This window comes from Oceanobacter sp. 5_MG-2023 (assembly GCF_030548165.1).
Taxonomy (GTDB): Bacteria; Pseudomonadota; Gammaproteobacteria; order Pseudomonadales; family Oceanobacteraceae; genus Oceanobacter.
The window spans coordinates 1-57,671 of record NZ_JAUORS010000004.1 but is presented as its reverse complement, the minus strand read 5'-3'; the positions used below and the strand labels follow the sequence as shown (position 1 = coordinate 57,671).

Below are 57,671 nucleotides of genomic sequence, written 5' to 3'. Positions count from 1 at the left end.
CACATCAACCCCCTTCTGTTGAATGTAGTCAGAGGGTGTTTGCAGGACGCATACCAACTAGAATTTTAAATTTTTATCTTAAAATTCAATAACTTATAATTATCGAAATACAACCGCACAGCGATTACTCAAATTGCATTGCAAAATGCGAAACCAGCCAGAGCGAATCGCAATATGCGGACGGGCAAGAACAGACAAGAATAGTCGCTCATAAACGGCTGGAGGCAACCCCAGGAGGGAGCACGAAGATCGAACAGCAAAGTTCGACGCCACAGAGGATAAAAACAGAGACAGAGACAGAGACAGAGACAGAGACAGAGACAGGATAAACTCTGATCGGCAAGCGCAAGGGCAAGGAACAAACGCCGCTGCCCACTCACCACTCAGGCAAAAACAGTAAAACCGGAGTCTGGCTCCGGCCTAGCGATGAACAATGACGGTTTTTTTCGTCAGCCCGGAATAAACATCAATCGTATGATTCTGCGGTGCTGTCGGCATCCAGACAGCCTGGGTGGCCACCTCTGCCGTCGCCGGATTATGCAGCACCAGACTGACGGTATCCGAATTATTGATCGCCGCCAGCGGATACACCTCTTCCGGCAAGATCGAAATCACCAGCGTGGTATCTCCCTGATACGACAAATGATTGCCCGATTTACCCGCACTTGCCCGCAGCGCTTTCATGGAACCGACCATACGAATATTACTGGCCGCCTTACGCACGCCCTGGGCATTCTTGACCAGCACATCAAAACGGTCTGCAGACTGTATTTGCGAAACCGGGATGGAACCGTGGCTGACGGTCAAGGTATATAAAACACGATTATCCGCCAGTCGTTCCGATAACGTCGGGATATCCGGAGCCGCAAGCTCACCAAAATAAAAAGGCATGCCCGCTTGTTTAGCCACCTTGAGCACCTTGCCGACCACCAGACTGGCATCCAGCGCCTGTCGATCCGTTTTTTCAATTTCGCGCATCGTCAGTGTGTTTTCAGTCACCAGGGTACCGGCGGTCAAGGTCTGGTTAGCCACCAGCACCGTGTGGTAATTCATCTTGTCGATCTGGCGATATCCCAGCACCGCAGTCAGCAACGCTGAAATAGAAAATACCGTCAAACCAACAATGGCACTGCCATTTAATCTGCGTTTCATGATCCATTCCTCCGTAACCACTGAACGAATAAAGGTTCTGACCCATTGGTCAGAACCTGATCAGGCGATCAAGGAGCAGTCAAGGTCCCTGCAACAGCAGCAGAACTGGCACCCAGACTGGCAGCCGTTGCACCACCTTCCAGTGCGGTGGCGGTGACGAAGGTAAACTCGGTATTGTCCCCGGCAATCACATCTGGCGCGTCGCCATAAACCGACCCTTCGACAGCGGCGGTACTTTCGCCATTCACCAGACCATTAAATGCGTAGGTCTGATCCAGGCTGCCAATGGCTTCCGCAACGTCTTCCATTTCTGCTGTCAGTGCATCGCGCATGGTCACCAGACCCACTGTCAAACCGACCACCATGGTAGTCACCAGCAGCACCAGCTCCGAGGTCATAACGAAACCACCCTGTCTGGTTTTATGCGCCGTAATTGAAGTTGTCATAATGTAATCCTCATTGCATTTTAGGTATTTTATAGGCTGTAAAAACGTTCAAGCATTTCATTGTTAACCCCTTGTTTACTCTGCTCTAGCCAGTCGTTAACCGGGGTTACATGGGTATTGCAGCCGTTGTGCCAATTTTTGAAATACCCTTTCCAGCGGCGTATCCGGCGATACAAAAACACCATATTTGCCAGCCCAAAAAACATAAAAACCCTTTATTAATGCGGGTTACAGCGATGCCGGAATATTTTATAAAATATCCTGGCCTGCACCAGAAACCCTGAATATCAGCTCAATAACAAAACGTAATGCCTCTCAATACCTGACTTTGCCATGGCATGACGTTTTTTGATTCGCAAAATGAAAAGTAATTTGGGAATCAGAAACAGCCCAGTGCCGGAACCTCGCAGGCAGTCGATCCGGAAAAGATCAACTACTGTGGGTTTACACAGTGTTTTTTACTGTATATATTCACATCTACTGTACAGATAAACAGATATGGAAACCCTATGATCAAGCTCACCGCCAGACAGCAGCAGGTACTCAACCTGATCAAATCCGCACTGGAAGAAACCGGTTTTCCACCCACTCGTGCAGAAATCGCCAAGGAACTGGGATTCAAATCCCCCAACGCCGCAGAAGAACATCTCAAGGCACTGGCACGCAAAGGCGCAATCGCCATCATGCCCGGTGCCTCCCGGGGTATCCGGATTATCGGCACGGAACCGGAAGGCCTGCCAGTCGTTGGCCGCGTGGCTGCCGGTGAGCCGATCCTTGCCCAGGAACATATCGAGGAATATTGCAGCTTGCCCGCCAATTTCTTCAAGCCAAGTGCCGATTATCTGCTGGAAGTACAAGGCGACAGCATGAAAAACGTCGGGATTTTTAATGGCGACCTGATTGCGGTACACAAGTGTGAAAGCGCCCGTAACGGTCAGATTGTGGTGGCCCGGGTCGAAAACGAAGTCACCGTCAAACGCCTGGAAAAAAATCGTAACAAGGTGCTGTTACACGCCGAAAACGACGCCTACCGACCGATCGAAGTCGATTTGCGTCAGCAGGAATTCAATATCGAAGGTTTGTATGTCGGAGTCATCCGCCGTAATCACTAATCAATCCGCCCAGACAAGACAGCCAGTATCGGTCAGTAGTCATTCACGAGGTTTTGTATGCGCCAACTCAGCTTGCCAGTCGATCGTCAGCCCGTATTGCCGTTTACGAGTATCAACCCGATAACAAGCAAGCCACACGCCTGTGGCAGCCTGACCGAAGTGATTGTCTCTGATGACAGCGCGATCCAGCCGATGCAGCTATTACCCATGCTGGCGCATTGTAATGCCAGTGACCGCTGGCTGATGTGGCTCAGCCCGAACCGGACGCTGAACAAACGATCACTGGCTGATATGAATCTCGACAAGGCACCGGTTATTCATATCGATCTCCAGGCAGATACCCAACAACTGTTGTGCCAACGCATTCTCAACAGTGGTAATAGTCACCTGATTATTGAATGGCAAGGGAATATCAGCCAGCGTGAACGTCGCCGCTTGCATAGTCTGGCACGGCAGAGTGGCAGCCATGTCGTACTGGTACAGGTCCGCCCAAACCTCTGACATACATATAACAGTCACGCATAAAAAACGGGTAGCCAGGCTACCCGTTTTTTCATTACCCAGCGAAGCGTTTAATGCAGCGGATAGCTGTGTTCTTCAACATCAAAGTCATCATCCACATCCATGCCCGACAGCTCGCTGACCTTACGGACACCGGCTTCCAACATCACACGTGCAACATCCATATGGTGCTCACTCAAGCTGGCTTTGGCATCCTCTGAAAAGTGGATTCGCATTAATGCATCACCGTCTTGCTCATCGGCCCGACGTAATGCAACATCCCCATTGGAAAGCTCAATAATCTCGAAAAAGCGTGCCATATATCGTCTCATAAAAAGTGACTGATCAGTCTAACACAGGTGCGACAAACACACGCAGGGCAGAATTTCAGGATTCGCGCTGATTGGCTCGTTGCTCATCGATAAGCTGATGAAAGCAGGCCAGCCAACCGGACACATCCTCTCCATCCCCCGACACCGGATCGTCGGCCGTCGAGGTAATCAGGCGCGTCGCCAACATTGGCTCCACGCCTGATAGCGCTGGCCAACCCAGCTGTTCCACCGCTTGCAAAAAACGGTAAAACCAGCTGAACACGTCTTCGGACAACGCCTGCCACTGGCGCATATCACCCGTCACCAGAGACGTTTGCTGCAACAATTGTGGCAGCGATTCCACTCGGCTGTTCACACCGGCTGCCTGTGCCAACTCATTCAGATAACACCGATAAGCGGCCAACAGCTGCAACAGCGCTGCATCATTTAACCCCTGAGTCAAAGCCTGACCCTGGTTCGCCTCCGCGGCTGCAGGTAATTGCTCCAGCAGCAGCCGGCATTGATACAGGCGCTGATTGGTCTGGCCAACCCAGTTCATGGCGGCCACGGATCAGAAGTCCAGTGTCAGGCCCAAATGCCAGCCATCACCCAACTTGTAGCGTTCATCCATATGTTCGACACGAATACCATTATAACGATAACCAGCATAGACACGGGCGGAAGGAATCACCGCATACTGGGCACGAAAATCACTGTTGATCAGGTTTTCGGCATCACCAAAAGAGACAACAGCAGGCGCATAATAGGCGTAAGCGGCGAAACTGACATCCGGATGAGTTGGAATGGCAGCACGGAAAAAGCCACCAACACCCAGAGCTGCGCCATCGTAGTGATCACTTTCAAAAGCAAAGGCCTTGGCACCCACTCCGATATACAGATTACCGTGCGGCTTGCGCAAATCGACAACATGTACACCGGCACCCAGCATATTGCCATCGTCCATATCGTGCAGGGCCGACAGGTTCATATGCAAGCCTGAGCTTGCCTGCGTACCATCATAAGCAATACGGACAGCATCATTGGCGAGACTGAGATCCAGAGCGCCACCCGCCTGGGCACTCATTGCCAGGCATGACAGTGCAGAAGCAGCCATAACCCGACGAACAGCCAGAGTCATTCCTTTCATAATTCCCCCAAAAACAGTAAACCCCGGCCAGCAGAACTGCGGCCGGGGCATCAAATAACAAGTGCGGGCATATTAGCAGTGCCCGGCAATCGGTAACATGCACAGATTACAAAAACTGACGCTAATTTGAAGCAGTTCGCCACCCGCCAACACGGGTGGCGCACGCGCTTTACTTCATCAGATCCAGCAGCAGTTTGTTCAGTTTACCTACGTATTCCGCCGGATTTTTCAACTGGCTGCCTTCGGCCAACTGCGCCTGGGCATGGATCAGACCAGCCAGTTCAGCAAAACGGTCTTCATCCTGTTCATGATCCAGACGCTCGATCAGCGGATGCGTCGGGTTGATTTCCAGCGTAATCTCCGGCTCTGGCATCGACTGACCAGCGGCTTCCAGCATGCGCCGCATATGGCCACCCATATCAAACTGGCCGACCACCAGACAGGCGGGAGAATCGGTCAACCGTGAGGTGACTCGTACATCCTTGACATCCGGCAGTACTTTTTCCAACCGCTCAGTCAGGCTTTTATGGCTTTCCTGCAGGGTTTCCTGTTGTTTCTTTTCATCTTCATCAGCGAGTTCATCAAGGTCCAGTTCACCTTTGGTGATGTCCTGGAATGACTTGCCATCAAAGGCATTCAGATGACCAACCATCCACTCATCCACACGATCGGTCAGCAACAGGACCTCGATACCTTTTTTGCGGAAATATTCGATGTGTGGGCTACCCATGGCAGCCGCGTGGGATTCGGCGGTGATGTAGTAGATTTTTGTCTGGCCTTCATGCATACGCGCGACATAATCCGCCAGGCTAACGGTCTGGGCTTCGCCTTCGCTGGTCGAAGTGGCAAAGCGGAACAAGGCGGCAATTTTTTCCTTGTTGCCATTGTCTTCCGCTGGGCCTTCTTTTAATACGTCACCAAATTCGTTCCAGAAGGTCTGGTATTTTTCGCTGTCGTTTTTCGCCAGTTTGGTCAAGGTATCGAGGATACGTTTGACCAGTGCCGAACGCATGCTGTCGACCTGCTTGTCTTGTTGCAGGATCTCACGAGAGACGTTCAGTGACAGGTCGTTGGAGTCCAGCACCCCTTTTACAAAACGCAGGTACAGCGGCAGGAACTGCTCGGCATCGTCCATAATAAAGACGCGTTGCACATACAGCTTCAGGCCCCGGGCACTGTCGCGGTTCCACATGTCGAACGGTGCCTTGGAGGGAATATACAGCAGACTGGTGTAATCCAGTTTGCCTTCCACCCGGTTGTGCATCCAGGTCAGTGGCTCATTCCAGTCATGGGAAATGTGTTTGTAGAACTCCTGATACTCTTCATCCGTCAATTCTGAACGGGAGCGGGTCCACATGGCTTTGGCCTGGTTAACCGCTTCAGGTGCCTTGCTGGCTTCGCTGTCTTCAGCCTCGTCATCGGGACTGATTTCTGGTGGCAAGAAAACCGGTACCGCAATATGGTCAGAATACTTTTTGATCAGTGAGCGCAGACGGTAGTTATCAGCAAACTCAGCTTCATCGGCTTTCAGATGCAGGATGATTTTTGTACCGCGTTCAGGCTTGTCGATTGGCTCCAGCGAGAAATCGCCTTCACCGGCGGATTCCCACCGAACCCCCTGGTCCGCTGCTTCTCCGGCACGACGGGTTTCCACCACGACATTGTCGGCCACAATAAAGGCAGAGTAGAAACCGACACCAAACTGGCCGATCAGCTGGGAATCCTGTTTTTGATCACCAGTCAGGTTGCCAAGAAACTCGGCGGTACCTGATTTGGCAATGGTACCCAGATGATTGATAACATCATCCCGGTTCATACCAATGCCGTTATCGGTAATGGTCAGGGTGCGCGCATCGGCATCAAAATCGATATGCACCGCCAGTTCACTCTGGCCTTCAAACAGAGCGTCGTTTTGTAACGCTTCAAAACGCAATTTGTCGCAAGCATCCGACGCATTGGAAATCAATTCACGCAGGAAAATTTCCTTGTTGGAATACAAGGAGTGAATCATCAAATGCAACAGTTGTTTTACTTCGGTTTTAAAACCAAGCGTTTCTTTGCTAGCTACGGTCATGCCTGTCTCCTGTCTCAGTACACCCGCGGTGTACTCCGTTACCTGTATCAAAAAACCGGCGACCACTCACAATACGAGTGGTCGCTACATGTCATGGCTACAAGGTGGGGACAGCCCATCGCTTTTCAAGCCCAAAGAGACATCTATCAACGCCAGTGTCAGAAAATACCATGCCAACAGGCGATATAAAGGCAGTTCAGTGTTTGCAAATCGTACAGATCCGGGGTGACAGGTGTTGTGATTTCCGTATTTTCAAGGTTTCTACTCCCTCACCAAAACGCTCTCTTCGAGGCGGAAACCAGCACTGCAATTGTTGTAACCGGTCTTCCAGTCCATCATCATCAGCCAGTGCGGTCACAATAGCAGCAGAACGAATCCCGCTGGCAGCAACCGGCTGAATCGTCTCAGTGGTAATACCACCAATACAGGTCAGGGCAACCGCATCACTGCGTCGCACCCAACGGCTCAAGGTATCGCACCCCAGCGGAGGATACTTGAGTGTTTTGGAAAGTGGCTTGAACACCGGGCCAAAAGCAATATACGACGGCTGATAACGCAACGCGTGAAGTATTTCCCACTCGCTATGAGTACTGATCCCCAGCATCAATCCCGCTTCGGACAGGGCCACCAGGTCGGCTTCCAACAAATCTTCCTGCCCCAGATGTACCCCATCGGCCTTCAGTTCCAGTGCCAGTTGCCAGTCGTCATTGATAAACAGTGGCACACCGGCATGGCGACATAACCGAATGGCTTCCCAGGTTTCGTCACGATAGTCCGGGCCAGGGTTTTTGACCCGCCATTGCAGGCTGTCGATCCCCAGTTTCAGCAACCGCCGTAAATGTGCCAGATTATCAACCAGGCCATACAGTCCCAGGCTATGTGGTAACGCCGGGAAGGTTCGGGAAAAAAACATCCGGTCAGATGTCAATGAAGCACTGCTGGTAAGCGGTAACAGTTCCAGCCCCAGCTGGGCGAAGGCGAGCTGACGCACATCCGCGGCGTGCAGCTGATGATAGCCAGAAGCACGCTGGCTGGACGCCGCCAGGCTGGCCAGGGTATTCGCCACCGCCAGCACCACACTGTCATAACGACGTAATCCGGAAGCCAGTCCGGCAGCCAGAGCCGCAGCCAGATGACAACCGGTGCCATGGGCTGACCAGGGCAAGCGGTAATGCATCAACATAAATGACGGTGCCAGTCGCTGCTCCGGGTCCAGCGCCTGGATATCGATGCCCGCCGCGGCTTCCTGTTCGCTGTCCGGGCCGATATACCAGTCAACCAGAATATTTTCTCCCTGACGGCAGTGCTGTCCCTCATCGCTTTTCAAATCCAGTTGCAGCGCCGTAATACCTGTCACCAGAACGGCCCCGGCACCAGCCGCCAACAGGGTCTGGGCGGCCGTAAAAATCCCCTGCCGATGAATATCCGAATCACCGGTCAGCCGTAATAACTCCGTTACATTGGGCGTAATCACATCGGTCAGCTTCAATAACCCGGCGTATTCATCCAGGCAATGCCAACTGGCCAGACCGCCTCCGGTTGCCCCCAGCACCGGGTCCCAGATAATCGGAACCCCACGCTGTTTCAGCAGTTGTAGCCGTTGTAACAGCCAACGGAACAACTCCGGGTCGGGGGGAATCCAGCCCAGACGAACCGCCTGTGGCCAGCCATCATCCTGTAATGCCACCCATTGGGCATCCAGCATTGATTGCGTCACCGGCTCAACCGCCTGTACGCCGCGGCTGCTTTGCGCGGTGATCGCAATCACCAGGGTGGCACAATCCACCCCCATGGCTTGTGCCATCGACACATCGGCCTGCATACCCGCTCCCGCCGAACAGTCAGACGCTGTAATTGACCAGATTCTGGCGCGTTCGGACGGTGCCTTGGGTGTGCCGCAATAACATTCTGAAAAAAGCGTTGTCACGCGTCGTTTACCTCCTTGAAAACGTTGTGTATTAAGAACTTGTCTGGTGCCAGAAAGGCAACCCGAGCAGCGGTGTTGACGGGCTGGCTTGCGGCCGCTCGGTCATTAACCCGGCTTCGTAGGCCATACGCCCACCGGAAACAGCCGCAGCAAACGCAGAAGCCATGGCCACTGGTTGCTCTGCCTGGGCCACGGCGGTATTCAGCAGCACGGCATCAAAGCCCAGCTCCATGGCCTGCATTGCCTGGGATGGCTTCCCCAGCCCGGCATCAATCACCATAAAGGCTTCCGGCAAACGTTGCCGCAAACGTTTCAGCCCTTCCGGATTTTGTAGACCACAGCCACTGCCAATAGGTGCCCCCCAAGGCATGATGCCAACACAACCGGCATCCAATAAGCGCTGACACAGCACCAGATCTTCGGTGCAATACGGTAATACCTTGAAGCCCTGGGAAACCAGCTCGCGGGCGGCTTCCAGCAGCTCAAACGGATCGGGCTGGAGAGTATAGTCATCTCCCATCACTTCCAGCTTGATCCAGGATGTGGCAAACAATTCACGGGCCAGCGTTGCCATCAGAATCGCTTCTCTGGCAGTAAAACACCCGGCCGTGTTTGGTAATAACCGGGCACCCGTCCGACTGGTCGTTTCTTTCAGCAAGGCCCAGTGACCGTTATCTTCAATATTGCGAGCCGTCTGGCGACGTAATGCCACCGTCACAAAGCCGGGGCTGGCAGCGGTGATCGCTTCGGCCATCAGGTCTGGCGAAGGGTATAATGAACTGCCCAGCCACAATCGTCCGGCAATGTCCTCTTCGGCCAGTGTTACCGTCTGTTTTACTGTTGGTACGATCATGCATCACCCTCCTGTCATTGCGCCCAAGATATCAACCTGCATACCATCAACCAGTGCCAGCTCATGATATTGGCCCTGATGGATCAGGCGCTGGTCCACGGCAACCACAAAATTGCCCGCGGCAGCAGCGAACCCTTGTTGCTGCAGCAGCTCATCCAACCGTAATACACTCACTTGTAACCATTCTCCGTTGAGGCATATCTTCATACTGTGGCCTCCGCTGTTGCGCTGGTCTGACGACTGGCCGCCGCTAGCGGCATCAACCCCAGCGGTACCTGATACTCTTGCTGCAAACGGCCGAGTAGCGCCGGTGACAATAAAAACCCATGGCGGTACAAACCATTCACTGCCAGCGTTCCGGCAGAGCGGGTGATTTCAGGTTCATGGTGGCTCAGTGCCGGGCGTAAATTGGAGGCCAGCTCCAGGATGCGGGCTTCTGCCAGCGCTGGTGACAAGGCATACAGGGCACTGAGCATTTCCAGCGCTGAGCGCACACTGACGGGGGATCGATCAGAGCTTTCAATTTCAGTGGCCCCCAAGATGTAGCGCCCCTGCTCCTTGGGAACCAGATACAGATGGTATTTGGGGTGCAGTAATCGTACCGGCCGCTGAATTTCAACATCCGGTGCCTCAATCCAGATTACCTCGCCCCTCACACCGCGCACTTGTGACCGCCAACGCTGGGCGCCAACACCACAGCAATCAATCCATAACACTGCCGGATAAGCTTGTTGGTTCACATACCAATGGCTGTGCGCGTCTTCAGCAACGTAATCAACCGGACTATTCAGACTGATTTTTCCACCAGCGGAAATAATGGCCCGATGTAACAAAACCAATAGACGGCGATTTTCCAGATGACCTTCCGGCATCAGCCAGAGGCCGCGCCGGAATTGCTCCGACAAGTGCGGCTCCAGCGCCTCGATTTGCTGGCGATTTTGCCAGGCAATACCCTGCTCGGCTCCAACATGATGCCGTGCAAGGCATCGCCCCATATCATCCAGCAGACCATTATCGGCGGGATGGGCCACCATCAGAGTCCCTCCCCGGCAAAAATCGATCGTTTCCCCAGTGTCGGCCGACAACGCCTGCAACAGGGTTGGCCATAGTTCCAGCGACTGCAATCCCATCCGGAAAAGATTCGGGCTACAGAGCGGCAACTCACTGTAGGGGGCCACCATGGCGGCGGCGGTATGTGCCGCGGCCCGGGGAGTTGCTGGTGCGAGGGGCTCTTCCTCACTGGCTTCAAACAGGTGAACCCGATAACCCTGACGTGCCAGTCGCCAGCCAATCAGGCTCCCGATCAAGCCAGCTCCGGCAATACAGATTTCGGCTCCGGAGGCTTTCCACGCCTCCCAGTCATACTCGCAGCGGTTATGCATTATCCAGTGCCTCGTCAACCTCGCTCATCTGATCGGTGCTACTGGCGGGATGGTAAAGCTCGCTGCCTTGCTGGCGAAATTCTTCAGCCTTGTCGGCCATCGCTTGCTGGGCTTGTTCCGCGTTAGCAGCGTCTCGTACTTCCTGGGATATTTTCATGGAGCAAAACTTGGGGCCACACATGGAACAGAAATGCGCCAGTTTATGGCCTTCTTTTGGCATGGTTTCATCGTGATAGGCCCGGGCTGTCTCCGGGTCCAGCGCCAGGTTGAACTGATCCTGCCAGCGAAATTCAAACCGTGCTTTGGACATGGCGTTATCGTGTATCTGGGCACCGGGATGTCCCTTGGCCAGATCCGCCGCATGCGCCGCGATGCGATAAGCCATCATGCCCTGTTTGACATCTTCCTTGTTGGGCAAACCCAGATGTTCCTTGGGGGTGACATAACACAGCATGGCGCAGCCGTACCAACCGATCAGGGCGGCGCCAATGCCGGATGTAATGTGGTCGTAACCGGGCGCAATGTCGGTGGTCAGCGGTCCCAGGGTATAAAACGGCGCTTCCTGGCAGTGCTTTAATTGCTCATCCATGTTCTCCTTGATCATATGCATTGGCACATGACCAGGCCCTTCGATAAAGGTCTGCACATCGTGCTGCCAGGCAATTTTGGTCAGTTCGCCCAGGGTGTGTAATTCGGCAAACTGGGCTTCATCGTTGGCGTCTGCAATCGAACCGGGGCGCAAGCCATCTCCCAAAGAGAAACAGACATCGTAGGCTTTCATGATGTCGCAGATGTCTTCGAAGTGACTGTACAGAAAGCTTTCCTGGTGATGCGCCAGGCACCACTTGGCCATAATCGAACCACCCCGGCTGACGATGCCTGTTACCCGCTTGGCGGTCAGCGGAATATGTGCCAGCCGCACCCCGGCATGGATGGTGAAATAATCCACCCCCTGCTCAGCCTGTTCGATCAAGGTATCGCGGAACAATTCCCAGGTCAGGTCTTCTGCGATGCCTCCGCATTTCTCTAACGCCTGATATAGAGGTACGGTACCAACAGGCACCGGCGAGTTACGCAGAATCCATTCACGGGTTTCATGAATGTTTTGCCCGGTCGACAAATCCATAATGGTGTCGGCCCCCCAATGGGTTGCCCATACCAGCTTTTCCACTTCATCGGCAATGGAAGAGGTAACGGCCGAGTTGCCAATATTGGCGTTGACCTTGGTACGGAAGTTACGGCCAATAATCATCGGCTCGCTTTCCGGGTGATTGATATTATTCGGGATCACCGCCCGTCCTCGCGCAACCTCATCACGAACAAATTCCGGGGTAATCAAGGCAGGAATATTGGCACCCCAGCTTTGCCCCGGATGCTGCTGTGTCAGCGCATCGGCTAACGCCTGCTCGGTCAGCCCGAGGTTTTCGCGGATGGCAATGTATTCCATTTCCGGGGTGATAATCCCCTGCCTGGCATAATGCAACTGGGTGACATTGTTGCCCGGCAAGGCACGCCGTGGCTTGCGTTCAGTTTTCATACGCCACTGCTCGTAACGCAAATCCATATCGCGGGTCTGGCTGAAATATGAGCTGGACTGGGCCAGCACTTCCGTATCGGAGCGCTCGTCAATCCACGGTTGCCGCAGTGCGGACAAGCCTTTGGCAAGATCCAGATCAAGCGCCGGATCACTGTACGGGCCCGACATATCGTAAACCCGCACCGGTGGATTATGCTCGGTGTTGCCATCACTCAATTGGGTAGGCGTCAGCTCAATTTCCCGAACTCCGACCTGTATATCGTCCCGGGAGCCCTGAATATAGACCTTGCGTGAGGCCGGATAACTCAAGCGATCCAGCTGCGCCTGGGTCAGTGGCGACTCGGCATTGGCGGTATTGCCGTGTGTTTTGTCATGTGTTTCATTGTTGGCGGAAGCCATACTTGATACCTCTCTGAATATGGAAAGGATCAGGCAGGCAGCGGTACAAGAAAGAAAAGAGGCGGGTCATGGCCGATCACGTATCAGGTTCAGCCGGGCAACTGATACCTTCATGCAGAACCCAAACATCCATCACAGTAAAAGGATGCCGGATCATACGTGACTTTTCTGTTCCCTACGCTGGCACTAACCAGATCAGGTTCAACGGGATCCGCAATTGCGATCTCAGCCTCCAATGAGGCACCCCGACAGAATGTTCGAGCAGATTAAACGCTATTTATGACGGCGACAAGCCTTCTACGCCAAAAGAAGCACTCAGCAGAAAATGTGCCCGGGCCGTGGCAATCGGTTGTTGCCGGTCACTTTGCCAGGCAGTGATAGCCACATTGGCCACTCGCACCCCTTGTCGCCAGATCTGGCAATCAACCAGGGTATCCTGATCGCGCCCGGCCCGTAGATAGTCCAGCGAGAAGTCGATCAGTTTGGGCAAACCCATGGGTTCCGCACGGATCAGCACCTGAATCGAGGCTGCCAATTCCATAAATCCACCAATCACGCCACCATGAATGGCTGGCAATAATGGATTACCAATATTGTCCGGGTTCCTGGGTAAGCGAAATAATAATTCTCCCTCTTGTTGCAATACTTCGGCACCGATAACCGCCGCATAGGGAATCGCATTCATCAAGGATTGATAGTCTCCACTGGCGCGGGCATATTGGACCTTGCTGGCAAAATCATCCTGCTGGGTGGTCGTTTGATCCGTCATCCGTTGTCTCCCTGAATACCCGTTGCCAGCGCATTGGCCGGTTGCAAATGCGTCAAGCGCATAAACGTTGCATTGCATTTGGCGATCACTTCACCATCATCGGCCTGCACCACCCGACAGTCGGCAAACACCACCGAGGCAGTGACCCGCTGCACACTGGCGTGAGCCAACAGGTTCTGACCGCTGCGAGCCGAACGCATATAATCCACCCGCAAATCCAGCGTCGGGCACAACTCAAATCCCGGCAAGGCGTTGACTACCGCGGTGCCACAGGCAGTATCCATCAGAGTCGTCAAACTGCCGCCGTGCAAGGCTCCGGTGATCGGATTACCAACCAGTTCAGGCGCATAGGGCAGCATCATGACCAGCCCGTTGGCATCCGCAGAAACCAGAGAGATACCCAGTACCTGACAATGTCGCAACACCGAGATAAAACGCGCTGCGCGTGCAAAACGCTCGGCGTCAGAAATCGGCTCGACGGTTTCATTATTGCCCATAATTCACTCGTCTCTTTTATAATTAACTTTTTGGAATAATACCCAAGATAGTCCACCACGCAAGACATCCATGCCAACCATGCCTTCAGGTCAACACCAATCGGCCCCGGCACCATCCAGCGCTGCGGTAAAACCAGTCCCCTTGCTCACTCTGACGGTTGTTGACAGGTTCGTCATATCCCTGTCACGGCCGGAATCTACCGTCAGGTTTTCGCGACAGGAGCAAGAGGATGAACTGGTGGCAACATGGAGTCGTTTATCAAATATATCCACGCAGTTTTCAGGACTCAAATAATGATGGTATTGGCGACCTGCAAGGACTGATCAGCCGCCTCGATTACCTTAATGACGGAACGCCGGATTCGCTGGGTATCGATGCTATCTGGCTCTCACCTGTCTACCCGTCACCGATGCTGGATCTTGGCTACGACATCTGTGATTACCAGGCTATTGACCCGGTATTTGGTACCCTGGCCGATTTTGACCAGCTGCTGCAACAGGCCCATCAGCGTGATATTCGTATTATTCTGGATCTGGTCGCCAACCACACATCGGATCAACACCCCTGGTTTATCGATAGCTGCCAACCTGGATCCAGCAAGGCCGACTGGTATCTCTGGCACGAGGGTAACACCCGTCCGAATAATTGGCAGGCATGCTTTGGTGGTTCTGGCTGGAGCTGGCATCCCGTCAGAAAAGCCTGGTATTTTCATTCGTTCTTGCCCCAACAGCCAGACTTAAACTGGCGTCACCCTGAGGTACAGCAAGCGATACAAGCCGTGATGGAATTCTGGCTGGCCCGCGGCGTCGATGGCTTTCGTCTCGATGTGGTCAATCTTTTTTACAAGGCCAGAGACCTGCAGAACAACCCGACAGATTGGCTCAAACCGGCACGGCCTTACGACCGTCAGAGACATATTCACGACCGGGACCAGCCAGAAATGCACGAGCTGCTCAAACAGATGCGCTCGTGGGTTGATCAGTACCCGGACCGCATGATGGTCGGAGAAATATTTATCGCCGATTCAGATGATGCCAGCCTGCCCGCCAGCTACTGCGGCAATGGTGATGAACTGCACTTGGCGTTTAATCTGGCTTTTTTGCGGGCTCCATTTTCAGCCCGAGCATTCCGTGCCGTCATTCATCAGTGGATCGACTTGCTAGGGCACGAGAACTGGCCGAATTACACCCTCAGCAACCATGATATCAAACGCCATATCAGCCGTTATGCCGCTCACTCAGACCGCACCCAGGCTGAACAACCACCTCACAAGCACAGCCTCGAACGGGCACGTCTGCTGGCGATGCTGCTGCTGACACTACGCGGTACACCCTTTTTGTATTACGGTGAAGAAATTGGCATGCCGGAACAACCCGTTTCCCTGCCCCAGCGACAAGATCCGGTGGGCAAACGTTACTGGCCCTTTCACCCTGGCCGCGACGGTTGCCGGCGGCCAATGATGTGGCAAATACCCAATACCTTTTCCAGCGCGGCCAGCTGGTTACCAGAAAGGGTGATTGAGGGTACAAGTGTCACCGACCAAAGCCATGACCCCGACAGCCTGCTGAGCTGGTATCGACACTTGATCTGGCTGCGCAAACGCACTCCGGCCTTGTACCGGGGCAAACTCAAACTTATTGGCAGTCCTGACGAAGTGCTTGCCTACGAGCGTTGTGAGCAGCCACACCGTTTACTGGTATTGCTGAACTTTTCCAGCCAGCCACAGCCAGTTAACCTGCACCATCATGCTGTTATGCGCTGCCTCGCCAACAGCCATGCATCCGCTGCCCCGGCATACCGGGACGGTTCGTTATTACTCGAGCCACTGCAGGCACTGATACTGGAAATCAATCCGGACTTTCCGCAACGGGCCTCAGTGGCTCCATGACTAGCAGCAACACTGATCCAGTCAGACCCATGCTAACGGGGGCATCCATTTAATCCTGCACGGCTCTGCGCGAGTGTTGCCGTTGTTCAGGGCAAGGCGACGAATGCAGCGAAATGACGAGTCCTTTTCAAATTCGTCAACACCGCACTGGACGGCGGCAACCCGCGCCCTTCGGGGGCTGCCGGATGATCTCGACTCGGTGTCGCCGACTTTTGACTTGACCCGTCAGGCCTGCAAGTCAGCTTCGTGATTCGAAACCATCCGGTAGCCCAGAGTGAGCACCGGATTAAATAGATGCCCCCTAACGCTGACCGGCAAACAGCTGATCGCGATAAGCATGGGATGGATAAATACCAAAAATACGAATATCCCGGGCAAAATATTCCAGCTCATTCAAAGCCAATTGCATATTGGCCTCCTGAGGATGTCCAAGGATATCGGCATGAAATAGACTGGCTTCCATACTGGCGCCATCCATATAACTTTCCAGCCGCAACAGGTTAATACTGTTGGTGGCGAATCCGCCTAATGCCTTGTAAAGCGACGCTGGAATATTACGGACGGTAAATAACACACTGGTGATATAGGTGATATCCGGCTGTCGTATTTCGTGCTGATGTTCCCGGGCAAACACCAGAAAACGAGTGGTATTACCCATCACATCCTGAAAGTTTTCATGCACCACTTCCAGGCCATACAAATCAGCCGCCAAGGCCGATGCAATTGCCCCTCGATGGCGATCACCACTGGCTGAGAGATCCTCGGCTTCCTGGGCGGTGTCCATGGTCGGCACCGCTTTCATCCCCAGATTCACAATACGCTGATGACACTGAGCCAGCGCCTGGGGATGCGAAGCCACCGACTCAATATCCATAAGCTGCACCCCTGGTAATGCCAGCAAACAGTGATTGACCGGCTCAAAATGCTCGGTAATTGCGCACAAGCGCGTGCGCGGAATAATTCGATAGATTTCCTCAACCCGACCTGCGGTCGAGTTTTCCAGCGGGATCATTGCCCGGTCAACCTGACCAGCACTGACCAGCTCCAGCGCGGCCTGGAAATCTTCACAAGCAACCGCTTCCCAATCCGGAAATACCCGGCTGCACGCAAGGTGAGAATAGGCACCCGCAGTCCCTTGATAAGCAACACGGCCAGCCATGACGTTCTCCTGAATTCCCACTACAGCGATAACCGCTGAATCAAGTGGTTTGCACCAACAAAAAACACAAGCACCAAAAAAGAGCGCATTATGCACCAATAAATTACAATACTTTCTGAAATAGTGAGGCCGCCAACCGACCCACTCTCGCCCCACCAGCAAGATGTCACGCTGACCATCGGTCAGTACGGGGCTTTACTATCAACTGGAACCAAAGTTCATACATTGGCCAGTTTGACATGTAGTCTGGCACGGTCTCTGCTACAAAGCATACAGCAAGCCTCTGATATATCAGCATAAACCCGCGATAGAGGCCAACCTTAATACGCGGCTTCAGCAGCGCATGACCGACTTGCGAGGACTATCATGACCACCACACTCTGGCCCGGAACACGACCTCTTGATGAACACCTCCGCACCACCTTCGCCAGTAATTATTCCGCGTTAAAGTCGTTACCAGAGCCCTGGCTGAAACAATGGCCTGATGTTTGGCTACCCGTCGCCACCTGGGTGGCGCAGCAAAAAAATGAACTGGGTGGTGTTCCGGTCATCGGCATTCATGGTGGCCAGGGTTCCGGCAAATCGACCCTGAGCCAGGCCCTGGCCAGCTTATACAAAGCCGCGCTGGGCTGGAACTGTGTCATCGTCTCCATTGACGACCTTTACCTCGGTCATGATCAGCGTCAGCAATTAGGCCAGTCAGTGCACCCATTACTGGCCACACGGGGGGTTCCCGGCACTCACGATGCCACCCTGGGTCGCCAGTTGTTTACCGATCTGAAACAACTGGAGCCTGGCCAGTGTCTGACCATTCCAGCCTTCGACAAGGTTTCGGACGATCGTTTGCCAGCATCCGATTGGCACCAGATTGTTGGCCCTGTTGACCTGATTCTGTTTGAAGGCTGGTGTGTTGGTTGTCATGCCGTCGAGGACAGCCAGCTGGATGAACCCGCCAACCAGCTCGAAGCAACGGAAGACACCGACGGCCAATGGCGCCGCTGGGTCAACCAGCGCCTGGCCAAGGACTACGCCGACTGGTTTGCCATGATGGATCGTCTGGTCATGCTGAAAGTCCCCGGCATGCAAGCCGTACTGAACTGGCGCGGCCAGCAGGAAGTTGAAAACCGCAAGCACGCCAAAGGACAACACGATCGGGGACTTGATCACGCTGGACTGGTACGATTTATCCAGCATTATCAGCGTTTGACCGAAAATGCCTTGCGTGATTTGCCTGGGCATGCTGATCTGGTACTGGAACTGAACAACCAGCACGCCGTTAACCACATCCATTGATTACTATTGCCGGGAGCGCGTCATGTCAAGCAATACCAGCCAATGCGACATTCCGACGGTACCTCTGGTCGTGATGACCGACCTTGATGGAACCCTGCTCGATCACCACAACTACAGTGCCAATGCAGCCCTGCCTGCACTGAAACGCCTGCGGGCCCTGCATATTCCTGTGCTGTTTAATACCAGCAAAACCTGTGACGAAGTCAGTGGCTTGCGCCACGAACTGGACAACCGTTATCCGTTTGTCTGTGAAAACGGCAGCGTTATCCATATCCCCAAACCCGATGCCACAGGCTTTAACAGCGAAGTGCTTGGTGTCAGCTATGTCGATATCCTCAAAGCCCTGCATCAACTGCAGCACGAAGGTTTTCATTTTCGCGGGTTTAACGATATGCCGGCCACGGAAGTGGCGGCCATGACCGGATTGTCGCAAGACAACGCCTGGCTGGCCAAAAAACGGCAAGCCTCTGAGCCACTGCTCTGGCACGACAGCGACGAAGCCCTCGAACGCTTCCGCCAGCGGCTGGCCGAGTATCAGCTGACACTCACCAAAGGTGGCCGTTTTTACCACGTCATGGGTACCACCAACAAAGCCAGCGGACTGGATTTTTTCCGTCAGTATTACCAACACCAATGGCAGCTCACGCCACAGGTTGCCGCGCTGGGCGACGGCGAAAATGATCGTGCCATGCTGGAAGCTGCCGATTATCCGATCGTTATTCCGGGCGAAAACCAGACCCTGACACTGCAGCATCCCTCCGCCAGAACGGCGGCCCACAAAGGGCCAGCGGGCTGGAATACTGAAATACTCACATTATTAGAACAATTATCATAAGGAGCCTGGTCATGGCTGACTTTTACCAGAATGGAACAATCACCACCCTGCACAACTTGGTTGATCGTCCACTGGAAGAAATGGAAAAAGAACTGCTGAGCTTTTCCCGCGTACGTCCGATGTCCCTGGTACTGCCTTCGCTTTACTCTGAACTTCAAGGCCCTGCTCTTGGCCATATCATTGACGAAATCAGTGAAGTCCCTTATCTCAACGAGATTGTTATTGGTCTCGATCAGGCTGATGAGTCTGAATACCAACACGCCAAAGATGAGTTTTCCCGTTTGCCGCAACACCATCGCGTGCTCTGGAATGATGGTCCACGGCTGCGCAAAATCAATTCCTTACTGGAAGAAAAAGGCCTGGCCCCCAAGGAAATGGGCAAGGGTCGCAACGTCTGGTATTGCTATGGCTATGTACTGGCATCCGGTCGGGCAGAAGCCGTTGCCCTGCATGATTGCGACATCGTCACCTACGATCGCAGCTTACTGGCCCGACTGATTTATCCGGTCGCCAACCCGGCCTTCAACTACGAATTTGCCAAAGGTTATTACGCCCGTATTGCAGACAACAAAATGAATGGCCGTGTCAGCCGACTGCTGGTTACGCCACTGATTCGAGCGCTGAAAAAAGTGCTGGGGCAAAAGGAATATCTCGATTTTCTCGACAGCTTTCGCTACCCATTGTCGGGTGAATTTTCGATGCGCGCCGACGTCCTGAATGACCTTCGGATTCCGACCGACTGGGGGCTGGAAATTGGTGTGCTGTCTGAGATGAACCGCAATTACAGCACCAATCGTCTCTGCCAGGTGGATATTTGTGACAATTATGATCACAAGCATCAACCACTGTCAGCAGAGGATTCAGCGCTGGGCCTCTCCAAAATGAGTACCGATATCTGCAAGGCTATCTTCCGCAAACTGGCCACCCAGGGCGAGGTTTTCACCAACGAAACCTTCCGCACCATCAAGGCAACCTATTTCCGGGTCGCACTGGATTTTGTTGAAACCTACTACAACGATGCTCTGATGAACGGTTTGACACTGGACCGCCACCAGGAAGAGGCCGCGGTCGAACTGTTTGCAGAGAATATTATGTCTGCCGGTGATTATTTCCTCGAAAACCCAATGGAAACTCCGTTTATCCCAAGCTGGAATCGCGTTATTTCCGCCATCCCGGATATTCTCGATCGTCTTTACGAAGCCGTTGAGGAAGATAATATCCAGTCCTGACAACACGACGTCGCTGGTGAGTCAACCACTCACCAGCGACGCTTGCTTCAACTGGTGAGCCACACGGTCTGATACGGCTTCAGAGTCAGAGTATCTCCTAGTGGTCCGGCCTCCTCTTCCAGCAAATCTGTCATACCCAAGACCAGGAACCCCAGACTCGCCAGTGGCAACGCCATTTTGCGCTCCGTGACGTTGGAGATAGCAAAAACGGTCTGGCCGCGGTCACCACAGCTGCGTTTAATAATAAACAGGTCAGAGTTGATACGAATCACCTCCTGACGGGCGTCAGGGTGGAACGCTGGCTGACGTCGACGTATCCGGATCATCTGCCGTAACCGATTAAAGATCTCGGCCTGGGGGGTTACCGGATTGTTCAGCAGCGTTTCCAGCTCTTCACAATTCCAGATACGGCGGTTGATCGAGCGCGTACGGCCGGTTTGCTCCACGTGGGCCAGATCATTTGGACTGGCGGTCAGGCTGTGAATATACACCGCCGGAATCCCCTGCATCGCCAGCATGATGGCCTGGGAACACAGGAAACGTGGCACCTGGAAGTGATCCGGGCCACGACGGGTTCCCATGCAGGCATCAAACAGGGCAATATTGATTTCGTAGGGGCTTTCCGTGCCGTCCGGATTCGCCTTCATACTGACGAAACCACCAAATTTGTGCATGCATTCAATCAGGTTTTCAACTTCATGAGCCGGCAGGATGCCCTCTACCGGACGCACGCCAATCCCGTCATGGGAGGCAGTAAAATTAAGATAGGTGCAGCCTTCCGGCAGCGGTGGAATCTTGCTGGCCCAATCAGCCAGATAGTCAGATTTCCCCCGATTCAGCGCGTGTAAGACCAACGGCGGCAAGCCAAACTGATACACCATATGCGCTTCATCCGAATCACCAAAATAACTGAGATTTTCGGCAACCGGCACATTGGTTTCGGTTATCAGTACCACTTCAGGGGCTACTGCTTCGACGATATCGTGCATCAACTTGACGACTTCATGGGTCTGCGGCAAATGGATGCAGTTGGTACCCAGCTGTTTCCACAAGTAGGCAATGGCATCCAGCCGTACAAAACGGGCACCCTGCTCGACGTAAAACAGCATGATGTTCATCATCTCAACCAGCACTTTGGGGTTGGCGTAGTTGAGATCAATCTGATCTTCACTGAAGGTCGCCCAGACATGGCGAACACCCCGGTGGGTATGTACCGGCGTCAGCAAGGGTGTATTACGTGGTCGTGTTACCCCGGACACATCGGTACCGATTTCGACCTCGATAAAATAGTCACTGTAAGGTTCGCAGTTAGCGACATAATCGATAAACCACAAACTCTCTCGCGAACAATGGTTCACCACCAGGTCAGCCATCAGATCGAAGTTTTCAGCGATACTGGCAACATCTTCCCAGTTGCCCCAGTCAGGGTTGACCTGACGGTAATCGATCACGGAAAAACCATCATCCGAACTGTAGGGCGAAAATGGTAGCAGGTGTACCGCATTCAAGGTGTCTGCCACATTGTCCTTGAGAAAACGGCTGAGAGTCTGGAATGGCACCTCCCCCGCCTGCTGGATGCTGTTGCCGTAAGTGATCAGGATAACGTCTTCCTGGCTCCAGCGTTGTCCATTGGTCATTTCTCCCGGCTGGCTCTTGCGGCCTTCCAGAAACTTGAGGCACAAACGCTCCAGATCAGCCGCGGTGTCGGCTGCTACAGTGGCATCGAGATAAATCTTCTGGAGACGTCTGGTAAGCCTGGTGATCAGGTCATTTGACATATACTTTCCTGGTTAACTGTCGCAATAGACTGAATTCACTGCCATTTTTATGCCGTAATGGCACGAGCGGGGCGGAAGCCAGCCAAGAGAGGAAAAAGATACAGAGAGAAAAGACAATCACTCCTGCACCCCTCAAAAAATCCCGGCCGCCTCTTCCTTTCAAGGCGTTCGAAATATACTCAGCGGCACTTGAGACTGATATAACAAGGTACGAACCGGCATGGCGGCAATATTTTGCTGCTGGCCAGGATCACAGGCAGCCTCGAAGACAGCCTGTTTTTCCGCCCCTTCAAAGTGTAAGAATATATTCTGACACTGGCTTAACATCGCCCAGGTCAGGGTCATTCGGGGCAGTTCCAGCTCAGCATCAACGACTGGCGAGCTCCAGGCTGAACCACCTTCATCAAGGCATCGCTCCAATGCGGCTGACTGTGGAAACCAGGATGCCGTATGACCATCGGTTCCCATCCCCAGTACCGCTACATCCAGCCGCGAAATTTGCTCATGCAGGCTGTTTTCACAGTCCATAAAACCGGCAGTCGGCGTCAGGGCTGCATTTTTCAGGGGTAAAAAATACGCGGCAGCAGCCGGGCCTTGCAGTAAATGCGCCTTGACCAGGCCGGCATTGCTGGACGGATCACTTTCATCAACCCAGCGTTCATCCACCAATGTCACCAGAATCTGGGACCAGGGCAACGCCCGCTTGCCCAGTTCTTCAAAAAAGGCTTTCGGGGTGTTACCACCACTCACGGCCAGACAGGCTCTGCCTTTTTGCGCAACCCGCTCTTTCAGGCAGAGACTGACCGCATCGGCTAACTGTTTTGCCAGAATACTGGCGGAGTCAAATCGATTGTCGCTCATACATGCACTCCTAGCTGTTTTCGATCCACAAGCGTCCATCCCTGGCCAGCAGCAAGGTCGATGCCGCCGGTCCCCAGGTGCCCGATGTATAGGGCTCAGGGCGCAGATCCACTTCTTGCCAATGCTGAATAATAGGATCTACCCAGCGCCAGGCTTCTTGCAGTTCATCATCCCGTAAAAACAGGGTCGCGTTACCACTCAAGGCATCAAACAACAGACGTTCGTAGGCTTCGGGAACCCGGGTTTTACGGTGGTTTGCCGGATTCAGACTCAGGTTCATTGGCCGTACACTCATACCCGGCCCGACCCGTTTCTCACACAACATCAACCGGACACCTTCATCCGGCTGCAAGCGGAACACCAGTTTGTTTGCCATGGTGCTCTTGTGCTGTAACGGAAAAATAGAGTGCGGGATTTCCTTGAAACTGACAACAATTTCACAGGCCCGCTCCGCCAATCGTTTGCCGGAACGTAAATAAAACGGCACGCCCGCCCAACGCCAGTTATCAATTTCGACCTTGGCAGCGATAAAGGTTTCAGTATTACTTTTTTGCTGAACACCCGGCTCGGCGCGATAAGGCGGTACGGGCTGGCCATCCGCAACACCGGCGTCGTACTGACCACGCACGACATTACGATTGATGGCCTCTCCAACAATTGGCCGGAGAGCCTTGAGCACTTTGACTTTTTCATCACGAACCGCGTCGGTTTCCAGTTTTGACGGCGGTTCCATCGCCACAATACACAGCAGCTGCAGCAAATGATTCTGGAACATGTCGCGCATGGCTCCGACTTGCTCGTAGAACTCGGCCCGTTTTTCCACCCCGATTGTCTCTGCGATCGTGATTTCAATATGATCGATATACTGATGGTTCCACTGGGATTCAAACAGTGAGTTGGCGAACCGCAAAACCAGCAGATTTTGTACGGTTTCTTTGCCCAGATAGTGATCAATCCGATAAATATGTGATTCATCGACGTATTCGGCCACTGCACGATTGATTGCCAGCGCCGATTCAAGATCGTGCCCGATCGGTTTTTCAAGCACCACATTGGTGCACGACTCAAGCAAGTTGTTTTGCTGCAGTCCTTTACAGATCGGGGTGAACAAGGCCGATCCGGTGGCCAGATAAAATACCCGGTTAGCGCTGCCCTGAACCAGTACGTCATTCAGCACCTGATAGGACGACGGATCGGTTGCATCCAGGCTGACACACAGCAGCTTGCTGGCAAATTCATGCCAAACGGCTTCTTCGAGGTATTCCTTGGCGACATGTGTTGTCACCGCCTTACGGACCTGCTCAACGTAATCATCGTGAGTAATATCCCGGCGACTTACCGAGATGATTTTACCTTCAGGCAAGCGACCATCCCGTTGCAACAGGTAGAGTGCTGGCAACAGCTTGCGTTGGGCCAGATCGCCCATGCCCCCAAAAAGTACCAATTCAAACGGTGCGCTGATCTGCATATATCCTCCAAGCTCTGTCTGTCCAATGAAAACCAGAATCACAGCCGCTTCAGCTGATAATCAGAAAAAGCAGCGGCTGCACCAAACATATAAGCAGAGTGCCACAAGTTGATTGCAATGCGGCAACCAAGCATGAAATACCTGCCGGAAATGACCACTTCGGTCGATTCACTATCAAGACTTATTCGTTGCCAATCGTGCCGATATATTCACAACGCCTGCAATCAGGCATGGCATCTGCATCCCGCCTCTCCACTGCAAACCGTGACACATCAGATCAATGCCAAGGTTATCCCGACAGACATATCGTTTACAATTGGTTACCTTTGGGACATGATCAGTGGAACATCTGTGATATGTCGCACAAATGACATATACCCGCTCTAGTGTTCACGGAAATTTTTGTTTAATTGCTAATAAGAAGGATCGAATATGGTTCGCAAGTGTTTATTCCCAGTCGCCGGCTACGGTACCCGCTTTCTTCCGGCTACCAAAGCCATGCCTAAGGAAATGCTGCCTATTGTTAACAAACCCCTGGTGCAGTACGGCGCAGAAGAAGCAAGCGAAGCTGGTATGCATTTCATGGGATTTATCACTGGTCGTGGCAAGCGGGCAATCGCTGATCACTTTGATATCAGCTATGAACTCGAGCATGAAATCCAGGGCACCAGCAAAGAAGCCCTGATTTCATCAATTCGCAATCTGATGAATGAAAATGATTTTGCTTATACCCGCCAGAATGAAATGAAAGGTCTGGGTCACGCCATCCTGACCGGTCAATACCTGATGGGTAACGAAGCCTTTGGTGTTGTACTGGCAGACGACCTCTGTATCGCCGACGAAGGTGATGAAGGCGTGTTGGCTCAAATGGTCAAGATTCATGAAAAATATGGCTGCTCTGTTGTCGCAGTCCAGGAAGTGCCAGAAGAAACCATTCACAAATATGGCGTCATTGCCGGTGAAGAAATCGAGCCTGGTGTTTACCGCGTCAGCAACATGGTTGAAAAACCAGCCAAGGAAGAAGCACCAAGCAACCTGGCAATCATTGGCCGCTATATTCTTACTCCAGACATCTTCCCTAAAATTGAAGAGACTGGCAGTGGTATCAATGGCGAAATCCAGATCACCGACGCCCTGTTGAAACAGGCCCAGGAAGGCAAGGTTATCGCCTATAAATTCCGTGGCCGCCGCTTTGACTGTGGCAGCATCGATGGTTTTGTTGAAGCAACCAACTACGTCTATCAGAATGTATTCCTGAAAGACTAAGACCGACCCGTTGTCCTGGCGAGCTTCGGCTCCGCCGGGAACAACTGAAAACGCACGAGCCAGTCATGCCTTGATAGCTCAGCGAAACTAATTTCAAAAATAGCATTGACAGCAACATAACCCATCCGTATTATACGTCTCGCTGTTGAGAAGTTCCCCGATAGCTCAGTTGGTAGAGCAGTAGACTGTTAATCTATTGGTCGCTGGTTCAAGTCCAGCTCGGGGAGCCAATTAACACTTCGGGGTATAGCGCAGTCTGGTAGCGCGCCTGGTTTGGGACCAGGATGTCGGGAGTTCGAATCTCTCTACCCCGACCAACTTTTTCAGGGTTCTCCTGGTTGGTCAAATACAGCTCATATCTGCATTATGCAATCCTTTACACTTTAAAGTGCCAGATACAACAAATGAGCCTTCTTATCTTCATACTTTTCTATTAGCCTACAACGCCACATTCCAATAATTTTAATGCGATAGCGCGGTGGCAAAACATGACTCGTCTGGCCCGATCTGTACAATATCCCGTCCCTTGCCACGAGTGTGGTGCCAATACCGCTCATACCCTCCACAGCCTGATCAACAGTCAGCAGCTGACTTGCCGACACTGTGGCCACCAGTTCACCAGTGATGAATTACTCAAACGCAGGGCCAAACAGACGCTGTCCGATCTGAAAGGCTATATCTCTCTGCCGGAACCAGAACCAGTCGAAGAAATAATACTGGAAGACAACCAACTCTCCTGATACCAAAAAACAGGCATAAAAAAAGCCGCCAGAAGCGACTTTTTTGACTGGCTGCCTGCTGATTACTCAGCAACAATTTCCAGTAATTCAACTTCAAATACCAGTGCAGAGTTGGCTGGTATTTTAGGGCTTGGGCTACGTGCGCCGTAAGCCAATTCAGCAGGAATGAAGAACTTGAATTTTTCACCCACTTTCATCAACTGTACGCCTTCAGTCCAACCCGGAATAACATTACCCAGCGGGAATTGAACAGGCTCGCCACGCTCAACAGAGCTGTCGAACACAGTACCGTCAATCAAAGTACCGTGATAATGAACACTGACGGTATCCGCTGCAGTCGGTTGTGCTGCATCACCATCAACAGCAGTCATCACTTCATACTGCAAGCCGCTGTCGGTGACAGTTACACCCTCTTTGGCAGCGTTCTCAGCCAGGAATTCTTCTCCTGCCTTGGCAACCGCATCACCCAGAGCTTCTTGTTTGCGCATTTGCTCTTCACGGATTTTTTCAAAAGCACCCTGAATCACTTCATCAGGAATACGCTGATCCGCTTCTGACAGCGCATCCTTGATACCTGCTGCAATGGCCTCGGCGTTCATTTCAACATCTTCCTGAGACAACTGGCGACCAATATTCAGACCCACGCCATAACTTGCCTGGTCAATGTGGTTTTCCAATTTCACAACTTCCTCCTGACCACATGCGGCCAACAACAGAGTACCCGCCAATACGACAGGTACTGATTTAATAAAACTCATGCTTGTCTCTCACGTTTATTGAAATGAATGCTGGACTGGCAACCATACAATCGAAAAGTTTCAATTATTGCATAATCGAACCACTGTAAAGATACCCAGCCGCGCTGATTACAAGAACTGCCAGACGTCGTTTCTGATATTGCAGAGGCCACATGAACCTACCGACATTCATCGATCACACGCCGCCGCCAGAACAAGACTGACGATATCGCCAGACAAACCAGAATAGCCAAACACTTGCTCATAAAAAACGAGTATTTATTACGGTTGCGAAGCCTCCCACAGCCAAGGAAGCCTGTCCAGCCTGAAAACCCCTACTCTTGCTCAAATTGCACCAGACCGGGCCATCACCAATGAACACCCACTCCAGGCTAAACCGTTGAAATAAATCGCAAATAAATATTTGACAGAAAATATTACACTGGCATAATACGCGCCACTTGATCGAGACAGCGCCTCCATCTGTTGGATCGCATCAAGAGTGCAGTGGCTATGTAGCTCAGTTGGTTAGAGCACAGCATTCATAATGCTGGGGTCGATGGTTCAAGTCCGTCCATAGCTACCACTAATTCCAAAGGCCTGTCAGCTTAATACTGACAGGCCTTTTTTATGCCTCCAGCTCTCTCCCGGCCTACAAGCCTTCGCCTGTGCCTGACTCGCTGGCCCCCTGATGCAAGGCATCATAATCCTTATGGCTATCCGTCTGTTGCACCTCACCATGGATAATTGGCTGGTTTCTCACACACATCAGTCCACCGCTAAACACTCTGCAGGTTCCCCGGTACACATCGCCATGGCTGTTGGTATAAGCACATTGAGCGCTTTTTTCCAACGCCTGACAGGCTTCCCAGGGCAGTTCATCCCCATGCCCTTCGTGCGCAGCCACAGGTAAAACAGAGAGCACCAGTATCAGCCCGGCCAGGTAACATACGTTAGAATGCCATCTGTTCATCGGCCAGGCCTCTCATCCATTTCGTTATCATCATCGGCGCTGGCTGTCTCTCCGGTAAAGCAGCCTATAAAGGCATTTTCACCCGGCCCGGCAGAATGGTAATGGTAACCTCGCACGTCATCGGTATGGCCACGGCACTCATCGAGATCAGTGGCTTCGTTGCCCTCTTCATCCAGCATACTGTAGATCACAAAGCCGTCCATGGCATAGGCAAAGGCACCGCCATGGCCATCACTTTCAAAAGCAATCGCCGGGCAGTCGCCATCGCCATGATTGGCGCCGTGATAGTGATAGCCCGCAACCGGATTCACATGACCCACGCAGTCGTCGAATGCGGCAATGGTGTACGCACTGAGAATAACTTCAGCAGGTGCAGCAGCGGCCAGATTAACGCCATTAAACGCCACACCAACGTTTTCACCGTCGATATCGCCTGCGCTATCCCGAACGACCGGCGTGGTAGGGATCAGATATGTGCTATAAATACCTTCACCTTCAACATCACTGTAATAATCCAGATCACACTGGACGCAGTAGTTATGGTATTCCTCAGCAACATCCACAACGGCTGCTGCCTCGCACGAAGTCTGCGTATCGGTTATATTGACTTCACCACTCTCTTCGTCATATAGCAGCCAGTTATTGTCATTATAAAATTCATCCAGATTGGCAATAAATTCACCGGTCAAATCATACAGCACGCCATCGTCAAACCATTTCCCGGCATCTTCTGCTGTTGCTGTGATCACTTCCGGACAAAATGGCCCTATTTCACTACGATCTGCCGGAAAACCTTTTACCGTTATCTGATAACAGGTACTGCTCTCGTTGTTGGACAGAGTACATTCAACCACTTCGATCGAGTCCAGAGAGGCCAGATCAAAATAAGAAGTGTCAACGTCGGCAACATCATCATCTTCGATATCAACAGAGCTGTCAGAATCGTCGGTGGTATCAACGACCTCACTGTCGTCACTGCTACCACAGCCCGCCAGGGCCAACGTGCCGGAAAACAACAGCGGGATAACATATTCGGTTTTCATGGATTCCCTCTTTCGAAATAATGCGCTGAAATGCCAGTCTCAAGAAAGTGCATCCTATGTCATCCCTGTAATAACCACACTTGAATATACAGACTCCTGACACTTCAAGGTAAAGCTGAACACACCATCAGAAAAGTAGACAATGCCAGTAATCCGCACAAGAAACCTGAATCAGAACACCGGGAAAATCATCGAATTACAGAAAACAAAAAAATAACATGATCGATCTTTATATCATCGACATCAGATACTAATGCGTCATATTCAAACCGACGATTGCACCATAAAGCAGGTTAACGCTATTGATCAACCAACGAATAGTCCGCTACCTATGATGACCAGGCATTGGTTGTGGCATTAAAAAAGATACCGGCCGATATCAGCCGGATATAAAAGCGGCAAACAGAGCCGCTTTTATGCAGCTCTGTTGAGGGAATCAAGGGTTCAGTCGCTGGATTTTCCAGCCCCCCTGTTGCAGCACGTACTCCACCCGATCGTGCAAACGATGCTCGCCACCTTGCCAGAATTCCATGCGTGAAGGCTGTAACCGATAACCACCCCAGTAATCTGGTAACGGAATTTCCTTGTCCTGGTATTCCACACTTAACTGGGCAAAGCGGGTTTCCAGTTCGGAGCGGCTGGCCAACGGTTGGCTCTGTTGCGATGCCCAGGCACCCAACTGGCTTTCACGTGGACGGGAGTGGAAATAGGCTTGTGCTTCTTCCCGACTCATTGGCACGACCTCTCCCTGCACCTGCACCTGACGTTCCACCGTCATCCAGAAAAAATGCAGGCTGGCTCGTGGGTTATGGGAAAACTGGCGGCCCTTGTTACTTTCATAATTGGTGAAAAAAACAAAGCCGTCATCATCGTAAGACTTGAGCAACAGGATGCGTTGCCAGGGCTGACCTTGCGCATCCACACTGGCGACCGTCATCACCGTCGGCTCTTCCGGCACGGTGGTACGGTAGTGCTCAAACCAGGCGTGAAATTGCGTCACCGGGTGCTCAGCCACTTTGGACTCGTCGAGTCGTCCTTGCGTGTATTCCTTGCGAATGTCACTGAGATCAACCATATTCTATTTACTCCGATAATGATTCAAACCGGCACTTTTAACGTGACCGTTACTATTTGTCAGATGTACCGTCAGCAGCAGTGTGTCACCCTGGCAACCACTCTGCATTGACGTGTCGCCATCAAAGCCAGCTCTGGACAAATCTGCTACCATTCTTGCCCGGTTTTGCCGGTCAGCTGAGAATACGTACTGACCTCTCACTTCGACTCACACCCAGCCAACCCAAAGAGCACCATCATGTCAGACCAGAACTACCCGACTGCATCCCTGATACGCCGCCTGGCAGCCCTGTCCTATGATGGCCTGGTATTGCTGGCGCTCTATATTGTGACTGGTTTTGTGCTGGTAGGTATTGCGACCGCTGCCAACGATGGACAACCGCCCGGGGCTTTTCCTGCCTCGGTCAACCTGTCGGTAATGTTCTGTATCAGTTTCTTTTATTTCAGCTCATCCTGGCGCCGTGGTGGCCAGAGTATTGGCATGAAAGCCTGGCGCCTCAAACTGATTACTGAAGATGCCAAGCCCGTCAAGTTGTCCCACTGCATGTTACGCACAGGCATTGGGTTTTTCTCGCTGGCGGTGTTCGGACTGGGATTTTTCTGGTCACTGCTCGATACCCGCGGCCGCAGCTGGCATGACATGGCCTCGCTGACCCGTATTGTGTTTATCCCGAAAACAGGGAAATAAGCGGAACAACAGCACCGGTTTATCCGGTGCGACGCAGCAGCAGCAGCCCCACTCCCATGCAGCCGGCGATTGGCACCACACTGGCCCACACAGGTTCAAACCCGAACACAATACTGGCAGGTGCCAATAATTCTTCCGCGTATTTGTACATCAACCCAACCAGAATGCCGGAAAAAATCCGATAACCGGGTGTGACCGCTCGCAGCGGCCCGAAGATAAAGGAAATCCCCAGTACCACCAGTGCCAGAGTCCCCAGCGGCTGAGTGACCTTGCGCCAGAATGACAACAGATAGTTATCAGCATTCAGGCCCTGCTTTTCCAGATAACGGGTATAGCTGAACAGATTGGATATCGACATATCCCGAGGCTCGATCATTACCACACTGAGGCTTTGTGGCGTCAGCTCAGTTTGCCAGTCCATGCTGTCCAGTTGTAATTGACGGGTTTCGGTAGCGCTGATGGTCATATCGACCACGGTTTGCATTTGCCAGCTGGAACGCTGATAAATCGCCCGCTCGGCGGAACGGATACGCTGCAGGTTACTGTCATCGTCAAAATCAAACAGGGTAATGCCATGTAACACGCCATTGGGTTCAACCGCCGTAAAGCGCATAAAAGTATTGCCTTCCCGGTGCCAATAGCCCTTGCCCTTGTTTGAGAGCAAATCGCCCTTTCCTTGCGCCACCGCCTTTTGTGATTGCGCAATCCGCTCCAGCACCGGAATCGCATATTCAGCCAGCGCCATATTCAGCACCATCAGCAGCATCATCGGCTTGATGACCGCCAGGGCAATACGCCCCACAGATACACCGGCTGCCCGCATCACCGTCAGCTCACTGTTGGCCGCCATGCCACCAAGACCAGCGAGGCAACCAATCAGACAGGCCATCGGCATATATTCATACAGGCGCCGCGGCAAGCGAATACCCATAAATTGCAGTGCATCAGCAAACTGGTATTCACCTTTCAGCTGATCCAGTTCATCCACCAGCGTAAAAATAGCGTCCAGACCCACAATGACCAGAGCCACAATCAGGGTTGCAATCAGCACATTGTGGGCAACATAACGATCGATACGATTCATAATGACCTCACCCGCCAGCGGCGCATCCATTCAGGCACCAGCAGTAACCCCAGAGCGATCATCAGATACACCAGATGCAAACTCCACAACCCAATGTTTGGGTTCAGCTGGCCTTTTTCCAGCATGCCCTTCATGGCAATCAACAAGGAGATGTACACCATAAACAGCACAATGGCCGGAAACAGCCGGGCAAACCGGCCCTGGCGAGGATTCACCCGCGACAAAGGCACCGCCAGCAAGGTCATGATAGGCACCATCAGAACCATCGAGATACGCCACTGCAGCTGGGCCTGGTGTTTGGGGTCGTCGGAACCAAACAGTGCCAGGGTTGGCACCGCTTCTTTACGTAACTGGCGCCGTTCTTCCAGCTCTTCCGCAATCTTGACGCCATACAGTTCAAAATCCAGCGCCTCGAACGCCAGACTGCCTGGTGTCCAGTCGTAACGTTTGCCATCGTGTAATTCCAGATAACGGGAGCCGGTTTCGTCACTGACATACTGGGTACCTTTTTGTGCCAGCAGCAGGCTGTTGCCATCGGTAATAAATACCCGGTTCATCTCGGTTTTATCATCCGACAACGACTCCGCATACGTCACCCGACTGCCACCTTTCATACTCTGGAAGCGACCAGGGGCCAGTAACTCAAACTCCGTCAGCTGCGCCTGTTTTTCATACAGGCTTTCCATCTTTTCAGCACCGCTTGGGCTGAGATACAGGCTGAAACTGCCCACCACCAGCATCAAGACAAACGCCGGTGCCGCGGTGTACGCCAATAACCGGTTGCTTGAAAAGCCGGTTGCCGTTAGCACCGTCATTTCACTTTCAGCGTACAGACGACCGTAAGTCAGTAAAATTGAGATAAACAGTGCCAGCGGTAAAATCATTTCGAGAAACGATGGCAGGCGTAATAACAGTGTGAAAAACACAATATCCAGCGAGACTTCACCGGCTGCAGCGGCCGCCAGCTGACGAATCAGCCGACCACTCATCAGAATCATCAATAACACGATGGTCACTGCAAACAACGAACCAGCCAGTTCCCTGGCCAGATAACGAAATATGATCAAAAGACTAGACCTTGATTGAACCGCGGCAAAGCCGCGCACCATACCCAGAGACAGGGTGCTCTGCAACGACAGCAAAATGTATTGTTATCCGCGCCGCACTTGTATTTCAGGAATATGACGTCACATTATAGAGTGACTAACCATTCAGAACGACACGCTGCGAATCAACCCGGCCATCGTTCGCCACTCAATGTTTCCGCCAGGAGCTGACATGATTTATCAGGTATCCCAACAAACTGCCACCGAGACCCAGGCGAGCTGTATTGTGGTCACTCTCGACCAGTCAGGCAAGCTGTCTGACACAGCCTTGCAACTTGACGAAGCCAGCCAGGGCTTTATCAGCCAGCGTTTTGAACAGGGCGATATCTCCGGCAAACTGGCAGAAACACTGCTGCTACCTGCAGTTTCCGGCATTACGGCCAGCCGCGTATTATTGGTTGGTACTGGTAAAGAAACACTGAAACCCGCCAGTGCCCAAAAAGTTCTGGCAGCCATTGCCAATACCACGAACCGCATCGGCGGCGATATTGCTCTGGCACTGACGTCACTGACAACCGACGTACTGACCGAAGCCTGGCTGGCGGAACAGACCGCAATCGCCTATGCCGCCGCGCAATACCGTTTCACCGCCACCAAAAGCAGCAGCGACGCCGAAGCAAAATCACCCGACACCCTGATTTGGCTTGGTGACGATGTTTCAGCAGCCTTCAGTAAAGGGGCAGCCATTGGCACGGGGATCAGCTTTGCCAAAGAGCTGGCCAATATGCCACCGAATATCTGCACACCAACCTGGCTGGCTGAAAATGCCGTCACCCTGACCCAGGACCAGGCGCTCGAAACCACCATTCTGGATGAAGACCAACTGGCAGAAATGGGCGCCGGTGCATTTGTCTCGGTTTCCAAAGGCTCCACCGAGCCGGGCAAAATCATCGTTATGCAATACCGGGGGGCCGACGACCCAACCGCAGCACCGCACATGATTCTGGGCAAGGGCATTACCTTTGATACCGGTGGCATCAGCCTGAAACCTGGCCAGAAAATGGACGAGATGAAATACGATATGTGCGGCGCAGCCTCTGTGCTTGGCACCATGAAAGCCATTCTGACCCTCAAACCCAAGATCAACGTACTGGCTATCGTGACCAGCGCAGAAAACATGCCTGCCGGTAACGCCAGCAAGCCCGGCGATGTCGTCACCAGCCTGTCCGGTAAAACCATCGAAATTCTCAACACCGACGCCGAAGGACGGCTGGTGCTGTGTGATGCCCTGACCTACGGTATCGACAATTATCAGCCCGCTTCCATCGTTGATATCGCCACCCTCACCGGTGCTTGTATGGCCGCTCTGGGCGAGGTCAACTCCGGCCTGTTCACCACAGATGAAGCCATGGCCGAGCAGCTGCAAGCCGCGGCACAGTACAGCAACGACAAGGTCTGGCGTTTGCCGCTGGAAGAAGAATATCAGGACCTGATCGACTCCAACTTTGCCGACATCGCCAACATTGGTGGCCCGCTCGCTGGCGCAACCACCGCTGCCTGTTTCCTGTCACGCTTTACGGAAGGCACCCCTTGGGCGCATCTGGATATTGCTGGCACCGCCTGGGTTGGTGGTAAAGCCAAGGGCGCTACCGGTCGCCCGGTCAGCCTGCTGGTAAACTACTTGCTGAATAAATAAATATTCAGTTCCGGGAGTGCACCTCACGGTGGGCACTCCCGGCCTGCCCAGATACCCCTCTATATATCGCCAGCAAAACTATTCTGCATGTCCCGACGCCGGACTATTATCCAGCACAAAATCCACAAAGGCCTGATTGGCTTTTGACAGATAACCATCCTTACGCCAGGCCAGACACAGATCGAGCACAATGGGCGGATCAAACGACAGCGTCACCAACTCCGGATCATCTTCCGTGGCCATCCGTAACAACGTCGAAATACCAAACCCCTGTTTGACGATAGAGCGAATCAGTGGCAACAGGTTGGTTTCAAAATTAATCCGCGGCTGAATAGCCGACTCTTCGGCCAGGCGGTCAATCACCTTGCGGTGAAAGTAACCTTTACGAAACAGCACCAGATCTTCTTGCAGGAATTCCGCCGGAGTGATTGCGGTGCGACTGGCAAACGGATGATCCTTGGCCACCACAACGCGCATTTCTTCATGCATCAAGGTACGGGCTTCGATGCTGTCGGGGATTTCTTCCGCTTCGATCACCGCCAGATCCAGCTCCCCTTTTTCCAGCATTTGCTGCAACTGCCAGGCACCACCTTCGTAAACAGAAAACGTCAGGTTCGGATAACGATGCCGGAACGCCATGATAATCGGAGGAAAATGATAAGAACCCAGCATGCTCGGCGTACCTAACTGTACCGCTCCCTGTTCCAGTCCTCGCAGTTCTGCCATTTCCAGGTCGGCATCAGACATCATCTGTACGATACGCTGGGCCTGGGCGAACAAACACTCACCTTCATCGGTTAACGATATCTGGCGCTCGTGGCGGTGAAACAGGGTCAGCTGTAATTGCTGCTCCAGACGTTTGATTGCCATACTGACAGCAGGTTGAGCCACCTGCAGCCGGTCCGCAGCCCGGGTGAAGCTCTGCTGCCGTGCCACTTCATAAAAATAACTCAGCGCCTTATAGTCCATGGACCCTTCTCCTTTCTGCTTCTACTCTGATTCAAAGTCATCATTTTTCCGTTGTTATAAATCGTCACCGGCTCAACTCATAACTATTTTTGATTTAATTCATATAAAACATATATTTTTATGATGCGATACAACCTTTTATAGTGGTTTTGCTGTTCTGCTTCTTCTTATAGCGAGACCCCTCATGATCAAAAATGGTACCGCCGCCTGGTGGCGAATCACCATCGCCTTGTGCCTTGGCTCCTTTATGGTGTTTTCCAACCTGTATGTGACCCAGCCATTGCTGCCAATGCTGGCGACAGAATTTGCCGTTACACCGCTGCAAGCAAGTTACACCCTGACGCTGTCGACGCTGACACTGGGATTGTCGTTATTGATCTATGGGCCACTATCCGATGTGATCGGCCGCAAAGGGCTGATTATTGGCAGTATGTGCGGTGTCGCCGCCACCACACTGGTGATCAGCCAGGTCACGACCTTTGAGCAGTTACTCTGGTTACGTGGCTTGCAAGGGCTGTTTCTGGGCGGTTTGCCGGCCATTGCCGTGGCCTACATGGCCGATGAATTTGAGGCTGATGCCTTGATGTCTGCCATTGGCTTATATATCGCGGCCAACTCGTTGGGGGGCATTGGTGGTCGCCTGATGGGTGGTTTTGCCGGTGAACACCTGGGCTGGGGTAACGCCTTTCTGCTTGTGGGCCTGGTTGGCTTGTGTACCTGGATGCTGGTTGCCTGGTTATTACCTCCACCGCGCCGGTTTACCCCCCGGCCGTTCAACTTGCCATCCATGGGACGGGATATCGTGTCGCATCTGCGTAATCCGCTGCTGCTGCCCGCCTTTCTGTTTGGAGGCCTGAACTTCTTTGTTTTTATCAACCAGTACAGTTTTATTACCTTTGTGCTGGAAGACGATCCCTACCAGCTGTCACCGCAGTTTCTGGGTATGTTGTTCCTGACTTACCTGAGTGGTACCTGGGGTTCGATGCTGTCTGGCAAGTTCAGCCGCCGCTACGGCCAGCCTAACTGCATGATGGTCGGCAGTGGCCTGCTGATGGTCGGCAGCCTGATTACCCTGTATCCATCGCTGCCGACGATTATTTTCGGGTTTCTGGTGAATGCCTTTGGTTTCTTCTTTGCCCACTCCAGCGCCAGCGCCTGGGTTGGTCGTACCGTCAAACACGCCAAGGCCAGCGCCAGCTCGCTGTATCTGGTGTGTTATTACCTCGGTGCCAGCACCGGCGGGGTGTACCTCAACCAGTTCTGGCAATGGCAATACTGGTTGGGTGTTGTCCTTGGCTCCTGGTTGATTCTGGCTGTCACTCTGTCACTGGCTGCTCGCCTGAAGTACTTGCACAACCAGCAACAAGCCCGTCAGCCAGCGGTCAATCCGGGGACTCCGCTGCAGCCGGATGGCCAGTCCGTGTCATAAGTCATTCGCTGACTCTGACAACAAGATTCGATATGATCAGAATTACTCTCCTATCGAACCCCACAGAGCGCCTATGACAATTCGAACGGCCAATCGGTCAGCCTCCGCACGTACCCGATTGACCCTCAAGCTGTTGTTATGGGTAATCGTCACCGCGAGTACAGGCTGCGCGGTATTTGCCAGCCAACAATTTGATGATGTGTTTGGCGAGTCAGCGCCCAAAACCCGCTGGGTCGATGCCGACAGCTACGAAGGCCGACACTACCACCAGCACGTCGAGCCAATACTGGAACAACGCTGTGTTCACTGTCACGCCTGTTATGACGCGCCGTGCCAGCTGAAATTGACCTCCCCTCTGGGTATTGACCGAGGTCTTCACCCAGAGCCGGTTTACGATGGCACACGCCTGTTGGCAACGGCCCCAAAACGCTTGTATCTGGATGCTCAAAGCACCGCAGAATGGCGCGAGAAAGGCTTCCAGCCGGTATTGAATGAACGGCGTAATACCAGCGACGCCAATCTTCATGCCAGTGTACTGTTCCGCGCCCTTGCCTTGCGCCAGGCGCAGCCAGCTCCCGATCAGGCTGTATTACCCGACAGTTACGACTTCAAGCTGTCACGGGATCAACAGTGTCCAACCGCCGAGCAATACTCTGATTTTGCCAGCCAGTACCCAGACTGGGGCATGCCCTACGGTTTACCCGCCTTGTCCGACAGTGAGTACAAAACCCTGGCCGAGTGGATTCAACGGGGTGGCCTGCTACCGCGGCCAACCCCCTTGAATGGCAATCTGCAACACCAGCTGCAGCAGTGGGAACAACGCTTCAATGCCCATGGTGACCCGGATAGCGACGACTACAAGCGGCAATCACTGATCAACCGCTATATTTATGAACATATTTATCTTTACAGCCTGTATCTGGGTGATGACAGCAGTACCCGTTTTCATCTGGTGCGCTCCCGGACCGCCCCGGGCGAACCTGTGGATATTATCGCCACCCGCCGACCTTATGATGACCCTGGCGTCGCCACCCCCTATTACCGCCTGGTGGTTGACCAGGAATCCAAAGTCGCCAAAACCCATATCCCTTTCCGCCTGAATGAGGCTCGCTGGGACACTTGGCATAAGCTGTTTTACCAACCCTCTTACACCGTCGAGTCCTTACCCGGATATGATGAAAAACAAGCGTCCAATCCCTTTATCACTTTTCAGGATATTCCGACGGATAGCCGCTATCGCTTTTTACTGGAACACTCGCTGGAAACCATCATGGCCTTTATCAAGGGGCCGGTTTGCCATGGTCAGGTGGCAGTGAACGTTATTAACGAGCAGTTCTGGGTGTTCTTCGTCACCCCCGACCGCCACTACGACAGCGATGCTTCCGATTTTCTCAAGAGCCAGGCGCATCATCTCGATTTACCCGCCAAGAACAGCAGCAACAGCTTGCCTATCAGTTCCTGGATTTCCTTTTCCGACCAGCAAAAAGAATACCTCAGTGCCAAGTCCCGGTTTATGCGCCAGGAAATGCAAGACAACAATATATTGCTGGATACACAACTGGTATGGGATGGCGACCAACAGGCTGGCATCAATAACCCCAATGCAGCCCTGACAGTAATGCGCCACTTTGATAACGCCACCGTGGTACAGGGACTGCTGGGCCAGCCGCCCAAGACCGCCTGGTTGATTGATTACCCATTACTGGAACGTATCCATTATCTATTGGTTGCCGGATTTGATGTGTACGGCAATGTTGGGCATCAGCTGGTCACCCGGCTGTATATGGATTTTTTGCGGATGGAAGGGGAAATGAACTTTCTGCTGCTATTGCCACAGCAAGAGCGTGAGACAGTACGTCGCCACTGGTATCGCGATACCAGCACCACGATCAAGGATTATATCTTCAGTGACCTGATCCGCTTCGATGCCGACAGCACCATCGACTATCAGACCAACCAGCCCAAAACCGAGCTGTACCGTTTACTGGCCGACAGACTGTCACCGGTCTTGAACCAGAGCTATCACCTGTCATCCGGGCCACTGTCGGATTCAGCCATCACCACCCTGAACGGCCTGGAAAAATTGCAAGGCAAAGGCTTGCACCTGTTACCGGAACTCAGTCTGGTATTGATCACCCGCCAACAGCAGCCAGTGGAACTGATCAGCCTGGTGCATAACCGTGCCCATGCCAATATTTCCAGTTTACTGGCGGAAGAAAGCGCTTTACGGCCTGCAGAAGACACCCTGACCCTGGCCCGTGGTGCCGTGGGCGACTACCCCAACGTCTTGTTCAGCGTCGAAGAATCAGCCTTGCCTGAACTGGTGAAACAGATCGCTGACATGCAGGCAGCGGATGATTACAGTGCCCTGCTCGACCGCTTTGGAGTACGTCGCAGTAACCCGACATTCTGGGCGGTCAGCGATGCCATTGGCCAGCTGTATCAGCAGCAATGGCCGATCCGGGCCGGTATCCTGGATTATAATCGACTGGAAAATCGCTGAGCCATGCGGTGGTTTCCCGTTCTGCCAGACCCGACAGCCGCCGGGTCAGGCGTTCTTTCGCAATCCCGATGACACCCACAAACGCAGCACCACCCGTAACGCCCGTCGCCAGAGTGGCATCACCGACGGCCCTGACGCTTTCCAGCGCTGCAATTCTGCCACCACCCGTTGTGGGCTGCTGAAGCGGCCAGTACTGGCACTCACATAGCCGGGATAGCGTATCAGGGTAGCCGCCACCAACTCATCGAGGGAGCGTTGACGCCCCCGTCGTGGACATACCAACATATCCCGGGTCAGCCCCCAGCCCGCATAAAACGGCATGCCATGACAGATAACTTCCTTACCACGCAGCAACGCCTCAAACCCCAGCAATGATGTCATTGTATGAACCGCATCAACATGTTCCAGCATCTGAGAGGAATCGCCAGCCAGCACCAATTCATCACACCAGGCCTGATATTCACTCACGGGACGATCACTGCTGCGTAATCCGGATACCACATCCGGGTGTGGTTTATACACCAGCCAGGCGTCCGGTTCCGCAGCACGTGCTGCCTGTAATAACCCCTGATTGGTCTTGATACTCCCGGCTCCCATACGGATTGAGGCATCAGACTCCACCTGGCCCGGTACCAGGACCACCCGGCGCTGCTGGCCAGAGCAGGATCGACACGCCGGTTGCCAGTCTTGCCCGGTCAGGTTGTATTTGGAAATACGGTTGGCAACAATGGTCTTTCGCAGCTGCCGGGCCTGGGCACAATCAGCGGCTGACCACTCGTCCTGGGCCAGCATCTGCTCCAGTCGCGAAGGCCTCGACGCGTCGTAGTACATGCCAACATCATCCAGCACCCAGGACAGCGGCCGAATCAGGTCAGCCCCCAACCCGGATGACCTTAAAAAGCCATCCTCGATCCGTACCACCCGCCCCGGCTGCCGCTCGGGTGTTTGCAGCACCGGTGGCAGTGGGCGTACTCCCCATAAGGCAACCGTCGCTTGCGCCGGTATCAGACTGGCATCCTTGCAAAAGGTCACGTCGGTACCGTACAAAAACGCCCGTAAAATCGGTTTTTTCCAGCGCGAGAAGCCCAACGCATACACCGGCCCCAGCTGATGACTGCGCAACCATTGCTGGCGCTGGGCCGACAGGTAATCCAGGGTGTCTTCAATACTGGTTTCGGTACCCTGCTCAGGGTCCCAGTAGCGGCTGTACTCCACCAGCGTGGCGTGTACCAGCTGCTCCAGCGTGACCCCAGGCGAGATTCCAGCCGTCCCGGTTAACGACGGGTGTGCTTCCTCTGCCGACAAGGCTTGGCAGGCAGAGCGGCGGCGTTCAGGGGCATTGAGTTCATCCCGGGTCAGACCCCAGCCAGCGTAAAATGGCATCCCGAAACACCGTACCGGCTTGCCCCACAGCAAGGCTTCAAAACCCATTTGCGAAGTCACCGTATACACCTTGTCAGCATTCGCTAACAGCCGTTCGGGATGACAGTTTTCCGCCACCAGTTGCACCCGGGCATCCTGCTGCAGTGTAGCCAGGTCAAAGTGTCCGACCCGCGCCCGCGTGAAGGCATCCGGATGTACTTTAAGCACCACCGTGGCTTCCGGGTTTTCGCTCAGGGCGGCATCCAGCATCTGTGTAAACGAGGCAGCACTGGCCAGACCAAATGAAATAGACGCATCACCGGCGACCTGATCCACCACTAGCACAAAGGAAGCTGGCAATTCACCACGGTAATCTGGGGCGGCGTTGTATTTTGATACTCCGGCCTGTTGCCAGCGCTGGATCAGCTGGCGACTACGCCGTTGCTGGGTATCCGTCAGCGGTTGGGGGATCAGCTGTTCCAGTCGTGACGGGCCAGTCGCGTCGTAATAAATACCCAGATTATCCTGTACCAGCGACAAGGCTGGATCTTCTCGGCCTAACGAGCGTACAAAGCCATCTTCAAGCAACCACCAGGGGCGCTGCTGACGCTCACCTTGCTGTTGTGCCTTGCGGCCAGAGCGTTTACGTCCCCAGCCCAATACCTCAGTCTGAGCCGCCCCGGTGCTGCCCGACACTTGCCAGAATGCCCGTACAATCGGGTTCGCCAGCAGTGCCCGAGAGCTGGAAGCAGCACGAGGCCTGGAAGCCGCAGTGGCGGAGGCAGAAGAACAAGCAGCAGAATCAACAGCAGGACGATGCGCCATGGGTATCCTTGCAATGGCAAACAATAACAACAATGGGTGATGGTAACGCGTAAAAACCACGGCACGTCACAGCAACGATCACTAAAAACAACCATCGTAATCAAACGGCCGTATCAAAGGCTGTTGCGTATGGCCACCGTATAAAAAAGGACGCCATTGGCGTCCTTTTGTGGTGTTCCAAGCCTGGGGACAGCCACATTTATATCTGTTTTAACGGCAGCTTGGCACCCAGATATTTTTCCAGGTCTGGCAAGGCAAAAGCATCGTCTTCAGACACCAGACTGATGGAAATACCTTTGGCTCCGGCACGGCCTGTACGGCCGATACGGTGAACGTAGTCTTCCGAGTCTTCTGGCAAGGTGTAGTTAAACACATGGGAAACGCCGTCAACGTGAATTCCCCGGCCAGCCACATCGGTCGCAACCAGAATAGCCAGCTGGCCTTCCCGGAAACGCTCCAGTGTTTTCAAACGTTTTTGCTGGTTGACTTCACCGGACAACAAACCCGCCTTGAAACCACGTTTAAGCAGCTTTTCACACAGGTTACGGGTGTGATCACGACGGTTGGCAAAGATGATACAGCGTTCCGGGTTTTCTTCTTTCAGAAAACGTTCCAGCAAACCGAACTTGTCGCTTTCCGCCACCAGATAAAAACTCTGGTCAACCCGATCGGTCGCCACTTGTTCCGGTTCAATTTCGACTTGCAGCGGATCACGAGTCCACTGGTCAATCAGGATGCGGACATCAAAATTGAATGTGGCAGAAAACAGCAGCGTCTGGCGATGATCTTTGGTCGGGGTTGCCCGCACAATACGACGGACATCCGGGATAAAGCCCATATCCAGCATACGATCGGCTTCGTCCAGCACCAGTACTTCGACCTGATCCAGAAACACGTCCTGGCTACGCATAAAGTCAATCAGACGACCGGGGGTTGCTACCAGAATATCCACCACGTCATCACGTAACTGGCGACGTTGCAGTTCGTAATCCATCCCCCCCATCACGGTGACAACATTCAGGCCACTGTGCTTTGCCAGCCCTTCTGCATCCTTGCCGATCTGCATCGCCAGTTCACGGGTTGGAGCGACAATCAGAGCCCGCGGTTCACTGGCGTAACGTTCTTCCGGAATAATGGTCAGCAAGCGGTTCAGAATCGTCAGCAAAAAAGCCGCCGATTTACCGGTACCGGTTTGTGCCTGGCCAATGGTATCGCGGCCACGTAATGACGCCGGCAGACTCTCGGCCTGAATCGGAGTGCAGTATTCAAAACCCAGATCGTAAATGGCATGCATGACTGAGTCGGGTAAATCCAGATCATGGAACCGGGTTTTGCCTTCCATTGGCTCAACCTTGAAGCTCGCAGGATCCCAGGGTGCAACGGTCGCTTTAGGTGTATGACCTTGTTTGGTTTTGCTGGTGGCGTGTTTTTTATTACTCTGACTGTCGCTACGGCTTCCGTGAGGTTGGTCGGCCCGCTGGTGTTTGTCGTGGGCCGGAGCAGCCTTGGAGTTGTTGGTAGAAGGTTTGACTGCCCGTGATGGCGCTGTTGCAGCCGTATGGGAAGAGGTGCCGGTGTCGGCTTGCTTTTTGCCAGCCACCGCCTTGATGATTTTCTTGAACAAAAGTGTCTCCAGTCAGAGTCGTTCCAGCACAAAAAGGTCGGCTGAAAATATTTCGTGGCGCTGATAATAGTCCAGTAGCGCGTTTTTTAATACTTCCGCACGTTCTGGCAAGCCGTGGTGATAGTAATGGCAGGCTTGCTGCCATACCGCCAGGGCAAATGCCTTACGCCCGGCGGCCACTTCAACCGGGTCTCCATCGAGGTTATCCGTGCTGATATAAAAACGCCGCCCACACGCTTCCGACAATAACCATTCGACCGCCTGGGGCTTGATTTCTACCTGCTCAAATTCACGCTGCTGCGCGGCACTGCGGCCATCGGGTTCGTACCAATAACCAAAATCAACCAGGCGGCGACGCTGAGCGCCCGCAATACACCAATGACTGATTTCATGCAGGGCAGAAGCATAAAAACCATGGGCAAACATAATTCTGTCGTAAGCGTATTCACTATCAGATGGCAAGTAGACAGGCTCGCTATCGCCAGCAATCAGACGGGTGTTTTGGGCAGAGAAGAACAAGTCATCAAACAGCTGGATCAAGTCCGCTGTTTTCAGCGTGTCAGAAGAACCGGTGGGCATAACCAACATCGTTAACCAAAATCAAACAGGTTGTATTATAGCAGTAATTCACCTTGTTCAGAGGGTATAAACCACGAAATCCCTTTAAACACCCCTCAATCGACCTCCACGGCGCACCTTTCTGAGGCTTTCTGAGGCTGCCGCACGGCCAGGGACGAACGCTGGCAGCGAGTGGTTACATTCCCGTATGCGCAAATACGCCAGCAGCCTTGCAAAGCCGCCGTATTCGGGGAAAATGCCGCGATCCTGGCCATTCCTTTTACTTCTGTTCAGAGCTACCTGCCCCATGTCGTTTGTCAATCGCGAAACCCGCGCCCTGTTTAAACTTACCTTGCCCATTATGGCAACCCAGATGGCCCAGATCGGTATGGGAACGGTCGATACCCTGATGTCGGGCTACGTCAGTACCCGGGATTTGGCGGCAGTCGCGATTGGTACCAGTTTATGGTTGCCGGTCTGGCTGTTTCTGGCCGGGATTCTGGTGGCATTATCGCCATTGGTATCCGGCCTTAACGCTTCCAAACAACACCAACAGCTATCCAGCCTGCTGGCATCATCGGTCTGGCTGGGGGCGATTGCAGGCAGTCTGATCGGTCTGTTGCTCTATTTTGCCGCGGATATGTTGCCGCTATTGATCGATGACACGGTCACTGCCGCATTGGCGACCCGTTACCTGGTCGCTATCTCGATAGGTTTTCCGGCCGTCGGTGTTTTTCTGGCCTTCCGCTTTTATGCTGAAGCCTTGAGCCAGGCCACCCATGTTACCTGGATCATGCTCTCCGGGCTGATTGCCAACGTGCCAGTGAATGCGGTGTTTGTGTATGGCTGGCTGGGTTTTCCAAAGATGGGCAGTGTCGGCTGTGGTATTGGCAGCAGTCTGATTTTTGTCTGTATGGCGATAGCCATGGCCATCAACACCCGCAAATACCGCCTCGGTAAAGAGGCATCCCTGCTGGATCTGATGAACTCCCCGGCCTGGCATCATGTGCGTAATATCTTGCGGATTGGGGTACCGATCGGCATTGCGATCTTTTTTGAAGTCAGCCTGTTTACCGCTATTGCGCTGTTCCTCACCGATCTTGGCCCGGTAGTGGTCGCCGGGCATCAGGTGGCTCTGAACATGTCATCCATCACCTTTATGATACCGCTGAGTTTAGGCATGGCGCTCACTGTGCGTGTTGGCCACTATCTCGGCAGCGGAGATACCTTGCTGGCCCGACAGACCGCCTGGCTGGGGGTGCGGCTGAACCTGGCCATTGCCTTGTTTAATGCCACCTTGATTATTCTGCTATCAGAAACCATTGCCGGGTGGTATTCCCCCGATCCGGAAGTGGTCGCCATTGGTTCGGTATTACTGGTATACGCTGCGGTATTCCAACTGTCTGATGCCACTCAAGTCGCGGCAGCAGGTGCCTTGCGTGGCTATCAGGATACCTTTGTGGTGATGCTGATTACCTTTGTCACGTATTGGCTGGTTGGCCTGGGCTGTGGTTACGGTCTGGCTTTTCACGGCATCCCCTTGCTGAATATCGCTCCGACAGGAGCACCGGGTTTCTGGACTGGCCTGGTTATTGGTTTATCTGCGGCGGCACTGGCGTTATCACTCAGGCTGAAACGGGTATCCCGATTACGACCAGCGGCTCTCTGAGCCGCTTTGACCCGGTCATCGGCATGCTGCCGCTGACCGGCCTGATCCCCTTCCGCTTACTCCATCCCGGCAGAGTCCGCTCAGCTCAGGGACAGGGGTTGGAAATCACCTTGTGAATTCCCTCAATACGTTCAATGGTCTCGGCATCCAGCACGACATCCGCACTGGCGATATTTTCTTCCAGCTGTGACAAGGTCGTTGCGCCAATAATATTCGAGGTTACAAAATCCTGCTGGGTTACAAAGGCCAGCGCCAATACCGCCGGTGACAATCCAATATCCGCAGCCACTTCGGCATATTGACGTACAGCTTCTTCAGCCTGGGCGCCCTGATAGCGGGAGAAACGTTCAAACAAGGTAATACGGGCATTTTCCGGCATGGCACCATTCAGGTATTTTCCGCTCAACACACCAAACGCCATGGGTGAATAAGCCAGCAAGCCGACGTTTTCACGCATGGACACTTCCGCCATGCCAATCTCATAACTGCGGTTCAGCAGATTATAAGGGTTTTGTACCGATACCGGACGCGGCCAGCCATGCTGATCAGCAATCTGGATCACCTTCATGGTGCCCCAGGCGGTTTCATTCGACAGGCCATAATGGCGAATTTTACCCTGCCGGATCAGACCAACCAGAGCTTCCAGAGTCTCTTCCAGTGCCGTGGTTTCTTCGTCGTGATCGTGTATATAGCCCAGCTTGCCAAAAAAGTTGGTACTGCGGGCGGGCCAGTGCACCTGATACAGATCGACGTAGTCGGTTTGTAAACGCTGCAGGCTGGTATCAATGGCCGCATTCACATGTTCAGGGGTCAGCTGCGGGCCATTGCGAATATGGGTCATCCAGTCCCCCGGCCCGGCGATCTTGGTCGCCAGAATCACCTGCTCGCGCTTGCCGGAGCGGGCAAACCAACTACCGATATATTGTTCGGTCCGGCCTTGTGTCTCCCCTTTTGGCGGTACCGGATACATTTCTGCGGTATCAAAAAAGTTGATGCCGGCAGCCACAGCACAGTCCATCTGGGCATGTGCTTCTGCTTCCGTGTTTTGCTCCCCCCAGGTCATGGTGCCAAGACACAACCGGGTGACATCAAGATCTGTATTGCCAAGCTTGCGTGTAAACATGAAATCCTCCTCAAAATGAGGCCCAGTATAACGGCTCCCGCCGCTTACTTGGGCCTGGAACAGACTCATGCTGTCAGTGGGTTATTGCATCGGCAAACCACCAAAGGTGACAACGGGCACCACTGCCCAGGCCTGACAGTGGAGTGATGCGCCGCTGCTTTTCGGATTTTCCGGATACAGTTATGGAATTAAGTAATTTATCCGAATAAAAAATAAAGAATAAGCTTATTACAAATAGATATATCTAGTTGATAGGGTGATGTTTGTGGAGCTGTACAACAAAGAGACCGTCCAGCAGACGGGGATCAACAAGCCCCTGGCGGCCATATTAATGGCTGTCCTGATTACACTGATCGCAGTCACGGCTGGTGAAATCGCCGGCTTCAATGTGGTGCAAGGGTTGGGGATCGGCGCGCTGCCGATCAGTATCCTGATTGGTATGGGACTGGCGGCACTGCCCTTGATGGAACGGCTGCGCGCTATCGATAGTGCGGAATCCGTCCACCGGATAGCACAAAAAACACTGCTGCAAGCCGGTATTGTGTTGTTTGGCTTTCAGCTCAGCCTCGCCGACCTGGCCGCTGTCGGCTGGCAAGCCGTGATTGCTGACATCATCACGATCAGCGTCATACTGCCGCTGGGTATCTGGCTGGGACTTAAAATTCTCAAGCTGCCGCTCTCTCTGGCTGTATTGCTGGCCATAGGCAGCGCGGTCTGCGGAGCTGCTGCCATTCTGGCAACCGTGCCGGTGCTCGGCAAATACCTCCATGATGGCGAAAGCCAGCAGCAACAGCAGCAATCTACCGGTCTGGCCGTAACCGCCGTGGCCCTGTTTGGCACTCTGAGTGTGCTGCTTTATCCGCAAATACAACACTGGTTTGGACTCACCAATGCAGTGGCCGGGGTCTATATCGGTAGCACCATTCATGAAGTCGCTCAAACCATGGCGGCAACAGAAGCCATGAATGCCGCAACCCAACACAACGCCGTGATTGTAAAATTACTGCGCGTATTGATGCTGGCTCCAGTCTTATTATTATTGGCGCTCTGGTTACAGAAAAAAAACACACAGAATAATCCAGCCACTCAAGGTCAACCGGCCAGACACAAAATCACCGTACCCGGATTTATCCTCTACTTTGTCGCCGTGGTCGTGCTGAATACCTTGCTGCCTTATGTTGTGGGCAACGAGTGGTTACAACAGGCGCGTCATATAGCCACTCAGGCATCGATGCTGTTTTTGGCGCTGGCAATGTCTGCTCTGGGGCTGAATATCCGCTGGAAGCATCTGGTTAATGCCGGTTTCAAACCGATTATTCTGGCGGTTTGTTTATGGCTGGTGCTGGTTTTTGGTGGTGCCATCCTGTTTAGTATTAGCCAGAACCTGGCGCTGATCTGAGCCTTGCTTGATAGCAGCATGACCCCAAACAATGATCCTTTAAAAACACGATCCATCAATTCTACTATTTCCGGATTGATGGATCGTCGCGAGAATTATACGGCTGGCGTTGCCGGTCACAAAACACGTCCATTTGCTCCGCAACTAACTGTATATCAAGGAGCATCCGGACTCGCTGATGATCACTTGGGGAGATGGCACAGAGTCTGAATTTCATTATTTATGGCTGGGGGACAACTGCTCAACAGCATTCCATCCGGACACCGGAGAGCGCTCATTTGATCTGTTAAAAGTGTGTGCGACAATATTCGTCCGGCCAATATAAGCCAAAGCAGAAGTATCCTGAAAACACTGCGGGATACAAACCAGCATGAGTGTTATCCCTCCTTCTCCTGGCTGTATGAACATTGTTATTCCAACAAAAAAGCAACACATTGCAAAAACAGCTACATTAACTGGAACAACAATTTTTATATAATATTCCCCACTCTGATTATAATGACTTTATAAAAGAAGACGGCGCTCTTTACACTGGATAATCATTCTTGATCAATATGATTTAACCATTATCAAAAACAGGTCAGATACAGCAAAATCCACCACCACAGTTACTCCTGTCAACCTGGCTTACACCGCCATTGCTCTGCCCTTGCATACCGGCCTTGCCAATCAGGAAATACCACCCGGATACCAGTTTTTGCACTGTCTGGCCAACGAGTCCCAGGGGGGTGAATCCACTTTTTTTGATAGTCTTCGGGTTGCTGAAGAGCGGAGAAAGCAACGACCGGAGCATTTCAGATTGCTGTGTGAACAAGTGATTCCATTCCGTTTCCACAACAATGAACATGACATCCGCCAGCATCATTCGGTCATCAATCCGAACACTTTTGGAAATATTATCGAAATCGAATACAATACCCGCCTTGCTGACACTTTTGATCTTCCTGCCATATAATGAAAGAATATTATCTTGCATATCGTCATTTCATAGCCAGCCTCCGGGATGAGCGCTTTAAAATCGAATTAAAACTCCAGGCCAGAGACACAGTTGTATTTGACAAGCGCCGCATTTTGCATGGGCGTAATCAGTTTGAAGAAAATATTGGCCGCCGTCATTTGCATGGCTGCTATGTTGATCGTTCCGAATTCAAGAGCCGCTTGCGCATGCTTGCACAAAAATATGTTCGATTATTAGTCAACATGTGAGATTGCAAGCGTTTTTACAATATTTGCAATCCCGCTTCAATAGCAAAAATATAACGTTAACCACCAGGAAGAATACCCATCGAATTTCACATACTCAAGATAACAATGAAGGAGCTCAGATGAGAAACGAGCAGATAGACGCGCTCATTGAAAAGCGCGGCATACTAAAGGGTCTCAACTCTACCTTGGGAATCACAGCCATTAGTCTGGTGGTTGTATTTATCCTGTACACCATCCTGTTGGGGAAAGCAGCCAGTGATCAGTTTTTCGGTTTGAAAAGCTGGATAGAACATACACTGGGCTGGTACTACATTGTGGTGATGTTTTCAGCGTTTCTTATTTGTGTGTTTTTTATGTTTTCCAAGGCCGGGGCCATTCGGCTTGGTCGCGATGATGAGCGGCCGGAGTTTTCCAATTTTGCCTGGTTCTCGATGCTATTTGGTTGTGGTACCGGTGCCGGTATGCTGTTTTTCTCCATGTCGGAACCCATGATCCACTTTGCCAGTGGCTGGAGCGGCGGCAACCCTTTTATGAGCGCCGACGTAAAAGCGGCCGTCAGTGATTTTTTTGCTGCCAAACAGGCGGCGCTGGCAGCCGGGTTATTACCGGGTCAGGAAGGTTTTCCCGTTCCTGACGACCTGGTGGCAGAAGCTGCAACGGCAGGCCTGACACTCACTGTTTTTCACTGGGGCACAGTCGCCTGGGGGATTTACGGCATTGTTGGTCTGTCTCTGGCCTACTTTGCCTTTCGTAAAGGTCTGCCACTGTCAATCCGGTCAGCCTTGTATCCACTGATTGGTAACCGTATTTATGGCCCGATTGGTAATGCCGCCGATATTCTCGCGGTGCTTGGTACCATTTTTGGTATTTCAACCACGCTGGGATTGGGCGTACAGCAGATTGGTGCAGGTCTGGTGTCCCTCGGAGTGATCGAAAAAACCACCCAGATGGTCACTATCATATCCATCATTCTGGTGACTGCCATGGCCACCCTGTCTGCTACCAGTGGTGTATCCAAAGGCATCAAGATTCTTTCTACCCTCAACACCTATATTTGTCTGATCATTCTTGCTTATTTCCTGATCGCCAGTAATGGCACCAACTACATTATCGCCAGTACCCTGACTGCCTTGGGGGACTATGTATCCCATGCGATCCCCATGACCTTGTGGACCGCGCGCAGCCCTGAAGAACGGGTATGGCAAGGTGGCTGGACTATTTTCTACTGGGGCTGGTGGATTGCCTGGGCCGCTTTTGTCGGCTTGTTTATTGCCCGTATTTCCCGTGGCCGGACCATTCGTGAATTTGTAATGGGGGTTATCTTTGTCCCTTCCACTGTGGCACTGGTGTGGTTTAGCGTGATCGGTTCTGCCGGTATTTACGAGTCCATCTACGGTGCCGACATGAGCATCTATAATGCCTCGGTGCAAAACTGGGACTACGCTGGCACCATCTACTCCTCCTTTGATGTGCTGACCCCGGGTATCGCCGCTGTAATCGCTAAAATCTGTGCCCTGCTGGTGGTGATTATCTTTTTTGTCACCTCCGCTGACTCTGGCACCCTGGTACTGGGCCGCCTGCTGGCCTTTGGCCGTCGACCACCAACCCAGCAGCGTATTATCTGGGGTTGTGCCCTGGGTATGATTACATTGATCGTACTGCTGATGGGAGGCAACGATGCCCTGAAAGCATTACAGGCGGCTTCCATTGCCGGTGCATTGCCCTTTACCTTCGTATTGATTGCGATGATGTTTGGCCTGGTCAAGGCCCTGCTTCACGACAGCCAATATATTGTCGCGGATGAAAAAGCCGTGAAAAAAATGATCGAAAAAGAAGTCGCCGACCTGTCGTAACAGTCCGGCTGACTACACCCGCTTGTTACAAACTGCAAGCGGGTTCCCTGCCAGTCTGTCAGGCTCTGTGCGGGCTTTCCGGGAAGCTCCTGCACTCCCACTCCCCGCCTCAGATCACACTCAATCAGTCTGATCCGGCTCTTCTGACCAGTTCCGATTCCGCTGATGGCTGAACCACTCCCGGCGATAACGATTGGCTCTGGCGCGGTCGGGCAAGATATTGATCAATTCAATCAGCAGCCCCTGCCCCTGTTTTTCCAGCTCAGGGGAGCATGGCCGTCGCAACAGGCCGATCAGCAGTTTGAATGCCTGCTCGTACTGCTCTTCTGCAGCCAGTTCCTGGGCCAGTGCCAGTCGATTTTCCGGGGTGGGTGCATCGCGAAAGGATTGCCGCAAGCTATCGAGGTTGTTTTGTCGCCGCTGTAATAAATGCCAGCGCGATAACGCTTGTTGTATCGCCGGGTCACGCTGACTGTTCGCAGTCAGGTTGTCCAGCAAGGTGGCTACTTCCTGCAGTCGCTGAGGCTGCTGTTGGCTGGCGTCCATCAAGCGCTGACAATAGCGGGCCAGGTCGGCGGTGTTACCAGGACGTTGCTGTACCAGCTGACGCCATAACGCCAACCCCTGCGACCAGTCTTGCCGGGCGATATGTTGTTCCGCCTGTTTACGTAATTTGTCACAGGGTTGCTGGATATACGGGGCCAGCAGCTGACGAATCTGACTTTCCGGGAGTGCCCTGGTGAAGCGGTTCACCTCTCGGCCACGGTAATACAGCAATACGCTGGGCAAGCCACGCACTTGCATCACACTCATCAGCTGCGGTTGTTGTTCGGCGTCCACTGTCAGCAACCGCAGCTGCGGTGCAAACTCTTGCTCCAAATGCTCAAGCACAGGCAGCAAGGCTTTGCAGGGGGAACACCAGCTGGCCTGAAAATCGACCAGTACCAGGCTGTTTTGCGCCAGCTTGGCAACATACGACAAAAATGCAGTGGGTTCGTCTGGAAGGTGGCTCATGGAAACAGCGTCTGGGTACACCTGAAGGAGAGTACACGGGTTAATCCAGGCTTTCCAGAAACCTGCCAACGATCGAAACCGCCACCAACCGATTGGCCCACTCGAGTTCAGGGCATTGTCATCCCGTGCGTCTCACGGGATACTGGCGGGACGAACTTTCCCCCATCACCGACGTCATCGCCAATGCCATCTTCTATACCACCGCCACCACCGTCCGCTGCCGTATCACCCACCAATAATCCCAATCGCCAGCGTAATATTGTGCTGGGCCTGGTGGTGGTCTTGTGGCTCTCGGGTACCGGCCTTGCCTTGTGGTGGTTTCAATCACAAACCATCCGGTCTTTTCTGGCCGCCGACAGCTCACCTGCGGCGTTAAACACCCAGGCTCTGGAAACCACACTCGCAGCCTTGCTGGCACGCCTGCCAACCAATCCCCATGTAACCCAGGCACCGGTCACCATGGTGCATTTCTGGAATCCGGACTGCCTCTGTAACCAGGTCAGTCGCCGTCATTTTGATGGCCTGGTATCGGCCTTTGATCGCTACCAGTTACGCATCGTCGTTGTCGCGGCTGCCAATGCCACCGCGGAGCAGCTGGCGGAGTTCCGCCAGCTGAATGGCCAGCACATGGAGTTGATCCAGGCCAATGATCTGACGGCATTGATTCCATCTTCTCCAGCCCTGGCACTGGTTAAGGAAAACGGCCGCCTGGGCTATTTTGGCGCCTATGGTTTTGGTGCTTTATGCAGCGTCGCCAGCGATGATTTTTTTCCGAATATGGTGCGCCAAATGACCGATGGCCAATACGGACCGTTTATCAATGTTGCTGGCAGCGGCTGTTTCTGCCGCTGGCCAACCACATCCGATGCATTGCCTTCAGGCGCCGATTGAACGAGGCTTGCCGCGCCAGGATTGCCGCAACAAGCGCTTGCGGCTTTTCCGCAGCTGTTTGATCAGCTGTTTCTCATCCGCAGGCTGCTGTCCACTGGCGGCGTATAACTGAAAATCCATCAGCCGTGCCAGTGCCAGCAGATAATCACCATCAGCTCCCAGTACTTGCGCCAGCCGTACCAGATAATGCCGTTGGCTTTCGCCGGTCTGGAAAGCGACCCCATACTGTTGTTCCCCAACGTTGACCAGTTGCTGCCAGGCAAGGGCTATCGGACTGGCACGGTGACGTGGACGTTGCCAGACGATCATCAGCGTGATAACCAGAAAGACCAGCCCTACCGCCCCGACCAGCCAGATCAACAGTTGTTGGTAATCGGTTTTTTTCAATATATTGCTTAACAGGTTTTTCTGGCGTTCGTTATCGTATGACAGTACCCAGCGATGCCAGAGGTAGTTCACCGATTCCAGCTCCATACGCAGCCTGTTCAGCCAGGGAATTTGCCGGATACGCCCCGGTGACAGCAGTTTGTCTTCCATAAAAGAGCCTTCTTCCTGCAGAGCCTGCTCGAGACCAAACTGGATACGATCCGGTGCTACCACCGCAGTCGGGTCCACCCGAACCCAGCCAGTGCCCTCCAGCCAGATCTCGGCCCAGGCGTGGGCGTCATACTGACGCACTGTCAGATAGTTTTCAGCCTCGTTCCATTCGCCCCCTTGATAGCCAGTCACAACCCGGGCAGGAATGCCTGCCAACCGGGAGGCATAAACAAAAGCGCCGGCATAGTGCGCACAAAACCCCAGCCGGGTATCAAACAGAAACGCATCAATGTCGTTATTCCCCAAAGCAGGTGGTTTGAGGGTGTAGAGAAAACCCTGATTACGAAAATAATCAATCAGTGTATTCACCAGATCCATCGGCGTCTCACTGCTGGCCACCAACCCGGCCACCCACTCACGGGTACGGGGGTTGCCACCAGCGGACACATCAAGATTATGCTGGCGCTGCTGGGAATCCAGTGTCTGGCGCACCAGTTCACGACGGAGACCCAGCCCTTGATAGCGTTTGCGCTGATACACTGGCCTGCGATTAATCAGCACCCCGGCCGCAGTAACACCGATACCCCGTTCCAACGCCGTACCGTGCCGCAAGGTGTAGAGCCAGCGCTTGCCGGTCGCTTCCTGAATGATTTCATAGTTCAGTACACCGTCCGTACCGGTCGGAACCGGCCGCTCGGTTGGAAACCAATCCACCGACTGGTCTCTTTTTGAAAAACGCCAGGTCCGGCCGTCATAACGGTCCAGAACCAGAGCTCGCCAATACAGCTGTTCACGGGACGGCTGCTGGCCATCATCAAACGTTGCCCGGAATGCCAGCTCATCGGAGCGACTGAGAGAAGCAATGTCCCCCGGAGCCATCTGCTCACTAAGACCACTAATCGCCTTTTCCGACTGCAGGTTGATGCTCCACAATGGTGAAATACGCGGAAACAGCAGATAGAACACCATCATGACCGGAATGGCACTGATCAGCACACCAAAGGCATATCGACTGGCCACCCAGACGCCCTTGGCTTCATGGGAGACCAGATGCAACGACACCAGCGCTGCCATCAGCACCCAGAGCACCAGTAAGCCATATAGCCCCCAGAGCAGCGACTGTTCAAACAGGAAACCGGTCCCGGCCAGAAAGAAGCACAGAAAAATAACGATATAGCCATCACGCTGGGTGCGCATTTCCAGCACTTTTAACAGGCAGGTAGCAACAAAAAACGCCACCGCACTTTCCAGCGAATATTGACCGCTAAAACCGATAAATACACCAATAGCCACTGCCAGAATGGCAACGACCTTGGCCATCGTTCCCGGATAAGCAAAACGGCCGATATGCATTTGCCAACGCCAGAATACCACCGCACCGGCCATCAGCCAGAACAGCAATGGCAGGTGCGAATAATGCGGTAACAAGGCCAGCGCCCCACCGCTCAGAAGCCAGAACAAGGCTGAACGGGGAATCTGCTGCTGCCGCGCCGCGGGCTTCATATGCAGCTGGCTTCCCGCCTTGATGGCCGGTTTCTCGGCGGCAACAGACGCCGGGTCTGATACCCTGTTATGGTCGGAATGAGGGGTAGCTGTCATGACGGGCTCTCACTCGGTTGATCCAGCTGATACAGCGCCAGCATTTTCAGGCAGGCCCCAAGATGAGCATCCGAATGTTCCGGAGCGCTCTCCTGACCCGGCAAGCGCACGCCGTACTGCCAACCCAGTTGATGGGCTTCAAGCACCCAGCCACAAAGCTGGGACAAGCGTGACTCCAGATCGCCACTGGTGTTTGCCCAGTCGAGCCAGCAACTGGCTCCTTCATCGCTGTCAAAATCCTTGGTGACCAGTCCCTTGCCCCGTGCCAGCTGTTTCCAGGCAATCTGACGCATGGAATCGCCGGGCTGATACTGACGCAAGCCCCGAAAATCCTGCTCGCCACGGACTTCCAGTGTCGCCCCCAGCAATTCTCCTGCCCCCTCACCACTGCGAAATACAAAAGGCGATGGCTGCGGCTGCGGGTACACCAATGTGGAAAAATCCAGCTTGATCCAGCTCCAGGCACGGAATAATCCCAGTGGAAAGCGGCTTTCCAGCAGTACCCGTCCAGGAGACAGGTAACCCCGTTGATAACAGCGATAACTGAGCCGCACGGACTCCGCGCTTCCACGTTCAATACTGACCCGTTGCCCCGGATTATCCGGATACTGCAACCACAGGTTAAGATGCTCCCGTCGTGGTGCTGCCACCAGTCGCAACGGCAGATCGAACACCTGTCCAGCATAGCCGTGGATGGCTTCCTGACTACTGACCGTCAGCCCGGTGAGGTTCCGGAACGTCAGCAACATGGCCGACAGACCAACACTGAATAACCAGAACGCCATACCATAGATCAGGCTGTTCTGATAATTGATGGCAGTGACCAACAACAACGCCACCAGTGCCAGATAAAGTAAACCGATCCGGGTCGGTACAATAAAGATAGCCCGGTGACTCAACACCAGGCTGCGGGTAGCGGGTAGTCGCCGATTCAGCCAGCGTTGCCAACGGTCGCCAAACAGACGATCAACTAACACCGACACGGCTACACCAACACCGCAACCGAGCTCAGCATCCGGGCCGAAACACTATGCCCGCCACCGTCGGCGGCATCCGCCAGGCGGTGATCCACCACCGCTGGCAGCACTGCCTGAATATCTTCAGGCAAAACGTGCGAACGCTCACTTACCAGAGCCCAGGCTCTGGCCGCTTGTAACAAGGCCAATGCACCCCGTGGGGACAGGCCATACAGATAACCCGATTCGTAGCGGGTAAAGGCAATCAACCGTTGCAGGTAGTCCAGCACAGAAGACGATGCATGGACCTTGCTCACTTCCTGCTGTAACTGCTGTAATTGCTGCGGCGTAATTTTTGCCGACAACTGGTTGGCCATTTCCCGCCGACTGACTCCTTCCAACAGCTGACGTTCGGCCTGTTCGGAGGGATAACCGAGCGAGATACGCATCAGAAAGCGGTCCAGCTGACTTTCTGGCAGCGGGAAAGTACCCGACTGCGAAACCGGATTCTGGGTCGCGATCACAAAGAATGGCTCAGGCAAAGGCCGGGTCTCACCTTCTACGGTGACCTGACGCTCTTCCATCGCTTCCAGCAAGGCACTCTGGGATTTGGGTGTTGCCCGGTTAATTTCATCCGCCAGCAGTAATTGACTGAATACCGGCCCTTCATGAAAACGAAATTGGCCCAGGTCAGAGCCTGGCTGTTTTTCAAAGATACTGACCCCGAGAATATCTGCCGGGAGCAAGTCACTGGTGAACTGGATACGGTTGTAATTCAATCCCAGCACCCCTGCCAAAGCATGCGCCAGCGTGGTTTTTCCCATGCCGGGTAAATCCTCAATCAGCAAGTGTCCATCGGCTAACAGGCAACTCAGGGCCAGTTTGAGTTGTTCCGGTTTTCCCAGAATAATCCGGTTAAGCTGTTGCAGGGCGTCGCTGACGGCGCTGGTCATGTCGGGTCTCCGTTGATCAACTGATCACATTACTAAGATAAAAATGCACAGGCTAAATAACAATTATATAGCTGACAGCTCATGGTTTATGCCAGACAGAGCAAAGCAGGTCGAGGATTAATCATGGCTTGATGTGGGTCGTGACACACAATAGGGGTCATCTATTTAATCCGGTGCTCACTCTGGGCTACCGGATGGTTTCGAATCACGAAGCCGACTTGCAGGCCTGACGGGT

Annotated in this window: 51 protein-coding genes, 3 tRNA genes and 1 riboswitch (1 of these 55 running past the window's edge); of the genes, 21 read left to right on the top strand and 33 right to left on the bottom strand. The window is 53.2% G+C overall.

The genetic code is table 11. The features are described 5' to 3' along the window. The 3 genes from Q4551_RS04205 to Q4551_RS04195 form a co-directional block, all read right to left on the bottom strand. On the bottom strand, positions 1–3 hold the start of the coding sequence (locus tag Q4551_RS04205; protein WP_303431963.1) for an OmpA family protein. 669 nt of this gene lie to the left of the window's left edge; 3 of the gene's 672 nt are visible here — the first part of the coding sequence; its start codon is at positions 1–3; its stop codon lies off the left edge, out of view. A gap of 417 nt (positions 4–420) precedes the next feature. Continuing rightward, positions 421–1,152: an SAF domain-containing protein gene (locus Q4551_RS04200; protein WP_303431962.1), complete on the bottom strand. Its 732-nt coding sequence runs from the start codon at positions 1,150–1,152 to the stop codon at positions 421–423. A gap of 68 nt (positions 1,153–1,220) precedes the next feature. Next, complete coding sequence (locus Q4551_RS04195; protein ID WP_303431961.1) at positions 1,221–1,598, bottom strand: hypothetical protein; 378 nt, start codon at positions 1,596–1,598, stop codon at positions 1,221–1,223. Positions 1,599–2,107: 509 nt separating this feature from the next. Between Q4551_RS04195 and lexA the strand changes: the two genes are divergently transcribed. Next, positions 2,108–2,710: a transcriptional repressor LexA gene (lexA, locus tag Q4551_RS04190; protein ID WP_303431960.1), complete on the top strand. Its 603-nt coding sequence runs from the start codon at positions 2,108–2,110 to the stop codon at positions 2,708–2,710. Between the two features lie 57 nt (positions 2,711–2,767). Beyond that, a complete protein-coding gene (locus tag Q4551_RS04185) occupies positions 2,768–3,211 on the top strand; it encodes a cell division inhibitor SulA (RefSeq protein WP_303431959.1) in 444 nt (147 codons plus the stop codon). A 71-nt stretch (positions 3,212–3,282) separates the two neighbouring features. Here Q4551_RS04185 and Q4551_RS04180 read toward each other — a convergent pair whose 3' ends face one another. The 11 genes from Q4551_RS04180 to Q4551_RS04130 form a co-directional block, all read right to left on the bottom strand. Then, positions 3,283–3,531: a hypothetical protein gene (locus tag Q4551_RS04180; protein WP_303431958.1), complete on the bottom strand. Its 249-nt coding sequence runs from the start codon at positions 3,529–3,531 to the stop codon at positions 3,283–3,285. A gap of 67 nt (positions 3,532–3,598) precedes the next feature. After that, positions 3,599–4,081 (bottom strand): DUF6586 family protein, encoded by a 483-nt coding sequence (locus tag Q4551_RS04175; protein WP_368501369.1) that lies wholly within the window; start codon positions 4,079–4,081, stop codon positions 3,599–3,601. 12 nt (positions 4,082–4,093) lie between these two features. Beyond that, positions 4,094–4,669 carry a YfaZ family outer membrane protein gene (locus tag Q4551_RS04170; RefSeq protein WP_303431956.1) on the bottom strand — a complete coding sequence of 192 codons (576 nt, stop codon included), beginning with the start codon at positions 4,667–4,669 and terminating at the stop codon, positions 4,094–4,096. Between the two features lie 169 nt (positions 4,670–4,838). Continuing rightward, positions 4,839–6,743 carry a molecular chaperone HtpG gene (gene htpG, locus Q4551_RS04165; RefSeq protein ID WP_303431955.1) on the bottom strand — a complete coding sequence of 635 codons (1,905 nt, stop codon included), beginning with the start codon at positions 6,741–6,743 and terminating at the stop codon, positions 4,839–4,841. A 196-nt stretch (positions 6,744–6,939) separates the two neighbouring features. Further along, a complete protein-coding gene (locus Q4551_RS04160; protein WP_303431954.1) occupies positions 6,940–8,670 on the bottom strand; it encodes a thiamine phosphate synthase in 1,731 nt (576 codons plus the stop codon). Positions 8,671–8,701: 31 nt separating this feature from the next. Next, positions 8,702–9,523 carry a thiazole synthase gene (locus tag Q4551_RS04155; RefSeq protein ID WP_303431953.1) on the bottom strand — a complete coding sequence of 274 codons (822 nt, stop codon included), beginning with the start codon at positions 9,521–9,523 and terminating at the stop codon, positions 8,702–8,704. Between the two features lie 3 nt (positions 9,524–9,526). Continuing rightward, positions 9,527–9,730, bottom strand: coding sequence for a MoaD/ThiS family protein (locus Q4551_RS04150; protein ID WP_303431952.1), 204 nt, complete (start codon positions 9,728–9,730; stop codon positions 9,527–9,529). Continuing rightward, positions 9,727–10,905, bottom strand: a complete 1,179-nt coding sequence (locus Q4551_RS04145; RefSeq protein WP_303431951.1) for an FAD-dependent oxidoreductase — start codon at positions 10,903–10,905, stop codon at positions 9,727–9,729. Before Q4551_RS04145 ends, Q4551_RS04150 begins: the two co-directional genes overlap by 4 nt. After that, complete coding sequence (gene thiC, locus Q4551_RS04140; RefSeq protein ID WP_303431950.1) at positions 10,898–12,841, bottom strand: phosphomethylpyrimidine synthase ThiC; 1,944 nt, start codon at positions 12,839–12,841, stop codon at positions 10,898–10,900. Before thiC ends, Q4551_RS04145 begins: the two co-directional genes overlap by 8 nt. Before the next feature lie 155 nt (positions 12,842–12,996). Then, positions 12,997–13,099: riboswitch (TPP riboswitch) on the bottom strand. Between the two features lie 19 nt (positions 13,100–13,118). Continuing rightward, a complete protein-coding gene (locus Q4551_RS04135; RefSeq protein WP_303431949.1) occupies positions 13,119–13,610 on the bottom strand; it encodes a PaaI family thioesterase in 492 nt (163 codons plus the stop codon). Further along, a complete protein-coding gene (locus Q4551_RS04130) occupies positions 13,607–14,107 on the bottom strand; it encodes a PaaI family thioesterase (RefSeq protein ID WP_303431948.1) in 501 nt (166 codons plus the stop codon). Before Q4551_RS04130 ends, Q4551_RS04135 begins: the two co-directional genes overlap by 4 nt. 230 nt (positions 14,108–14,337) lie before the next feature. On the opposite strand from Q4551_RS04130, the gene Q4551_RS04125 reads away from it, so the two are divergent. Then, complete coding sequence (locus Q4551_RS04125) at positions 14,338–15,996, top strand: alpha-amylase family glycosyl hydrolase (RefSeq protein WP_303431947.1); 1,659 nt, start codon at positions 14,338–14,340, stop codon at positions 15,994–15,996. Between the two features lie 301 nt (positions 15,997–16,297). Here the strand turns inward: Q4551_RS04125 and Q4551_RS04120 are convergent, their stop codons facing one another. After that, complete coding sequence (locus tag Q4551_RS04120; RefSeq protein WP_303431946.1) at positions 16,298–17,155, bottom strand: prephenate dehydratase; 858 nt, start codon at positions 17,153–17,155, stop codon at positions 16,298–16,300. Between the two features lie 366 nt (positions 17,156–17,521). Between Q4551_RS04120 and Q4551_RS04115 the strand changes: the two genes are divergently transcribed. From Q4551_RS04115 to Q4551_RS04105, 3 genes are read left to right on the top strand one after another with little or no spacing between them, the layout of a single operon-like run. Beyond that, positions 17,522–18,448 carry a hypothetical protein gene (locus Q4551_RS04115; RefSeq protein ID WP_303431945.1) on the top strand — a complete coding sequence of 309 codons (927 nt, stop codon included), beginning with the start codon at positions 17,522–17,524 and terminating at the stop codon, positions 18,446–18,448. Between the two features lie 22 nt (positions 18,449–18,470). Next, a complete protein-coding gene (locus tag Q4551_RS04110) occupies positions 18,471–19,283 on the top strand; it encodes a mannosyl-3-phosphoglycerate phosphatase (RefSeq protein ID WP_303431944.1) in 813 nt (270 codons plus the stop codon). Between the two features lie 11 nt (positions 19,284–19,294). Next, positions 19,295–20,512, top strand: a complete 1,218-nt coding sequence (locus Q4551_RS04105) for a glycosyl transferase (RefSeq protein WP_303431943.1) — start codon at positions 19,295–19,297, stop codon at positions 20,510–20,512. Positions 20,513–20,559: 47 nt separating this feature from the next. On the opposite strand, the gene Q4551_RS04100 is transcribed toward Q4551_RS04105, so the two are convergent. The 3 genes from Q4551_RS04100 to zwf form a co-directional block, all read right to left on the bottom strand. Beyond that, on the bottom strand, positions 20,560–22,290 hold the full coding sequence (locus Q4551_RS04100) for a sugar phosphorylase (RefSeq protein ID WP_303431942.1): 1,731 nt from the start codon (positions 22,288–22,290) through the stop codon (positions 20,560–20,562). Positions 22,291–22,449: 159 nt separating this feature from the next. Then, positions 22,450–23,151 carry a 6-phosphogluconolactonase gene (gene pgl, locus Q4551_RS04095; protein WP_303431941.1) on the bottom strand — a complete coding sequence of 234 codons (702 nt, stop codon included), beginning with the start codon at positions 23,149–23,151 and terminating at the stop codon, positions 22,450–22,452. Between the two features lie 10 nt (positions 23,152–23,161). After that, a complete protein-coding gene (gene zwf / locus Q4551_RS04090) occupies positions 23,162–24,619 on the bottom strand; it encodes a glucose-6-phosphate dehydrogenase (protein WP_303431940.1) in 1,458 nt (485 codons plus the stop codon). A gap of 432 nt (positions 24,620–25,051) precedes the next feature. Between zwf and galU the strand changes: the two genes are divergently transcribed. The 4 genes from galU (at position 25,052) to Q4551_RS04070 (ending at position 26,625) form a co-directional block, all read left to right on the top strand. Beyond that, positions 25,052–25,885, top strand: coding sequence for a UTP--glucose-1-phosphate uridylyltransferase GalU (gene galU / locus Q4551_RS04085; protein ID WP_303431939.1), 834 nt, complete (start codon positions 25,052–25,054; stop codon positions 25,883–25,885). Between the two features lie 154 nt (positions 25,886–26,039). Beyond that, positions 26,040–26,115: transfer RNA gene (locus tag Q4551_RS04080), tRNA-Asn, on the top strand. 10 nt (positions 26,116–26,125) lie between these two features. Beyond that, a tRNA-Pro gene (locus Q4551_RS04075) sits at positions 26,126–26,202 on the top strand. A 171-nt stretch (positions 26,203–26,373) separates the two neighbouring features. Then, positions 26,374–26,625, top strand: a complete 252-nt coding sequence (locus Q4551_RS04070; RefSeq protein WP_303431938.1) for a hypothetical protein — start codon at positions 26,374–26,376, stop codon at positions 26,623–26,625. 62 nt (positions 26,626–26,687) lie between these two features. Here Q4551_RS04070 and Q4551_RS04065 read toward each other — a convergent pair whose 3' ends face one another. Beyond that, on the bottom strand, positions 26,688–27,383 hold the full coding sequence (locus tag Q4551_RS04065; RefSeq protein ID WP_303431937.1) for an FKBP-type peptidyl-prolyl cis-trans isomerase: 696 nt from the start codon (positions 27,381–27,383) through the stop codon (positions 26,688–26,690). Between the two features lie 488 nt (positions 27,384–27,871). Between Q4551_RS04065 and Q4551_RS04060 the strand changes: the two genes are divergently transcribed. Further along, positions 27,872–27,948, top strand: a tRNA-Met gene (locus tag Q4551_RS04060). A gap of 66 nt (positions 27,949–28,014) precedes the next feature. Here Q4551_RS04060 and Q4551_RS04055 read toward each other — a convergent pair. The 3 genes from Q4551_RS04055 to pdxH form a co-directional block, all read right to left on the bottom strand. Next, entirely contained in the window at positions 28,015–28,335 is a 321-nt protein-coding gene (locus Q4551_RS04055; RefSeq protein WP_303431936.1) for a hypothetical protein, read from the bottom strand. Next, positions 28,332–29,378 (bottom strand): YHYH protein, encoded by a 1,047-nt coding sequence (locus Q4551_RS04050; protein ID WP_303431935.1) that lies wholly within the window; start codon positions 29,376–29,378, stop codon positions 28,332–28,334. Before Q4551_RS04050 ends, Q4551_RS04055 begins: the two co-directional genes overlap by 4 nt. Before the next feature lie 436 nt (positions 29,379–29,814). Then, on the bottom strand, positions 29,815–30,453 hold the full coding sequence (gene pdxH, locus Q4551_RS04045) for a pyridoxamine 5'-phosphate oxidase (RefSeq protein ID WP_303431934.1): 639 nt from the start codon (positions 30,451–30,453) through the stop codon (positions 29,815–29,817). Positions 30,454–30,690: 237 nt separating this feature from the next. Here pdxH and Q4551_RS04040 point away from each other — a divergent pair, with 237 nt between their 5' ends. Continuing rightward, on the top strand, positions 30,691–31,140 hold the full coding sequence (locus Q4551_RS04040) for an RDD family protein (RefSeq protein WP_303431933.1): 450 nt from the start codon (positions 30,691–30,693) through the stop codon (positions 31,138–31,140). Between the two features lie 19 nt (positions 31,141–31,159). On the opposite strand, the gene lptG is transcribed toward Q4551_RS04040, so the two are convergent. Both lptG and lptF read right to left on the bottom strand, forming a co-directional pair. Further along, the gene (gene lptG / locus Q4551_RS04035) at positions 31,160–32,224 is read right to left on the bottom strand and encodes an LPS export ABC transporter permease LptG (RefSeq protein ID WP_303431932.1); all 1,065 of its coding nucleotides are present in this window, start codon (positions 32,222–32,224) and stop codon (positions 31,160–31,162) included. Continuing rightward, a complete protein-coding gene (lptF, locus tag Q4551_RS04030; protein WP_303431931.1) occupies positions 32,221–33,291 on the bottom strand; it encodes an LPS export ABC transporter permease LptF in 1,071 nt (356 codons plus the stop codon). Before lptF ends, lptG begins: the two co-directional genes overlap by 4 nt. A gap of 211 nt (positions 33,292–33,502) precedes the next feature. Between lptF and Q4551_RS04025 the strand changes: the two genes are divergently transcribed. After that, positions 33,503–34,966 carry a leucyl aminopeptidase gene (locus tag Q4551_RS04025; protein ID WP_303431930.1) on the top strand — a complete coding sequence of 488 codons (1,464 nt, stop codon included), beginning with the start codon at positions 33,503–33,505 and terminating at the stop codon, positions 34,964–34,966. 78 nt (positions 34,967–35,044) lie between these two features. On the opposite strand, the gene Q4551_RS04020 is transcribed toward Q4551_RS04025, so the two are convergent. Continuing rightward, positions 35,045–35,935, bottom strand: a complete 891-nt coding sequence (locus Q4551_RS04020; RefSeq protein WP_303431929.1) for a LysR family transcriptional regulator — start codon at positions 35,933–35,935, stop codon at positions 35,045–35,047. A gap of 184 nt (positions 35,936–36,119) precedes the next feature. On the opposite strand from Q4551_RS04020, the gene Q4551_RS04015 reads away from it, so the two are divergent. Together Q4551_RS04015 and Q4551_RS04010 are read left to right on the top strand one after the other, a co-directional pair. Continuing rightward, positions 36,120–37,364, top strand: coding sequence for an MFS transporter (locus Q4551_RS04015; RefSeq protein ID WP_303431928.1), 1,245 nt, complete (start codon positions 36,120–36,122; stop codon positions 37,362–37,364). A 73-nt stretch (positions 37,365–37,437) separates the two neighbouring features. Beyond that, entirely contained in the window at positions 37,438–39,867 is a 2,430-nt protein-coding gene (locus Q4551_RS04010; RefSeq protein ID WP_303431927.1) for a fatty acid cis/trans isomerase, read from the top strand. 45 nt (positions 39,868–39,912) lie between these two features. Here the strand turns inward: Q4551_RS04010 and Q4551_RS04005 are convergent, their stop codons facing one another. The 3 genes from Q4551_RS04005 to Q4551_RS03995 all read right to left on the bottom strand — a co-directional run bounded on the left by Q4551_RS04005 (position 39,913) and on the right by Q4551_RS03995 (position 44,266). Next, positions 39,913–42,054 (bottom strand): capsular polysaccharide biosynthesis protein, encoded by a 2,142-nt coding sequence (locus Q4551_RS04005; protein ID WP_303431926.1) that lies wholly within the window; start codon positions 42,052–42,054, stop codon positions 39,913–39,915. 199 nt (positions 42,055–42,253) lie between these two features. After that, positions 42,254–43,678, bottom strand: a complete 1,425-nt coding sequence (gene rhlB / locus Q4551_RS04000; protein ID WP_303431925.1) for an ATP-dependent RNA helicase RhlB — start codon at positions 43,676–43,678, stop codon at positions 42,254–42,256. 12 nt (positions 43,679–43,690) lie between these two features. Continuing rightward, on the bottom strand, positions 43,691–44,266 hold the full coding sequence (locus Q4551_RS03995; protein WP_303431924.1) for an elongation factor P hydroxylase: 576 nt from the start codon (positions 44,264–44,266) through the stop codon (positions 43,691–43,693). Positions 44,267–44,543: 277 nt separating this feature from the next. On the opposite strand from Q4551_RS03995, the gene Q4551_RS03990 reads away from it, so the two are divergent. Continuing rightward, complete coding sequence (locus Q4551_RS03990) at positions 44,544–45,905, top strand: MATE family efflux transporter (RefSeq protein ID WP_303431923.1); 1,362 nt, start codon at positions 44,544–44,546, stop codon at positions 45,903–45,905. Between the two features lie 85 nt (positions 45,906–45,990). Here the strand turns inward: Q4551_RS03990 and Q4551_RS03985 are convergent, their stop codons facing one another. After that, positions 45,991–47,028: an NADP(H)-dependent aldo-keto reductase gene (locus tag Q4551_RS03985; protein ID WP_303431922.1), complete on the bottom strand. Its 1,038-nt coding sequence runs from the start codon at positions 47,026–47,028 to the stop codon at positions 45,991–45,993. 331 nt (positions 47,029–47,359) lie between these two features. Here Q4551_RS03985 and Q4551_RS03980 point away from each other — a divergent pair, with 331 nt between their 5' ends. From Q4551_RS03980 to Q4551_RS03965, 4 genes are all read left to right on the top strand, one after another. Further along, entirely contained in the window at positions 47,360–48,427 is a 1,068-nt protein-coding gene (locus Q4551_RS03980) for a YeiH family protein (protein ID WP_303431921.1), read from the top strand. Between the two features lie 649 nt (positions 48,428–49,076). Beyond that, positions 49,077–49,382 carry a TauD/TfdA family dioxygenase gene (locus Q4551_RS16220; protein WP_368501364.1) on the top strand — a complete coding sequence of 102 codons (306 nt, stop codon included), beginning with the start codon at positions 49,077–49,079 and terminating at the stop codon, positions 49,380–49,382. Next, entirely contained in the window at positions 49,382–49,633 is a 252-nt protein-coding gene (locus Q4551_RS03970) for a TauD/TfdA family dioxygenase (protein WP_303431919.1), read from the top strand. Before Q4551_RS16220 ends, Q4551_RS03970 begins: the two co-directional genes overlap by 1 nt. A 119-nt stretch (positions 49,634–49,752) precedes the next feature. Beyond that, positions 49,753–51,486, top strand: a complete 1,734-nt coding sequence (locus tag Q4551_RS03965; protein WP_303431918.1) for a BCCT family transporter — start codon at positions 49,753–49,755, stop codon at positions 51,484–51,486. Positions 51,487–51,606: 120 nt separating this feature from the next. Here the strand turns inward: Q4551_RS03965 and Q4551_RS03960 are convergent, their stop codons facing one another. Then, on the bottom strand, positions 51,607–52,500 hold the full coding sequence (locus tag Q4551_RS03960) for a tetratricopeptide repeat protein (RefSeq protein WP_303431917.1): 894 nt from the start codon (positions 52,498–52,500) through the stop codon (positions 51,607–51,609). A 183-nt stretch (positions 52,501–52,683) separates the two neighbouring features. On the opposite strand from Q4551_RS03960, the gene Q4551_RS03955 reads away from it, so the two are divergent. Next, a complete protein-coding gene (locus Q4551_RS03955) occupies positions 52,684–53,391 on the top strand; it encodes a DUF6436 domain-containing protein (RefSeq protein WP_303431916.1) in 708 nt (235 codons plus the stop codon). Here Q4551_RS03955 and Q4551_RS03950 read toward each other — a convergent pair. The 3 genes from Q4551_RS03950 to Q4551_RS03940 are packed head-to-tail and all read right to left on the bottom strand — an operon-like array spanning position 53,377 to position 57,436. Further along, positions 53,377–55,527, bottom strand: coding sequence for a DUF3488 and transglutaminase-like domain-containing protein (locus Q4551_RS03950; protein WP_303431915.1), 2,151 nt, complete (start codon positions 55,525–55,527; stop codon positions 53,377–53,379). The genes Q4551_RS03955 and Q4551_RS03950 overlap by 15 nt on opposite strands. After that, positions 55,524–56,510 (bottom strand): DUF58 domain-containing protein, encoded by a 987-nt coding sequence (locus Q4551_RS03945; RefSeq protein ID WP_303431914.1) that lies wholly within the window; start codon positions 56,508–56,510, stop codon positions 55,524–55,526. Before Q4551_RS03945 ends, Q4551_RS03950 begins: the two co-directional genes overlap by 4 nt. A gap of 2 nt (positions 56,511–56,512) precedes the next feature. Next, positions 56,513–57,436 (bottom strand): MoxR family ATPase, encoded by a 924-nt coding sequence (locus Q4551_RS03940; RefSeq protein WP_303431913.1) that lies wholly within the window; start codon positions 57,434–57,436, stop codon positions 56,513–56,515. Positions 57,437–57,671 lie beyond the last annotated feature (235 nt).

Bases quoted from the DNA above. Each gene is read 5' to 3' on its own strand.
- Q4551_RS04200 (WP_303431962.1), bottom strand. From the start codon at position 1,152: ATGAAACGCAGATTAAATGGCAGTGCCATTGTTGGTTTGACGGTATTT.
- Q4551_RS04195 (WP_303431961.1), bottom strand. From the start codon at position 1,598: ATGACAACTTCAATTACGGCGCATAAAACCAGACAGGGTGGTTTCGTT.
- lexA (WP_303431960.1), top strand. From the start codon at position 2,108: ATGATCAAGCTCACCGCCAGACAGCAGCAGGTACTCAACCTGATCAAA.
- Q4551_RS04185 (WP_303431959.1), top strand. From the start codon at position 2,768: ATGCGCCAACTCAGCTTGCCAGTCGATCGTCAGCCCGTATTGCCGTTT.
- Q4551_RS04180 (WP_303431958.1), bottom strand. From the start codon at position 3,531: ATGGCACGCTTTTTCGAGATTATTGAGCTTTCCAATGGGGATGTTGCA.
- Q4551_RS04175 (WP_368501369.1), bottom strand. From the start codon at position 4,081: ATGAACTGGGTTGGCCAGACCAATCAGCGCCTGTATCAATGCCGGCTG.
- Q4551_RS04170 (WP_303431956.1), bottom strand. From the start codon at position 4,669: ATGAAAGGAATGACTCTGGCTGTTCGTCGGGTTATGGCTGCTTCTGCA.
- htpG (WP_303431955.1), bottom strand. From the start codon at position 6,743: ATGACCGTAGCTAGCAAAGAAACGCTTGGTTTTAAAACCGAAGTAAAA.
- Q4551_RS04155 (WP_303431953.1), bottom strand. From the start codon at position 9,523: ATGATCGTACCAACAGTAAAACAGACGGTAACACTGGCCGAAGAGGAC.
- Q4551_RS04150 (WP_303431952.1), bottom strand. From the start codon at position 9,730: ATGAAGATATGCCTCAACGGAGAATGGTTACAAGTGAGTGTATTACGG.
- Q4551_RS04145 (WP_303431951.1), bottom strand. From the start codon at position 10,905: ATGCATAACCGCTGCGAGTATGACTGGGAGGCGTGGAAAGCCTCCGGA.
- thiC (WP_303431950.1), bottom strand. From the start codon at position 12,841: ATGGCTTCCGCCAACAATGAAACACATGACAAAACACACGGCAATACC.
- Q4551_RS04135 (WP_303431949.1), bottom strand. From the start codon at position 13,610: ATGACGGATCAAACGACCACCCAGCAGGATGATTTTGCCAGCAAGGTC.
- Q4551_RS04130 (WP_303431948.1), bottom strand. From the start codon at position 14,107: ATGGGCAATAATGAAACCGTCGAGCCGATTTCTGACGCCGAGCGTTTT.
- Q4551_RS04125 (WP_303431947.1), top strand. From the start codon at position 14,338: ATGAACTGGTGGCAACATGGAGTCGTTTATCAAATATATCCACGCAGT.
- Q4551_RS04120 (WP_303431946.1), bottom strand. From the start codon at position 17,155: ATGGCTGGCCGTGTTGCTTATCAAGGGACTGCGGGTGCCTATTCTCAC.
- Q4551_RS04115 (WP_303431945.1), top strand. From the start codon at position 17,522: ATGACCACCACACTCTGGCCCGGAACACGACCTCTTGATGAACACCTC.
- Q4551_RS04110 (WP_303431944.1), top strand. From the start codon at position 18,471: ATGTCAAGCAATACCAGCCAATGCGACATTCCGACGGTACCTCTGGTC.
- Q4551_RS04105 (WP_303431943.1), top strand. From the start codon at position 19,295: ATGGCTGACTTTTACCAGAATGGAACAATCACCACCCTGCACAACTTG.
- Q4551_RS04100 (WP_303431942.1), bottom strand. From the start codon at position 22,290: ATGTCAAATGACCTGATCACCAGGCTTACCAGACGTCTCCAGAAGATT.
- pgl (WP_303431941.1), bottom strand. From the start codon at position 23,151: ATGAGCGACAATCGATTTGACTCCGCCAGTATTCTGGCAAAACAGTTA.
- zwf (WP_303431940.1), bottom strand. From the start codon at position 24,619: ATGCAGATCAGCGCACCGTTTGAATTGGTACTTTTTGGGGGCATGGGC.
- galU (WP_303431939.1), top strand. From the start codon at position 25,052: ATGGTTCGCAAGTGTTTATTCCCAGTCGCCGGCTACGGTACCCGCTTT.
- Q4551_RS04070 (WP_303431938.1), top strand. From the start codon at position 26,374: ATGACTCGTCTGGCCCGATCTGTACAATATCCCGTCCCTTGCCACGAG.
- Q4551_RS04065 (WP_303431937.1), bottom strand. From the start codon at position 27,383: ATGAGTTTTATTAAATCAGTACCTGTCGTATTGGCGGGTACTCTGTTG.
- Q4551_RS04055 (WP_303431936.1), bottom strand. From the start codon at position 28,335: ATGAACAGATGGCATTCTAACGTATGTTACCTGGCCGGGCTGATACTG.
- Q4551_RS04050 (WP_303431935.1), bottom strand. From the start codon at position 29,378: ATGAAAACCGAATATGTTATCCCGCTGTTGTTTTCCGGCACGTTGGCC.
- pdxH (WP_303431934.1), bottom strand. From the start codon at position 30,453: ATGGTTGATCTCAGTGACATTCGCAAGGAATACACGCAAGGACGACTC.
- Q4551_RS04040 (WP_303431933.1), top strand. From the start codon at position 30,691: ATGTCAGACCAGAACTACCCGACTGCATCCCTGATACGCCGCCTGGCA.
- lptG (WP_303431932.1), bottom strand. From the start codon at position 32,224: ATGAATCGTATCGATCGTTATGTTGCCCACAATGTGCTGATTGCAACC.
- Q4551_RS04025 (WP_303431930.1), top strand. From the start codon at position 33,503: ATGATTTATCAGGTATCCCAACAAACTGCCACCGAGACCCAGGCGAGC.
- Q4551_RS04020 (WP_303431929.1), bottom strand. From the start codon at position 35,935: ATGGACTATAAGGCGCTGAGTTATTTTTATGAAGTGGCACGGCAGCAG.
- Q4551_RS04015 (WP_303431928.1), top strand. From the start codon at position 36,120: ATGATCAAAAATGGTACCGCCGCCTGGTGGCGAATCACCATCGCCTTG.
- Q4551_RS04010 (WP_303431927.1), top strand. From the start codon at position 37,438: ATGACAATTCGAACGGCCAATCGGTCAGCCTCCGCACGTACCCGATTG.
- Q4551_RS04005 (WP_303431926.1), bottom strand. From the start codon at position 42,054: ATGGCGCATCGTCCTGCTGTTGATTCTGCTGCTTGTTCTTCTGCCTCC.
- Q4551_RS03995 (WP_303431924.1), bottom strand. From the start codon at position 44,266: ATGTTGGTTATGCCCACCGGTTCTTCTGACACGCTGAAAACAGCGGAC.
- Q4551_RS03990 (WP_303431923.1), top strand. From the start codon at position 44,544: ATGTCGTTTGTCAATCGCGAAACCCGCGCCCTGTTTAAACTTACCTTG.
- Q4551_RS03985 (WP_303431922.1), bottom strand. From the start codon at position 47,028: ATGTTTACACGCAAGCTTGGCAATACAGATCTTGATGTCACCCGGTTG.
- Q4551_RS03980 (WP_303431921.1), top strand. From the start codon at position 47,360: ATGGCTGTCCTGATTACACTGATCGCAGTCACGGCTGGTGAAATCGCC.
- Q4551_RS03970 (WP_303431919.1), top strand. From the start codon at position 49,382: ATGAAAGAATATTATCTTGCATATCGTCATTTCATAGCCAGCCTCCGG.
- Q4551_RS03965 (WP_303431918.1), top strand. From the start codon at position 49,753: ATGAGAAACGAGCAGATAGACGCGCTCATTGAAAAGCGCGGCATACTA.
- Q4551_RS03960 (WP_303431917.1), bottom strand. From the start codon at position 52,500: ATGAGCCACCTTCCAGACGAACCCACTGCATTTTTGTCGTATGTTGCC.
- Q4551_RS03955 (WP_303431916.1), top strand. From the start codon at position 52,684: ATGCCATCTTCTATACCACCGCCACCACCGTCCGCTGCCGTATCACCC.
- Q4551_RS03950 (WP_303431915.1), bottom strand. From the start codon at position 55,527: ATGACAGCTACCCCTCATTCCGACCATAACAGGGTATCAGACCCGGCG.
- Q4551_RS03940 (WP_303431913.1), bottom strand. From the start codon at position 57,436: ATGACCAGCGCCGTCAGCGACGCCCTGCAACAGCTTAACCGGATTATT.